Origin of the sequence: Marinicella gelatinilytica, assembly GCF_026410405.1 — a bacterium.
In the GTDB taxonomy this organism is placed as follows: domain Bacteria; phylum Pseudomonadota; class Gammaproteobacteria; order Xanthomonadales; family Marinicellaceae; genus Marinicella; species Marinicella gelatinilytica.
Map to the genome: position 1 here is coordinate 1 of NZ_JAPMLN010000014.1, position 57,671 is coordinate 57,671.

Below are 57,671 nucleotides of genomic sequence, written 5' to 3' on the forward strand. Positions count from 1 at the left end.
CACACCTACGTCCTGTAGGCGACTAAGCGAAGCGCATGGACGCCGCCAAGGATGGCGGTGTTAGAATCGAGACCGGATCGGAGATCGAGGAATCTTCTCAATTTAGTCAGAATTTTAAACTTTGGGAGATATCTCCACTCGCTTCGCTCGGTCGATATGACAACATTTGTTTTGGTTTCTTCCAAATGCACCACGGGTATTAATTAGAGTAATTGTTATTAATTCCTAGAAGTAAGCTTTAATATTTGAAACCGGAAGTAGGTCGAATGCTAAAACAAAAAATCCGCGATCTACATGTGAATAGGGTAAATCATGACAAATTATGCGGATATATACTAAATTAGCTATAATGCCAATTAAGTTACGGGTTAATAGCAGGTTTGATTATTGCGTTGCCCCTGATTATTCTTCTCAGCAAGTAAGTTTTTTATGAATGGTATAAGCATTCTAACGGTTGATATTGTCACCATGGCGTTTACCCGTGGCATTATGCAAATGATGCTGGGCGGCTTGTTACTTTATTTGGGGAGTGGCCGGCTAAATGATCGGGCAGCGATATGGTGGGCGCTGGGTTTTTTACTGAACGGTGTCTCATTATTTGCTTTTTCAATTGATGTCCCGGAAGCCTGGGAGTTATTTCGAAACACCTTAAACCACTTATCTATTGGTGCAGCATCAATCTTTTTCTTGATGGGCTTTTGGCAATTTAGTAATCAGCCGATAAAACCCTGGTTGTTGATACTTTTGATGGTTTTTCCGCTCACCAGCATTATTGCCTGGGAGATTTTATGGCCCAACGCCCGCTACCGCGTACTTTGTACGGTCTTAGGCCAGGTGGTGTATCTGATAGCCTTACAGCAAGCCCTTGCTGCGCCATTACGGACCGAACTTGCACGAATATTCCGGCGCTTACGTTATGCGGTTATTATTTACCTCGTTATCTTTATTTGGTCGTATGCCAGCCTTATTGAGATTTTACCTACCACCGCACGCCAGTCCTTAGATTATCACCGGTCGATATTTACCATCGCTTCGTTATTGTTTATGCTGACCCTGGCTGTTGGCTGCCTGGTACTGAAATTCGCATCCTTGGCAGCACGCAATTCTGATTTGGCGATGCGCGACTGGCTGACGGGTTTACTTAATCGGCGTGGCTTTTTTAATCAAATTGAATCCGGCAATCAGGCGAATAAAGACAGCAGCGCCATCAGTCTGTTGGCCATCGACATTGATCATTTTAAGAAAATTAATGACCTTGAAGGTCATGCGGCAGGCGATTTAGTCCTCAAACGATTTGCAGCATTATTAAAGTCTTTTGACAACGACAATCGGCTGATAGCACGCATGGGTGGCGAAGAATTTTTGGTCACCTTATATGATTCATCCGAAGCCGAGGCCTTGGCATTGGCTGAAGATATTCGCCGGCAAGTCGAGCAAAGTAAGGTGTTACTATCAAACCAAAAAACGATTCAGTTCACCATCAGTATCGGTGTCTATCAGCTAGGTCAGCACGAAAAAATTGAACAGGGACTGACCCAAGCCGATGAAGCTTTATACAAAGCAAAAAGACAAGGTCGAAATCAGGTTGTTATCGGGAAAAATCTGAGCTAAAGGCCTAAAACAACTAAAATAGACTGATAAGAATGATGGTTGAAATAAGCCGAAAAAATAGAGCGGTTGCTTGAGTAGGATGGGCTCGGCCCATCAATCACTTATTATGGAGCTGTAACTATCACCAATCGAAATCAATAACTTACGGATTACATTTTTTTGATTGGCAAGGCCTATCCTACGGTAATTACAATCTGGCAGTAATTAAGGGCGATAGAATAACGCTTTATCAGGATTTTCCATATTCAGAATACGGACAATTGTAATCTTGCCAGTTTCTGAGAGGTAGTAGATTGAATGTTTGCCATAGACACTTCGTCGGTATCCAGATCGAATGTAATCAACGGATTGATAATGTTTTGGATTTTCAGCAATATTTTCAAAGTGTTTTTGCATTCCTTTGACATAATTAAGCGCTTGATTGATACCAAACGTTTCAATCCCGTACTCAAACAAACGTTCGAAGTCCGCATCGGCGGCTTCGCTTAATCTGTAGACTGACATATCATTTTTTTTTGGCAATAACGGCTTTAATGATGTCATCGGGTGTGCGTGAGCTAATGCCACTTTGCTCACCTTTAATCAATTCTGCTCGCAAGGCTTCAAGTTCACTGTTACGCTGTTGGTCACGTCGAATTAAATCACGAACGTACTCACTTTCATTGGTAAATTGTCCATCCTCAACGCGAGACTTAATCCAGTCACCCTGTTGGTTGGTTAATGTAATGGTTTTTCGAATTGTGGCCATGATGTGTCTCAATAATCATACTTTTGATGTAGTATAGCACAAAAATGATAGATTCAATGAGGATGAAATATGTCCCGTAGATGGGTTCACCCAATCAATTATAATGTCCCTGTTACAATCACCAAACGAAACCATAAACTTACATTTGTTATTGATGGGCGGAGCCCATCCTACGGTGCTTGGTTGTAGTTATAGGTCATACGCTGCGATTGAAGTTACAGTTTATTATGATGTAAAGAGACAATTTGTGTCCGTTTAATAACTGCGCTAAACTGAATCAATGAATGAATGGATAGTGATACTTTTACTGACTTTATTAGCCGGTGTCGCGATTCCTATTGGCGGGACGTTGGCGGCGTTTGAAAACATTCGTCGTGATTGGCTGAAAAATGAACTTCGACATGGCGTGATGGCCTTTGGTGGCGGGGCTTTATTGGCGGCGGTGGCGTTGGTGTTGGTGCCGGAGGGTAGTAAGGACTTGCCGATTTGGGCCACGGCTTTGAGCTTCATCTTGGGTGGTTTGGTGTTTATGGCTTTGGATATTGTCCTGGCCAAAAACCAAACCTCCGCCAGTCAACTGGTGGCGATGTTGGCAGATTTTATTCCCGAAGCCCTGGCTTTAGGGGCCACCTTTGTGATTGATAAAAAAGTTGCACCCTTATTGGCCGGGATTATGGCTTTGCAAAACCTACCCGAAGGCTTTAACGCTTTTCGAGAGATTAAAGCCTCAACACAATACAGCGCCAGAAAAATTATTGTTGTCTTTATCTTGATTGCCTTTTTGGGTCCAATCGCCGGTTTATCCGGTTATTGGCTGTTGAGCGATTTCCAGGAAATCGTCGCCGCCATTATGCTGTTTGCCGCCGGGGGCATTACCTACATCATCTTTCAAGACATCGCACCGCAAGCCAAGCTCGAATCCCATTGGTCACCACCAATCTTCGCTTTACTGGGCTTTTTACTGGGTCTGATCGGGCAGCAATTAACCGGTTAGGAGTCTAAATTCATGGCTTTAAATTTGACAGAAGTTGATAGTGTACAGATTCTCATTAAACATAAAGCCAGTTGTCATTGTGGTGCGGTCGAACTTGAATTGAGTTTGCCTGATGGATTAGTCGATATCAGATGTTGTGATTGTTCCTTGTGCAGAAGAAAGGGCGCCATTGTCGCCTCTGTACCACTCTCTGAACTAAAAATACTCAAAGGTGAAAAAAATCTCAGGTTGTACCAATTCAATACAAAAACCGCTAAGCATTATTTTTGTTCTATCTGTGGCATCTATACCCACCATCAGCGCCGGTCAAATCCGGATCAGTACGGCTTTAATGTGGCGTGTTTAGAAGGTATTAACCCGCTTAAGATAGACAATGTACCCACCTATGACGGTGTTTATCATCCGGCGGATCATGATGCTTAAAATCAAAATTAAGCCGTTTCATTTTGATACACCGAATAATCCCGGGGTTGGAATGTACTGGTCCGGCTCATTAATAAGACCACCAGGGTGAAATAAACAGATTGCACCACATCTTTCAGTCCATGCAGATTTGCCCAGAACATCCACATATTTGTGGTCATAAATAAATTAGCAGCAATCCAACCAATTACCAATACCTGGCATATCAAACGAATTTGGGCTGAGTGGTCAAGGCTTGACTGATGCGGGTCTGTTTTTTTGCCCTTGATTTGAAAGAATATCATCACGAAGAAAAACAGATTCAGTCCACCTATATAGAATAGATTCCATAAGCCGGCGAAGCCTTGAAAAGGGTGATAATGCATATAGATGATCGTCAACACCAGTATCAGAGCAAAGAGATCAAGTCATTCAATTAATATCAAACAAATCTCCCTGATGGGTCGTTAAGGGGTTTTGGTATTGAAAGCCAAGGCCCAATAAGCGCACCGGCTTTCCTTGTCGGTGCCAGGCGGTTTTGATCAGTTCCTGGAAGGTTGTGAGGTCGGGTTGGTGGCCGATGGCCTGGGCGGTGGTGGTTTGGAAATCGCTGAAGCGGACTTTGACGTAGAGGGCTTTGATGAGGAGCGGGACATGACTTTTTTTCAGGGCGCGTTGGTGGCGTTCTAATAATAATTCGTATAAGCGAGGGATAACAGCCTGACAAGCAGTGAGATTGGGCAGGTCGTTCATAAAGGTGTCTTCGATGCTGGTGGATTTACGAATCCGTTTTGTTTGCACCGGTCGGTTGTCGATGCCGCGGCAGTAGTTAAATAAGGATAAGCCAAAGCGGCCGAAGTATTGTTGCAGTTCGCTTTCAGTGAGTTGTTGCAAATCGGCACAGGTGTGCAGGCCGAGCTTCTGCATTTTCTGGTTGGTGACGGTACCGACGCCGGGGATTTTTTTGACCGCTAAGTCTGTCATAAAGTCATCAATGGCATCGGGTGTGATGAGTTTCTGGCCGTTGGGTTTGTTCCAATCACTGGCAATTTTGGCTAGGAATTTATTGGGCGCGATGCCGGCAGAGGCGGTGAGATTGTGTTGTTGTTCAATGTCCCAGCGTATAGCCTGCGCCATTAAGGTGGCACTGCCGCGGCAATGGTCTGAATCGGTGACATCTAAAAAGGCTTCATCCAGTGATAAGGGCTGAATAATCTCGGTGTAGTTTTTAAAGATATCAAAGATTTCAGCGGAGACCTGGCGATAGACGTCTGAGCGCACCGGCTGAATAATCAGATCCGGGCAGAGTTTCAGGGCTTTGGCCATCGGCATGGCCGAATGGATACCATATTCCCGTGCTTCATAGGAGCAGGTGGCGACCACGCCGCGTTTATGCGGTTGACCACCGACAGCAATGGCTTTACCGGTCAGTTCAGGAAAATCGCGGACCTCAATGGCGGCATAGAAGCAATCCATGTCGATGTGGATAATTTTACGGACAGTTTCCATGGCCTTACAGGCGGGCGTCAACCTCGGATTTGGGTAGCAGACCTTTTAAATCAAAAACCAGGCCGTCTTCGGCGCAAAAATGTCGGGGTGAAAAGTTTTTTTCTTTAAAACAATCATGGGCCACCGCCAGCAACACCAGATCATAGCGATCGGCTTGTGGCTTTTGGGTGAGTGCAATGCCGTACTCCTGTTCTAAATTAGCCGCATCAGCCCAGGGATCGCAGACATCAACCTGGGCATGGTAGCGTTCCAGCTGGTCTTTAATTTCAACCACCCGGGTGTTGCGCAGATCCGGGCAGTTTTCTTTAAAGGTCACGCCCATGATTAAAATGCGTGCTTTAACGATGTGTTTGGAGTGCAATGCCATCAGTTTTAAAATACGTTCAGACACGTAGCCGCTCATGTTTTCATTTAAGCGTCGTGCGGTGGTAATCAGTTGTGGGAAGTAACCGCTTTGCTGGGACTGATGAATCAGGTAATAAGGATCAACGCCGATACAATGCCCGCCCACTAAGCCGGGTTTAAAGGGCAGGAAATTCCATTTGGTGCTGGCGGCGGCAATCACATCGAGGACATCGATATCCATTTCATGGAACATCATCGATAATTCGTTCATAAAGGCAATGTTGATATCACGCTGGGTGTTTTCGATGGCTTTGGCGGCTTCGGCGACTTGGATGGTCGGTGCCATATGGGTGCCGGCGGGGATGATTTTTTGGTAGATTTGATTAATTCGTTCAGCGGTTTCCGGGGTGGAGCCGGCCACCACTTTAACGATGGTTTGCAAGGTGTTGACCTTGTCGCCGGGGTTAATGCGTTCCGGGGAATAGCCCAGGAAAAAATCTTTATTTAAGCGTAATCCACTGGCGTTTTGTAAGGTGTCGGCACAAATACCTTCGGTGGCGCCGGGATAAACGGTGGATTCATAAATCACCACATCACCTTTTTTTAACAGGCCGCCAATGGTTTCGCTGGCCGCCAGCAGCGGTGATAAATCAGGGGTGTGGTTACTGTCCACGGGTGTTGGGACTGTAATAATAAATACATTGGCATCGGCCAAATCATGGCTGTTGTCAGTCAGCTGAACATCACTGGTCGCCAGCTGCTGCGTACAGACTTCCCGAGTGTGGTCGTGGTGTTGTTTCAGTGCTTTAATGCGACTTGCATTCAAGTCATAACCCATGGTGGGGAAATGTTCAGACAAGGCCAAAGCCAAAGGTAAGCCAACATAACCTAAACCAACAACCGCAATGTGTGTTGATGCCGGCATCAGATATCAAAAGCCGGTAATTTTTGGGGCGTCAACTTCTTACTGAGTCGCACATAATGCGGCAGGCCGTCTTCATTAAATGGAGGAAAGGCTTCGCCTGCAATCAGCGGCTGTAAATAGCGGCGACAGGCCTCGGTTATACCAAAACCATCCTCGGTGATGAATTCTCGCGGCAGCATTTTTTCAACATTGGCCAAATCTTTTAATTCTGCGGTGGTGATATCCCAGGTATAGGGATTTTCCGTTAAGCGTCTGATGACCGGCATCACCGCGTTGCGACCCTCGACGGCCAATTCCATGGCGCGTTTACCAACCGCATAGGCTTGTTCCAAATCGGTTTTTGAGGCCAGATGCCGGGCTGAGCGTTGTAAGTAATCGCTGATGGCGTAATGGTACTTAAAGCCCAGTTCATCGCGCACCATTTGCGCAATAACGGTGGCAACACCGCCCAGTTGGGCATGACCAAAGGCATCCGTGGTACCGGCATCAGCCAGAAATTGACCGTCTTTGTCTTGCACACCTTCGGACACCACAATGGAACAATAACCATGGTTATCGACTGACCATTTGACGCGCTCTAAAAATGCGGCTTTGTCGAATGGGATTTCAGGAAACAAGATAATTTGCGGCGGTTCATCGTGGTTTTTTCCGGCCAGGCCTCCGGCGGCGGCAATCCAGCCGGCATGGCGGCCCATGACTTCTAAAATAAACACTTTGGTTGAGCTTTCAGACATCGATTCCACATCGAGACTGGCTTCCATGATTGAAGTGGCAATATATTTAGCGGTGGTACCGAATCCGGGGCAGGTGTCGGTGACCGGCAAATCATTGTCGATGGTTTTGGGTACGCCAATACACATCACATCCAGACCTCTGGCGTGAGCCATTTGAGAAACTTTGTGAGCGGTGTCGGAGGAATCGCCGCCGCCGTTATACAGAAAATAACCAATATTATGGGCTTTGAAGACATCCACTAAACGGTCATATTCGCGTTTTTGCGCGTCTGGGTCTTTCAGTTTAAAACGACACGAACCAAAGGCGCCGCCGGGGGTATGCATTAAAGTGGCAATCTCGTCATCCGTGTGTTGCGCGGTGTCGATGAGTTCTTCGCGTAAGGCACCGATAATGCCGTTTTTGGCGCCGAATACGGTACCCACCTCGGGTAAAGAACGGGCGGTTTGAATCACGCCACAAGCGGTGGCATTAATGACGGCTGTGACCCCGCCTGACTGACAATAAAGGGCATTTTTCTTAGACATGATATATTCCTGAATATTATTTTTTTTGGCTCACATATTGACTATATTAGCTTTGCGGTGTACTGTTAGCGCCTTTCTAAACAACACCTCAGCCCATTACAAGACGTGATTTCTTCAGGCAAAGATTTTAACTGAAAATGAAGTCACTTGCACCGCTGACTGCAAGATACCTTTATAATGGCAACCATAACGACAAAACAAGAGAGCTTTTTATGAGAATAGTTTTACTCGGCGCGCCCGGCAGTGGCAAAGGAACCCAAGCTAAACTGATTGTGAAAGAACGTCAAATTCCACATATATCAACCGGTGATTTATTGCGAGGAGCGATAGCCGATCAGACCGAATTGGGCTTGGCAGCCAAAAAAGTCATGGACGCCGGTGAGTTGGTATCTGATGAGATTGTCCTGGGCATGCTTAAAGACCGACTTAATCAGCCTGATGCCGCTAAAGGATTTGTGCTGGATGGTTTTCCACGCAATGTGCGGCAGGCCGAAATGCTGGAAGAGTTGTTGTCAGAACTGGACATTCAGTTGGATCATGCCTTATTAATTCAAGTTAACCCCGATGAAGTGGTGGCAAGAATTGCGAAACGTGCGCAAGAGGAAGGCCGGACCGATGACACCGAAGAAGTGGTCAGAAATCGCTTAGAAGTGTACCGCGAGCAAACCGAACCGGTGGCTGATTTTTATCGAAAGCAAGATATTGTGTCAGAAATCCACGGTACCGGTAGCATCGAAGAAGTGCATGACCGTATCCAGGCAGTATTTAGGTTTTAAAAAACAGTTAATTTTTAACGCCTTTTGTAATCACAAAAAGTTGTTGGTTCAATTGTTGAATTGGGCCAATTAATTTGTGTCCGAAACGTTCACACCACACCTGAAAATCTAATTCAGCATGCTCATCAGTCACGGCAATGCAGACTTGCTCACCGACTGATTTTTCATTGACCACAGTTTTTAATCGCAGTAAGGGCTGTGGACATAAAAGTCCTGTGGCATCAATGTCTATGTGGGGTATTTTGGTCATGCTGATAATTTATCATGAGACAAAAAAAAAGACCACAGGGGGGGGCGTGGTCTTTTAGTATTCAAGAGATTGAGAAAGGGGAAAAGGGTGTGTGTAAACTCAATCTCTCGACTTAGGTGTTAGTTTACCCATGCGTGCAAATAAAAACGTGATGACTATCACATAATTAAAATCAGCTCTGAAAAGATTGATTTAAATAATAAAAAACCCCGAACTTTGCAGTTCGGGGTTTTAACAACATCGTGGTTGTATGGTGACTGATTTACATCATGCCGCCCATACCGCCCATGCCGCCCATACCACCCATGCCACCCATATCAGGGCCGGCATCATCTTGCGGAAGGTCCGCAATCATGCACTCGGTGGTAATCATTAGGGCCGCCACAGATGCAGCGTGTTGTAAGGCGCTGCGGGTTACTTTGGCAGGATCTAAGACGCCGTCTTCAATCATGTCAACGTATTTGCCGGTTGCGGCGTTGTAGCCGTAATTGCCTTTGCCTTTTTTCACTTCGTTAAGAACCACTGAATCTTCTTCAGCACAGTTTTTAACGATTTGACGTAAGGGCTCTTCCATGCTGGTTAAGGTAATGGCGATACCGATGTTTTGATCTTCGTTGTCACCTTTCAAGTCTTTAATCGACTGTTGGGCGCGAATCAGTGCCACACCACCGCCGGGAACCACACCTTCTTCAACCGCTGCTCGGGTTGAATGTAAGGCATCTTCGACGCGGGCTTTTTTCTCTTTCATCTCAACTTCAGTGGCAGCACCAACTTTGATTACCGCAACACCGCCGGCCAATTTAGCGACACGCTCTTGTAGTTTCTCTTTGTCGTAATCGCTGGTGGCGTCTTCGATTTGTTTACGCACTTGGTTAACGCGGGCATCAATTTCTTTGGCATCACCGGCACCATCGATGATGGTGGTGTTGTCTTTATTGACTTGGATTTTCTTAGCAGAACCCAAATCCTCAAGCTCAACTTTATCCAATTGTAAGCCAACTTCTTCAGAAATTACGGTACCACCGGTTAACACAGCGATGTCTTCTAACATGGCTTTACGACGATCACCGAAACCTGGCGCTTTAACCGCACAGACTTTAACGGTGCCGCGCATGTTGTTAACCACTAGAGTGGCCAGCGCTTCGCCTTCAATGTCTTCAGCGATGATAAACAGTTTTTTACCGGTTTTGGCAACGGCTTCTAATACCGGTAACAATTCACGGATGTTGGAGATTTTTTTGTCGTGTAATAACACAAACGCATCATCTAATTCCGCTGTCATGGTTTCTTGGTTCGTCACAAAATAAGGTGACAAGTAACCACGGTCAAACTGCATACCTTCAACCACATCCAACTCGTTCTTCAAGCCAGAACCTTCTTCAACAGTGATTACCCCTTCTTTACCAACTTTGTCCATGGCATCAGCAATGATTTTACCGACTGATGCATCGGAGTTGGCAGAAATGGTGCCCACTTGAGCAATGGCTTTTGAGTCAGAGCAAGGGGTGGCTTGTTTCTTAATGGCTGCAACGGCTTTTTCAACGGCTTTATCGATACCACGTTTTAAATCCATCGGATTGCGACCGGCGGCCACGGCTTTTAAGCCTTCGCGAACAAACGCCTGGGCTAAAATGGTTGCTGTGGTGGTGCCGTCACCGGCGACATCGTTGGTTTGCGAGGCCACTTCTTTGACCATTTGCGCACCCATGTTTTCGAATTTATCTTCTAATTCGATTTCTTTGGCCACTGAAACACCGTCTTTAGTCACCAGTGGTGCGCCGAAGCTTTTTTCTAAAACCACGTTACGACCTTTAGGTCCTAAAGTCACTTTAACGGCGTTGGCTAAAAGGTTTACACCGCGAGCCATCTTGGCACGGGCATCTTCCGAAAATTTGATTTCTTTTGCACTCATAATTTAGTTCTCCTGTTAACCAATGATTCCAATAATGTCTTGTTCTTTCATAACGACAAATTTTTCGCCATCAATCTTCACTTCATTGACATTAAACTTGTCTTCAAATAAAACTTTGTCGCCAACTTTGACTTCTAAGGCTTTGACTTCGCCATTATCTAAAAGTCTGCCGTTACCAACTGCCAACACTTCGCCAATGACAGGTTTTTCAGTGGCAGAACTTGGCAGTACAATACCGCCTGGCGAGGTGGTTTCCTCTTCTAAGCGTTTTACAATCACGCGATCATGTAAAGGACGTATATTCATTGATTGAACTCCTCAAAATTAAAAATAGATTTATTTTTTGTTTGCACACCGCAGCGGAGGCCTTGGTGCTTAGTTGGTTGACATATTGGGTTGCCGGCTTTTTAATTCAAGTGGCAAACGAAAAAAATTAACTTCGTAAGCCCCAACCTTTATGCAAAATCAGCAGTGAAAAACCACCCAGTATCGCCACAAAAGTCAAAATTAGACCATAGGCCGCATAGATATTGATATCTGAAACACCTAAAAAACCGTACCGAAAGGTGTTGACCATATACAAAACCGGATTAATTTTTGAAACACCTTGCCAGAATTCAGGCAGCAAGGAGATGGAATAAAACACCCCGCCTAAATAGGTGAGTGGCGTTAAAATAAAGGTCGGAATAATGGCAATGTCATCAAACTTTTTAGCAAAGGCGGCATTAATAAAGCCCGCCAAAGAAAATACAATGGAAGTGAGCACCACAGTTGATATCACAATCCAAATATTATGAATCTGAATTTCCGTAAAAAACCAAGATATCGCGATGACAATGATGCCGACCGAGATACCCCTAAATAAACAACCACCCACATAACCGACCAGAATGGCCCAATTTGGCATCGGTGAAATCAGTAATTCTTCAATGTGTTTAGCGAATTTAGCACCGAAAAAAGAAGACACCATATTACCGTATGAACTGGTAATAACCGCCATCATCACCAAGCCTGGCACAATAAAAGACATGTAATCAAAGCCATCCATCTCACCAATCCGCGAACCGATTAAATTACCAAATATAATGAAATACAAGGTCATGGTAATGGCCGGAGGCAGTAAAGTCTGTGTCCAGATTCTGATAATTCGATTGATTTCTCTGCGCATCAGGGTTTTGATGCCGACATAGGTTGAATGACTCATGATAATGCTCCTTTGTCGCCGGTCATGGCGACGAATAGTTCCTCTAAACGGTTGGCCTTATTGCGCATTGATGTGACTCGGTAGCCGGATTCATCTAAGATTTTTATCACTGAATTTAAACATTCACTTCTGGCAATTGATAGTTCAATCGAAGCATCGTCTTTTAAAGTGGCGCCAAGTTCTTTTAATAAAGAATCAGCCGGTGTTTTATCCAAATCAAATATAAAGGTCTCAATATCGAGGGTTTTGATGAGCTCTTTAATGGTGGTGTTTCGGACAATTTCGCCATGGTCAATAATGGCGATATTCTTACACAATTGTTCCGCCTCTTCCAGATAATGGGTGGTTAGAATAATGGTGGTGCCGGTGTTGGCGATGTCTTCCAAAAACAACCACATGGAACGACGAATTTCAATATCGACACCGGCAGTGGGTTCATCCAGTATTAATAGCTTAGGCTCATTAACCATCGCCCGTGCAATCATCAAACGGCGTTTCATGCCACCTGATAAACCCCGTGAAACCGTGTCTTTCTTATCCCATAATTGTAATTGCTTGAGATATTTTTCGGTTCTTTGTTCGGCTATTTTTTTGGGTATGCCATAAAAACCGGCCTGATTACAGACAATGTTAAAGGGTGTCTCAAAGGTATTAAAGTTAAACTCTTGCGGCACCAGACCAATCATTGATTTCACCGCTTGTCGATCTTTGTCCAAATCTTTACCAAAGACAGTGACTGTGCCCGAAGTTTTATTGACTAAAGAGGACACAATGCCAATTAAAGTGGATTTACCGGCACCATTGGGTCCCAAAAGTGCAAAAATTTGACCGGCGTCTACCTTGAGATCAATGCCTTTGAGGGCTTGGGTGCCGTCATCGTAGGTTTTGACTAAATTGTTAACTTCGATTGCGTAACTCATAAAACTGTTTATCTCGGTTGAAAAAGTACCCATTCATCCACATACTGATGTCAGCTGAATTTAACTGATGATTATGGAACCCGAGTACAAAAAATACATTTGTGTCGTTTGTGGCTTTATCTATGATGAAGCCGAAGGTTGGCCGGAAGACGGTTTAGAGCCCGGCACCCGCATGGAAGACATTCCCGACACTTGGATGTGTCCCGATTGCGGTGTCACCAAAGAAGATTTCGAACTTCTTTAAGCTTAATGCTCACAACTGGCTGTGTGTTCGTGTTTAACGCAGCCACAACGCCGGTAATTCCGCCAGTGAGCTGCCACCATTAAACAACCACCTACTACATACAAGGCAGATTCCAGCCAGACACTGGTCCATGGTTCTGTGACAATGGCTAAAATCAAAAAACCCAGGCCGGCCGATGAGTAAATCAACACCCGGCCATCATGATGCTGTTTCCAGCCGTGGGCAATCGACCAAACCGCCAAAGCGGCAATCACGGTAAACCAAAACCAACCATGACCAATGTGTGCCCAATCAGGCAAAACCACCGAAATGCTCAGTAAAATCGGAAATAAAGCACAATGCACGGCACACAATCCGGAGATTAAAATCCCGAGTTTGTCAGCGGTTGGTTTGATGTTGGTTTCTGTCATTGTTAAAGAATGTAATCTCAGCGCGTCATGATACCAGATATGGGCGTCATCTGTCGTTAATCAAGTCACCAAGAAAACCTGTATTTGCGCTGAAACTCCACCTTGAGATTCCCAATTCTTCACACAAGTGTGTAAAATAAGGTGTTTCTCCAGATTGAAATAGCGTGATGACCATGGAAGCCAACCATTTCCCCCATGAAATAGAACAATTTGACCAACAAGCCGCCTTTTGGTGGGATGCCGATGGCCCTTTTAAAACCTTACACCACATTAACCCGGTTCGGGTTGGTTATATGCAAGGCATGGTGGAATTTAAGGATAAAAAAGTTCTGGATGTGGGTTGTGGCGGTGGTGTATTGAGCGAAGCGTTGGCGGCATTGGGTGCGCAGGTAACCGGCTTGGATTTGGCGGAAAGTTCATTGCAAACCGCAAAACTGCATTTATTGGAATCAGGTTTAGACGTGGATTATCAAAACCAGGACGTGGCAACTTTTAGTGAAGCCAATCAAGGCCAATTTGATGTGGTGTGCTGTTTAGAGATGCTGGAGCATGTACCTGATCCAAAAGGTATTATTACATCCTGCTTAAAAGCCTTAAAACCCGGTGGTTGGTTATTTTTATCAACCTTAAATCGCACCCCGAAAGCCATGATGCTGGGGATTTTTGCCGCAGAGCATGTGCTGAAACTGATTCCCAAAGGCACCCATCATTTTGAGCAATTTATAAAGCCTTCAGAGTTGGTACAGATGCTGAAAGACACGGACACTGAAATCAGAGACATCAGCGGTATGCGCTATAACCCCATGACAAAATCGGCAGTCATTGATGGCAGTGACTTAAACATTAATTATCTGATGGCAATCCAAAAAATCGACACCACATCGGATAGCCAATAAAAAATATGCCTTACCGCGCAGTCCTGTTTGATTTAGACGGCACCTTAATTGATACCGCCACCGATATGTTGCTGACTTTGAGTCAGTTGGCTGATGAGCACCAGCAGCCACATAACATTAATATTGCCGATTATCGGGGTTTTATAACCCATGGTTCTGCGGCCCTGATTGAATCTATCTTTGGCCGGCCGCCACAAGCAGAACGCGATCGCTTACAAAAACGATACCTGGATTTGTACCAGCAGAATTTGAATAAAAACACCCAATTGTTTGCAGGTGTCGCCGAGTTATTGAATCACCTTAATCAGGTCAATATACCGTGGGGCATTGTCACCAATAAACCGGCCTGGCTGGCGCGACCCATTGTCGAACACCTGCCTGAATTAACCGCCGGACAGGTGTTGATATGTGCCGATGAAATCGGGCATTCAAAACCACACCCAAAACCCATTACCCGGGCTCTGGAAAGTATGCAAATTAAAGCCGATGAAACGCTTTATTTGGGTGATGCTGAAAGTGATATTTTAGCTGCCCATGCCGCCGGCACCGCATCAGCCATTGCCTTGTGGGGCTATCTTCACGACCATGACCAGCCCGAACAGTGGCAAGCTCATCACATATTTAACAGTCCGCTTGAACTTTTGGCGCTGCTTCAAGCCAAATAAAAACCACAGCAAACTTCGAAAACATATGAAAAACCTGATCACCTTAGTTATCTTAGCGTGCAGTATTTTGTTCGCAACCACAGCCCACACCGTTGAAGCCCTGTCCGAAACGGATGCCTTAAAAAAACAGCTGGATAAGGTGCAAGATTTACAATCACGCCATGCCCTCATAAAAAATAAAGCAGATTTAATCTACTATGAAAGCATCACCTATCCTGAATTTCCACTCAATGCCTTTAGCAATGAACATATTCGTCAGGATTTTATCCAGGGTTTACGGTTTTCTGATAAGGGTTTGATTCGGTTTAATACCCATATCATAGAAACACTCGACTATGAAGATGCCTATAAAGTCTTGGCATTGTTTGGGCAATCTTTTTTAGCCGAGCATATTGTTTCAGCGGACAATGATGATAAAAGCCCGCCGAAAAAACCCTATCTGAGTAATGCCGAATACCCGTTATTGGCCCAATTACGTGCCATCGATAACCGAGATGATTCAGATGTGTCAGATTTAGACAGAATGGCTGATTTTAGGGGTTTTTATGACAACATACTGACGCCTTCGCTTGCAGAAAAAAACTGCTTGCAACGTGGACATCATGAAACCCTTGCGGTACTTCAGATGCTCTACACCATTAATTTTTACCGCAATGATTCGGACATTGCTGATTATCATTTAGCCTGCTTTAATGATTATGTGAGTCAATTCCCCAAGTCCAAATACATTCCTGCTGTGGCCACGGATGTCTATAAATCGCTGCTCAGTAGTCGTCAACTGACAGCCGCTCAACAGTTACACCGGCAGTATCCTGAAATGATTGTCGGTGACTTGCCGAGTATTCAAAGCCAAGAAATTAAAGGACCTTCCGTTTATCGCATTGCTGCGGATGAATCCGGCTTAATACAACAAGATTTCACTCTTAAAACTGAAACAGAAGTTATTGTCATCGCCCATCCATACTGCCAGTTTTGTCAGTTATTAATAAAAGACATCGTGGCTGATGAAAAGCTGTCAAAGTTTTTCAAAAAACATTCCAGATGGATTGCCAGTGAAAATTACTTAGACCACATCGATGCCATTGCCGAATGGAACAACAAATACCCAATGGCGAGATTAGACATTGCCTATTTAAAACAGGATTTTAACCAATTAGATGAATGGGGCACCCCAGCCATATATTTTTTAAAAGACGGTCAAGTGCTCGATAAATTAATCGGCTGGCCGGAACAAGGTCACCAACAAGACTTAATGACCTATATCGACAAATATTTTCCAAACGATCAATAAGCAGCACCCTAATTGTTGCCAAATATGACCTCAATGGTATTACAATAGACACCATTGATACATGGGCTAACAGCCACAACTTATAAGGGGTTAGCTAGCGGTTGCTTTATTTGTAGCCATTAATAGAGACCTTTGTATAAATCTGGGTCAGTGGAAAAAGAGCTAAAATTGCACCAATCAAGGCATGAAACGCAGTCTAATACGCCGTTATTAGTCAGTTTCATAACGCAGAGTGGTGCAATTTAAGACTTTTTAACTCGATTCACCATTTATGAAAAGGTCTCTAACCAATAAACGAGGATTATCGTGAGTAATTTACCAAACATTATAATTTCCAAGACCGATGCCAAACGCTTGGAAGATTTATTAGACGCCGTGAGCGGCGACAACACGCCGATTGCCGATGCTTTGGATGCCGAAATCAGCCGTGCCGATATTGTCGAGTCCAAGGATATGCCGGCGGACGTGGTGACCATGAATTCAAAAGTTAAGTTTAAGGTGTTATCCAATAATGAAACTTTTTGTTTAACTTTGGTTTATCCAAAAGACATGAAAGACAGTGGCGAAACCATTTCTATTTTAGCGCCTGTGGGCAGTGCCTTACTGGGTCTAAAAGAAGGCGACACCATTGAATGGTCAAAACCTGGCGGCGGATTGCTTAAAGTGAAAATTGAAGAAGTGCTCTATCAACCTGAGCGAGAAGGTGAAATGCACCGATAGAATTTATCGGTGTCTATATCGATTTTCATATGAATTTAAACCAGGTCACCATTCCGGTCAGTGATTTAAAAAAAGCCATTCATTTCTATCAGCAGCTTGGTTTCATTCTAATTGTCGACTCATCGCAATATGCCCGCTTTGAATGCCCTGAGGGTCATGCCACATTTTCACTGTCACTTGAAACAGCGCCCTTTCACAATGGCGCTGTTATCTATTTTGAACATGAAAAATTAGATCAATGGGTTGCTGAACTTAAGAAAAAGGGCATTGTCTTTGATCAAGAGCCAACCGATCAAACTTATTTATGGCGAGAAGCTGTTACTCTTGATCCCTCCGGCAATAAGGTTAAACTCTACTGGGCCGGTGACAATCGACGATTTCCGCCCTGGCGCGTTAAAAAAGAAGACAAAAAGAGCGGCTAAAAAACGCACAAGTCGTTTAATAGCCGTACTTTCCATGCAATAATAATCGGTAGTATCTTTAGTCCTGTCCCATCTATTCAATGGGTTCAAAACCATCAATAAAAATTATATCCGGATTGCCGGTGTAAAAGCGCACATCCACCCGTTTAATATTACCTTGATGATCCGCCACTTCGGCGCGTATATGTCGCTCTGTTGTATCGACAGGCAAGGCGGTTGTTATAGGAATATGATAAATGCCATCACCGCTGTTCACTGCCAAACCACTTAATTCACTTTCAGCAGGCTGGCCGTTGACCATAAAATTGGCTTTAATAGACAGTGTTGACAAGTCGATACCGGAGTTGGCGTCAGCCAGACCTAAACGAATCATATTAACCGGCGTTGGGTTGTAATTGGGTCGCGGTAAACTGATTGACAGGGTGGGTTTTAAGTCATCTAAAAACCAACCGAAACCGGGATTACCGCGAATCTCAGCGGTATCTATCGGTGCACCCAAATCAATCCAGCGGGCGATGGTCATTTTTTGCTCTCGGCTTAAATCACTCATGCCGCCGGCCGGGTGGGCACTACTTGGGATAAAATCTAAATCAGCCAAATTTGGATTGGCACCAGTTGGTAACGAAGTGGCATCGCCGGGAATGGCGGCTGTGGGATGATCGCTATTGAGCCAACCATCTAAGCGCTCGCCAAAAACTTTCCAGGTCAGCAAACTACGCCGACTTTGGAATTTACGGATATAGCGGCTGGCATTGGTTTGCCGCCAGACACCGTTATGTATGACCGGTGGATAACCGTAATCAGCAGATTCATCTTTCGCTAATCGACGGTAATCACCGGGTAAATAATCCTCCAGGCTGTGATCAGTTAAATTTAGATTGCCGGCGTTTTGATTGCCGTTATGGCAACTGACACAGTGGTTTTCTAAAATGGGTCTGATGTCCTGATAGAATTCCACATTGACTACTTTTTCGGGTTTATTTTCAAGTTCATTTTCGCCTTGATTGTTAACCTTGATAAAGGGTGTGGTTTTCGATAAGTCCCAGACCGGATAATCAGGCAAACTGGCGGCGGTACCGGCAAAATCCAAGGGTTGTTGGCTGTGCGCATGGCAGCCACCGCAATCGGTGCGCACCTCGCCGGGCCTCACCTGATGCCAGGTTTGCGACATATTCAGCACCATACCGTTGCGATCAATGGTTTGGAAAGTGAATGGCGTGTCAGCGGGAATTTTCACCAGAAAGCTGGTATCCGGATTGCCTTCTGCATCCAGAATCGGAGTGCCGTCAGGGTTTTCTTTACGCACCGGGATTTCACCCATAATGCGCAGCCGTTCATTGGCATGGTTATAAAAATCAGTGGAACCGCTGGGGGCGTGATTGGGTCCATATCGACGGTGGGTATTGGGTTCCATGGCCAGTAACCGAATCGCCCAGATATCGCTGTTGTCGTATTTACCGGCTTCGGCACCTTGCCACAACCAATTACTGCTGATGCGGTTTTGTGAGGTATTAAATGGGTCTAAACCATCAAAATGATCAGAACCGCGACCGGGAGAGGTGTCGCGCTTGTAGAGGCTGCTTGAACCGACTAAACCATAGGGTGTGCCGGCCGGTAGTTGCGTATTAAGCTGGCCATCATTGGGCAACCATTCGCGGCTGGCCGGTTCCGGAGTGCCATGGATGGCTTGCCAGGGCACCACCGCTCTGGGCCAGACTTCGTTATAATTGGGGTCATTTTTAATCAGCACCAAGTCTTCGGGCTGCCATACTTGCGCTGAGTTTTCTATCACATATAAACCGCCGTCATAATAGGGAACAGTTGTGGGGCGATTGAGGTCGTTGGCCGGGCCGGGTGTCCAAACCACCAGTAAATCATTATTCGGTGCCGCGGATGGCTGGGTAAATTTACCGACGCGATCGACGCCATTATTGCCGATGGGTGCGGCGCTGTCGCCGGGATGGGTCATGGGTGTTACGGCTGAATAACCATAAGGTGTAAAGGAAAAGCGAAAAGGATAGGGCCCGGTTTGCTGGCTAACGGTTTGTTCAATGGCTGGATTTAACTCCGGAAAAGGACTACCAAATTGGGGCTGATTTGTGGGTCGGTCCACCGGAAATTTATACAAAGCCCCAAAGCCATTGTTATTCAAATTGTAGTACTGTTCCACCACAATCTCCCCGGATGAGATTTGCGTCATAAAGTGAAAGGCATTGGGTGACGTCATGGCACTGACCAAAGGCTGCCAATGTCGACCATCGGGTAAAATGGTCCAGATAGCCCATAAGCGCAGATCACGAATGCCTTGGGTTTCCAGGGTTGAGAACATCAAGCGTCCATCATTTAATATGGTTGGGTGTAAAGCACTGCCAATGGTCATCGGTGCGATGGCTTCGACATTGGAACCATCCACATCCATCCCATACAGCTGCATATTGGGATTGGTGTAACCTCGGGGTGGCACAAAACCATTACGGTTACTGGTAAAAGCCAGCTTATTGCCCGGTAACGGCATCGGACCTAAATTTAAAATACCGTAACCTAAACGGTTATAGCTGCTATCCGGGTTTAAGGGATTGCTTTCATCCCAGTTGCCGGCACCGGTATTGGGGGTAAATTCACCATGGGTTAACTGCTGAATTTGTCGGGTCTGTAAATGCATGCGGAAAATATCGGCACCCTGATAGGGTAAACGACCCCGCTGAGTATTGAGGTTATCCGGGCTAACATCATGAAATAAACTGTAATAAACCCATTGCGCATCGAAGGAAATAACCGGGTCGGTGACACTGCAGACCTCACAGTCAATCAAAGTCTCCTCACTGCCATCGGGGTGTAGCAGCATTAAATCAGCGCCATAATCAATCCTGCCGGGATGCGCGATTTCCGGCCAAATGGTATTAACCGTATCACCGAAACGTGGTTGTTTTACATACACAATATCATAATCAACAACGGCTGAATGACTGTTAAAACCAACAACCAGGATCAGGCAAAGAGCTAAAATTTTATATGTCATTATTTGTCCTAAAACTTATTATGGCTTAAGAATAAAATGATAAAGCGAATCTAAATGAGGCAGGAGTCACATTTTGCATCATTGCACTGTCGCGCTAATATACATAGTATCTTAAAACGTGATGATTAGGTATTATCGCCGTTATCAGAATGATCCAGCAATTTAGCTTGTTGGTTATGGGAATCGACGTGATTTAACAGGTGAATGGCTTTCAGCCACTGTTGAATCATGTAAAGTTGTTCACGCATAATATCTAAAACCGCCGTCATGGTGTTAAATGATATTTGTCCGCGAGAGCCGAGATTAAGGAGTTTGCTTTTAGCCTCGTCATGCTCAGCTTTGACCTGAATTTGGAGTTGATCGAGGTCAAAATCCGATAATAAGTCCGTGTTCAATAAAACACTGTCTTTGTATAAGTTTATAGCCAGCTTAAAATTGCCTAATTCAGTGTCATCTAAGCGTTGATATTGGTGATAAATGGTATTAATGGCTTGTGCGCAAGTCAGTAAATACTCATCAATGCGCAATAACAGCACCAGCTGTTTTGAGGTGTTTTCTGATAAGGCGTGTTGCTCAACAACCACGATAAATTCAGAAATCTGTTTAGATAAGTCCGTGATAATCCGGAGTTCTTCGGCCATAACCGTAAGTGATTGAGAAGTTTCAGTAAATTCAACCTGTGGTAATGTCCGAATACGATCAACATTGTCTTTGAGTTCCAGAATTAACGCATCAATGGCCAGTGTGGGCGACAGCGCAATGGCGCTATCAAGGTATTTGGATTGTGTGGGATGGGCTTCAAGCGATTTAAAACGATTTTCCAGAAAACCTGCCAGCTTATTGTTAAAAGGTAAAAAGCACAGCACCCCAATAATATTAAAAGTGGTGTGAAATAAGGCCAGTTGAATGCCCACGGATAAATCTAAATTAAAATGGAGGCTTAGTTTTTTTAAGAGAAAGACCAGCAGTGGTAAAATAATAAAAGCCACGCAGGCGGTGGTGGTGTTTAAAATCACCTGAGCCCAGGCCACCCGTTTGGCATTGGCGGTGGCACCGATGGTTGTCAGCAATGAGGTCGAAGAAGTACCAACGATAGCGCCGATAACCATGGCGGTGGCCGCATACAGTGTCAGCATTCCGGAAGCAGCGGCGGTAATGGTTAAAGCAATGGCGGCACTGGATGACTGGGTTAATAAAGTCATGACAACGCCCACTAAAAAGAACACGGCCATGGCGGTCAGACCTTCCACTTCAATTGAGCTGACATCAAAACCACTGACGATGCCCTCAAAGGCACTTTTCAAGGTATCGATACCGACAAAGAATAACCCAAAGCCCACCAGAGCCAGTGCCAAAGATGACAATCTGCCTTCTGATTTTCTAAACAAACGAATCAGCATACCAATGCCAATCATCGGTAACGCCACCGCCTGGATATTAAATTTAAAACCAACCACGGCCACCAGCCAGCCGGTCATCGAGGTACCGATATTGGCACCATATATGATTCCCAGGGTTTGGCGCATAGACAATAAACCGGCATTCACAAAACCGATGGTGGCAACAATCACGGCACTGGATGATTGCACAATGGCGGTCATTAAAATACCTGCAGACAGACCGCGCCAGGTGGAATTGGTCCAGGTGGCTAATATATGGCGCAACGAGGCACCCGCGGCCAGTCGCAAGCCATCGGTCATCATGCCGACAGCCAGTAGGAATAAGCCCAGGCCACCCAATATTAAACCCGATATATGTAACAATTGTGCAGTCATGATAGTACGTTTGCCTTACTCATCGGATTGTGATTAATCCATTCTTCTGGTGGCTATAAATCATACGATAATTGCCGCGCAAAAGCGATCAGCTGATAAAGCTGAATTGCGATCTTTACCCGAAGATCAGCCCACCATTTTATTTAAGGCGTGTAATAAGTGGCCGCTCCCGGTCCCACCGGAAAGCCAATAACAAATACCCACAAATAAAACAGCAAGGTCCAACCGACAAAGAACACGATGTTATATGGCAACATGGTGGCAATCAGTGTGCCAATACCCAAATCCTTTTTATAGCGACAGGCCATGGCCAGAATCAAACCGAAATAACTCATCATTGGGGTAATGACATTGGTCACAGAGTCACCGATGCGGTAGGCGGCCTGAATGGTTTCCGGGGCATAACCGACCAGCATCAACATCGGCACAAAAATCGGTGCAGTCACCGCCCATTGCGCCGAAGCGCTGCCCAGGGACAGGTTCACCATGCCGCAGAGGATAATAAAAAACAGAAAAATAATCGGTCCGTCTAAGCCCAGACTTTGAATTAAAATCGACCCTTTGATGGCCATGACCGTGCCTAAATTTGACCATTTAAAAAACGCCACAAATTGTGCCGCGAAAAATACCAGGACAATATACAAACCCATGGTGCCCATACTTTTACTCATGGCATCGATGACATCACGGTCATTTTTCATGGTGCCGACTACTTTGCCGTAAACAAAACCGGGAATGGCAAAGGTGATAAAAATAAACACCACGATGCCTTTTAAGAACGGTGAGCCGGCCACTTCGCCGGTTTCTTGGTGGCGCAAGATTCCCCACTCAGGAACGATGGTTAAGGCCAATAAACCACACAAGATTAAAAAGCTCAAACCGGCCATTTTTAAGCCCTTTTTTTCTTGTTTAGTGACGCCTTCAATTTTTTGTTCACCCAAATCAATACTGGCTTCACTTTCGTCATACTTGCCCAAGCGTGGCTCAACAATTTTCTCCGTAACAAAGGTCCCCAAAATGGCAATTAAAAAGGTGCTGACCACCATAAAGTAATAATTAACTTCTGCGCCAACAGAATAAGTCGGGTCAATCAAGCGGGCGGCTTCTTCAGTAATTCCGGACAATAATGGATCCACCGTGCCTAAAAACAAATTGGCACTGTAACCGGCAGACACACCGGCAAAAGCCGCCGCCAAACCGGCCAAAGGATGTCGGCCTAAAGAATGAAAAATCATGGCGGCTAAAGGTATCAGCACCACATAACCCAGCTCTGAAGCGGTATTGGAAACCACCCCGGCAAACACAATAGTCAGCGTGACCATGCGTTTTGAAGCACCCATCACCATGGAGCGCATACCGGCGGATAACAGCCCCGAATGTTCTGCCACTGAAACCCCGAGCAAGGCCACTAAAACCGTACCCAAGGGTGCAAAGCCGGTGAAGTTTGTCACTAAGCCGGCAACAATCCGCCGCAAACCTTCGGCAGAAAACAAAGACACCACTTCGATGACACCACCTTCAACCCTGCTACCTTCAGGACGTGGATCGACGGCGCTGATACCAAGCCATTCAGCGACACCGCTAAACAGAATAATAAACACACAAAATAGGGCAAACAAAGTCACCGGATGCGGTAATAAGTTACCCAACCACTCAACAAAAGCCAGAAACTTAGCAAATAAACCGCCGGATTTTTCCGGTGGCTTGGGTGGCTTGTTCGGTAATTTTTTATGGCTGGTTTTGACGCTTGTGTTTGACTCAGTTTTTGAATTCATCGCTGGTGGCTTTTAAACAAAAGGGTCTATTCTTCACCAACAGTCGTGAATTTGCAATAAAAGTTGCTTAACTCATACCTAATCACATAACTTAAAGTGCTATGATGCGCTATCAAAAAATATATAACACCACCCTTATTATTCGATATTTCATAGGATTTACCCCTAAACCATGAGTACATTTTATTTATATGTGGCCCTGATATTAGTGACCGTATTCGGGATATACCGCTATCATAAATCTCGAAAAGCCAAGAAACGGCAGTTACTTTTTACTCTGGATACGCCCAAAGAATGGCTGAATTACATCGAAAAAAATGTCGCCATTTATCACTTTTTACCAAAGGATCTGCAGCGAGAATTATTAGGTCACGTTCATGTCTTTGTCGCCGAAAAATACTTTACCGGCCATGCCGGTTTAGAAATTACCGACGAAATCCGCGTCACCATAGCGGCGCAGGCTTGTTTATTGCTGTTAAATCGTAACACCAATTATTTCCCGCATTTAAAAACCATACGCGTCTATCCCGGCGGTTTTAAAAACCCAAAACACGAAGACAAATTAGGCCATCATCTCGGTGAATCCTGGCTTCGAGGGCCGGTGGTTTTATCCTGGAACGACGCTATTGAAGGTGGTCAGGATGCCGAAGATGGCAGGAATGTGGTGATTCATGAATTTGCCCACCAATTAGACCAACTCGATGGCGCCGCTGACGGCAGGCCTTTAATCAATCATGCCCATCTAAAAACCTGGAGCAAAGTCATGAGCAAAGAATTCAAAAGCCTCCGCGTCAAAGCCAAACTCAGAAACCATGCCTTTTTTGACTATTATGGCGCCACCAACCCCGCCGAATTCTTCGCCGTTATTTCCGAGCACTTCTACGAACAACCGAAAACCTTCCGGGAAAAACACCCCGACCTTTATGAATTGTTGGTGGATTACTACAAGGTTGATCCGGCGACTTGGTTAAGAAATTAGAAAAAATGCTTTGTAAATTGAACTCTCTCTTAACCGAGATAAGTTAGAATCAGCATTATAAAAGTTTTTTATAGGGTTGATTATGATCAAAGCAATTCCCCTAATGCTTCTTATTTTGTTTCTATTGGGCTGCAGTGAACAATACGTCACGGCTGAAGGCATGATATCCACGCAAAAAGCCATGTTAAAAGCACTTTGTGAGGATGAGAAAAGTTGTCATCAGGACATTGACCATTTAGGAAAATCGTGCCAAAAAAATATCATTGATGGCGTTGTATTTGAAGAACTGAACGACATGCAGCAAATGCAGACAATCGGTGAATTCGGTGCCTGCATTGTTAGGCAAATGGATCAAGGTTTTCAAAAACGATTTGACGAGGCCATCCCGGTGACTGAAACCGGTGTTGAAACTACCCGCCCATCAAGCAGTACAAATAACAATGGGCTTTTGGTTCGGCTTATGAAGGATGGTATTCGGTTTACCGATAAATCAACACAGCGCAATACCGATGTTCCTATCAAAGATCTCAGAGATTATATTCAAAACGAGAAACTGGCTGAGAAGCATTGGTTGGTTTTATTAATTGTCGACAAAGATGCTGATACCGGTGATATGGTAGTAACCATGGATATTTTTAAAAGTGCCGGTATTGAAAAGATTCATGTTGCCGGTGGGAATCGTTAGGTTCTAAGTCACATTCAACAAACTTTCAATTATGGCTGAACGCAACTGCAAACTTACCTGCGAAGGCCGGTATCTCGTGTCTTTTGAAAAACAAAAGCTGGAAACAAAACCTGGGACAGGCATCAAATTCATAAATTGTATTCGTAGATAAGTTAATTGCCACGACCAAGCTCATTCCTAAAAGACGCTGGATACCGGCCTTCGCAGGTATGTTGGTTTAAGATAATTATTTCAGTAGAACAGCCTGGTTGAAGACCTCTTTTCATTGCGATAGTTGGTTTTGTGGATAGATTTAGATCTAAACTGAATTTGCATCCCATAAATAAAAACCACTTAAATTAGATAATATGTACAGGGTGTTTTCAATTACAATCAATGATTTGTCTCAGAATTATGGTTAAAAAAATTAATTCCCTGGCAATTCATAAATTAGCTGAACGAACTTTTATTGAAAACCTGAAGCCGTTTTTATATTTTGCTGGGCTTTTTATGGCGCTGTCTTTGTTGATAGAGCTAATATTTGGGCCGGGAGCCGATGGTTTATTGGCTAATACGATTGGTTATTTAATCTATGCGAAATTAGCCGTTTTGGTGCACCGAACGGTTTTATTAAATGAAAAGGGCATTATGTACGCCTTTAAATGGGGCTGGCCGGAAATTATTTATATGCTGGGCATTGTAGCGATATTAATCGTTGTTATGATTGGCGTTGGCTTAGTCACTTATCTGTTTTTGTTAATATCACCGACTAGTTTAGACAGTGGTGGACTGACTGCTCTATCGATTGTCTTTTATATAGGAATATTTATATTGGCGGCTTATTATGGTGCTCGGGTTGCTCTGGTCTTCCCAAGCATCGCCATCGGCCAATCTTTTACACTTCCTGAAATTTGGCACAAAACCAAACCCCATACCCTGACCGTATTTTGGCTGGTCATTCTCTTTCCCATCCTGGCCCAACTGGTACCGGCCGCGGTGTTCTTACTGCCGTTCCCTGAATGGTTGTTGGGCGTTTTAGTCCTGGCCATGTACGCCGTGATTGTTATTTATTGCGTCACCTTGTTGTCTCACTGTTACCAGGAAATTATGGGTGAGCCGGATGAAGAACAAGACTTGTCACAACAAACTGTATAGTCATAATGGTTAATGTGGAGGCATTTAAATGTCTGAAAGTAATAGATAATCGCGTATAATTATTGTGCTTTTATTATGAAAAAGACCCATGTTAACGCAATTAAGAAAGATTAGGCGGCAACTTTTGGGAGAACGGCGCTTCAGTAATTATCTTTTGTATGCCCTTGGCGAAATTGTGCTGGTGGTGGTCGGCATCTTAATTGCTGTCGCCATCAACAACCATTATCAAGCCAAAGCCACGCAAGCCAAAGCGCAGGTTTATTTAGCCGGATTAAAATCCGAGTTTCTTGATAATAAACAAAAGCTGGCCGTCCTGATTGACGTGAATAACAGCAATCTGGCCAGTGCCCGTGCCCTTACAGAATTAATCAATCAGCCTTTGGATCAAGTCGATGAGGTGCACTTTTCCCGGTTACTGATGCAAGCGCTTAATAACGATGTGGCCTATAACCCGAATAATTCATTACTCACGGAAATGATGAACTCAGGTAGTCTAAAGGATATTGAACCGGCCCGATTGCGGCATTTGTTAACCAATTGGCTGGCCAATTTAGAAGACATTGCCAAACAAGAACAAGACCTCAAGCTGCAAAGAGAATATTTAATCGACTTCTTCCGTGATTCTGACACCCGTTTTAAAACAGTTTTACAACAGGCCGGCGCACTGCCTACCGGTGCCGATGAAAGCATTCATTCGCCAGTAAAAAGTAACCTGCACCTGTTACAGTCACCGGCATTTGAAAACAATCTACTGATGTTTATTCTTACCAGCGAAGCCACTGAAGAAAATCATTACCAGCCGCTGATGGAAAACATTAATACCATTTTGGCCTTGATTGATGAATTTTTGGAAAGTTAGCACAGCTGTTGAGTCAACTCATCACAAACCTGCCAAAGTACTAAACCATCCTCCAATCTCAACAGCCACACAATCGGAATGCCTTTGTTTTCATCGATGCCGTAATAGGCGCCGAGTAGGGTGCCGATGACGATGGCGCGGCCGGCGTTGTCGCCACCTGCGAGGATGTTGGTTTCTACGGCTTGTTGGTAGGATTCGGTGTTATTGAGGATATGGAAACACAGGGGCATGGCCTGGGATAAGGGGCAGGCGCGGCCGGTGGTTTCGCCGTATTGGACGGCATCGGTTTGGGTGCTGTTTAGGGCATCTTTAAGTCCTTTTCGAACGCTTTCCGGAGCTTGTTCAGCGACTTGTTGCAGGGCTGTGTTCAATTCTGCGCCGCTTAAAATTAATGTCAATAAATCCGCATAAACCTGTCCATAATCAAGGGCATCTGAGTGGGTGTTGGTGATTTCGGTGGCTTGTTTTAAGATTGCTTGGAAGTCATCATGCGCATGATAAGCCAATATAACCGGCGACAATCTGGCCAGGGCGGGTAATTGATCATCTTCTATTCCCGATGGTTCGGTTTGTCCCGATGCCAGGTTCTTCAATGTGCCTGCGGTGGGTTTGTCGATATATCCCTGAAATGAGCCGCCGGCGCCAAAGCTGTCTTTAAAATGTTGTTGCACTGATGCCAAGTTGAATTCGCCCTGGTAGTCATTCATGCTGTTAATCATTAAACGTAAAGATTCGCCGTAATGCGTTAGCATGCCGCTGTGTTTATGGCCGTGGGCAAAGTAACCGACTTCGTCGCGGTAATTGTATTTATCGACCGGTAGAAAAGCCACCCGGTTGTTGTGCTGTTGAGTGACTTCTTTGATGCGATTAACATCGTATAGCCAATGCAGTCCCAGTGAAGCGGCATCGGCGACTAAGCCGCCGATTAGGGTATTTCGGTTTTGATTATGGTTATTCATGGTTTTTATTATAAACCATGTCAAGCTGACTTCCTTGTCAGCTATAAAAACTTAGGAGTGATCAGTGGCTTCTTTGGTTTTATGTTGGATAGGCTTGGTATCAGAACGATGACCAAACATTCGTTGTTTTAATTTTTCCTTACCTTCATGAACGTCGATACCGATGGCGTACAATGCCGGCACCATAAATAAGGTGACAAAGAAAGCCATAAAAACACCAAAGGCCAGAGACACCACCACCGGTTGCAGAAATGCCGCTTGGATGGAGCGTTCCAACATCATTGGCATCAGACCGACTATGGTGGTGACTGAAGTGAGTAAAATGGGCCGGAATCGCGCCACACCGGCTTCGATAATGGCTTCTTTGGCTTCCATGCCTTTGTCTTTGAGTTGATTGCAGTAATCCATCAACACCAAATTATCATTAATAACCACGCCGGCGGCCGCGGCAATACCGAAGTAACTGAAAATTGCCATGGTCATGCCTAAGGCGGCGTGGCCAATGACTGCTCCAATAAAAGCAAACGGCATGGCAATCATAATCAGTATAGGCTGGGTATAACTCTTGAATGCCACCGCCAACAGGGTATACATCGAGAAAAAGGCAATCAGATAAAGACCTAACAGTTCTTTGAAAAAGCGGGCTTCGCCTTCGGCCTGGCCGATTTCACCGCGAATAATGCCGGGATAGCGTTTTTCCCATGCTGGATAAAAATTGGCTTCCATATCATCAACAATATCCTGCCGAACGTTGTCTTTCATATCGGCACTGACCCGAGCAGCGCGGTTACCGTTCCAGCGTTGAATGCTATTAATACCGGGGGCAAATTCTAAATCAGCCACTGATAATAAGGGCACCGCATGGCCATCGGGTGTGCGCACGTGGAAATTATTTAAACTTTCTATGGAATAGCGCTCAGATTTCGGATAACGCACCTTGACCCGAACATCTTGACCGTTGCGCGGCAGTCGTTGTACTTCTTCGCCAAAGTAGGCTTGTCTCACTTGGCGGTTGACGGATCCTAAGGTCAGCCCCAATTTGGTGGCACCGGGTTTTAGCGTAATGCGAATTTCCTCAGAGGCGCCATCGAGATTGTTGCGTACATCATAGAGAGTCTCGTAGGTTCTTAATTGTTTCTCTAAATCAGCAGTGGCAGCCCGTAAGGTATTGAGATCCGGGTGCCGCACAGAGACCTCAAAGGCGGGATCGTTATCGCCGTCGGTATATTCGACTGACACTTCTTTGGCGTCGGGGATCTCTCCCATCAGTTCGCGTAAGCGGATGGACGCGTCTTTAGCGGTCATATCACGCACTTCAGGTGGTGACAATTTGACAATCGCCATGACGCTGTCGCGTCGAGAACGGGTGTACCAGTTTTCAATGAGCTCACCTTCACCTTCGGTGCGTTCACTGACCTCGTCTACCAGTGCTTGTTCTGCTTGTTGCAATTGCGCCAGAATTTCTAAAGCGCGGCTGTAAGGTGCGCCTTCGGGCAACACCACATTGACCCTAATTTCATCGGATTCGATGTCCGGCATAAAGCCTTTTTTCACCAAACCATTGCCAAACATGCCAAAGCCAATAACAAGTAAGCCGATAAAAATGCTGGCGGTTAGATACTGATGGGTTAAGGCCCAATTAATCATGCGGCGATAATGTTTATCAGCGAAGTTAATAATGCCATGGGCGATTTTTTTCTGTAAACGACCAAAGCGGTTGTGAACCACCCGCGGTTTCATTTTCGATAAATGTGCCGGTAATATAAACAAAGATTCAATGAGTGAGAATGTCAAAGCCAGAATCACCACCCAGGTAATGTGGCGGGTAAATTCACTGGTAGAACCGCCCAAAAATAACCAGGGTAAAAAGGCCATAATGGTGGTTAAGACACCGAAAATAACCGGTTTGGCCACCATTTGGGTGCCGGCAATGGCGGCATTAACGCCGCCGCCCATCTCCATGGATTTGCTGTGAATACCTTCGCCCACCACAATGGCGTCATCGACCACAATACCCAACACCAGTAAAAAGGCAAAAGTGGACAGCATATTTAAAGACACGCCCACAGTCGGTAAAAATACAAAGGCACCGGCATAAGCAGTGGCAATACCAATCGCCACCCACAGTGCCACTTTGGGTCGTAAGGTCATCATCAATACAAATAACACTAAAATCAAACCCATAAAAGCCGACGAGCCGATGGTGCTCATGCGACTTTTAAAGTCTTCGGCGCTGTCGGTCCAAAGTGTCAGTTTGGCATTGTCAGGTAAGGTTTCCTGGCGTTTGGCAATCCACTCATTGGCGGCTTCGGAGGCGGTGACAATATCCATGATCTCGGTGGTCATGACCTGAATCAGTACCGCAGGCTCGCCATTTAAAGTGGCTAAAATGGGCTCATCCTCAAAACCATCAATCACAGTGGCGACATCACCAACCCGCACCACGCCGCCGTCCTGGTCTTCGCGAATAATAATATTCTCAAAGTCAGTTTCGGTGTCGGCTTGATTACGAACTTTCAGTTGATAGCTACCGGTTTGGGTGCGAACCGTTCCGGCAGATTGGTTTAAAGAAGCACTGCGAATGGCATTGGCAACATCTGAAAATGTAAGGCCGTAACGTTTTAAGGCCAATTCACCGACTTCAATGGAGACTTCTTCATTGCGGGTGCCGAATAATTCCACCACGGTAATGGCCGGTAGTTGTGCCACTTCACGGCGCAGTTGTTCAGCCAGCCGTTTTAATTCGCGTTCTTCCATATCACCATGTAAGGCGATACGAATAAATTCATTGCGGTTAACCCATTGCTGCACAATCGGCGGTTCCATGTCTGAAGGGAAGGTGGAGATGGAGTCAATCCGGATTTTGACGTCATTAAGGAATTGGGTGAAATCCACTTGTTGTTCAGCCAGAATATAAACAGCACCGCTGCCTTCCCGGGAGCTGGAACGAACCCACTCAATGGCGTCCATGTCACTCACCGATTCTTCAATGCGTGCCACTAACTGCTCTTCCACTTCCTGTGGTGATGCACCGGGCCAGGCCACCCCAATATATAAACCGGGAAAGCGTACTTGTGGTTCCATTTCTCGCTCTAAAGAATTAAAACCAATGATACCGGCCAAGAAAATGCCAATCATCATCAGGTTTGCGGCGACGTGGTTATTGGCCCACCAGGCAATGAGACGGTTCATAATCGTTCCCCTTTAATTATTTAGAGCAGGTTGCGCTTGTTCGTTATCAACAGCAGCGGTGGCTTTTTCTTTGGATAATGGAATAACTTTCATGCCGTCATAAACATTATTGACAGTCGAGGTCACCACTTGCTCATCGCCATGAATGCCCTTTTTCAGCATCACTTCATCTGCGGTGGTGGCATAAACTTCGACCTGACGAATTCGTAGATTATTATCGCCATCAACCACATAGATGGAGTCATCCTGTCGCAGGGCATCACGCGGCAGTACCCAAGCTTCGGTTTCTTCGCTACCGGTTATGTGTGCTATGACGAACATGCCGACCGCAAAAGGTGCACCATTATCAGCGGCTTCGCCATAAGGATCTTGTACTTCGGCAATGGCGTAAGTTAAGCGGGTGTTTTGATCAACCGCAGCATTGGTCCGGACAATACGGCCTTGCCATTGATGTGTGGTTCGACCTATTTCGGTGGTAAAAGTAACTTTTGGTGCAGATTCTGCATCGGCTTCAAACCCCAGTGGTATTTTAAGGGTGGCCAATTGTAAATCTGTCAGCGGTAAACGCACTTGTGCGGTATCAACCGAAAAAACCCGACCCAGTAAGGTGCCGGCAGCAACGTACTGACCTAAGCCGATATCACGGGAAACCACACGGCCTTTGAATGGCACTTTTATTTCGGTGCGTTGCACATTTAATTGGGCTTCTTGTAAGTCAGCTTTAGCGGCGCGTAATTTGGCCTCTGCTTCAAGGACTTGTGGTTTGTTGAGGGCAAAGGGTGAAGGTTTAGAATCACCTTTTTTCTGGTCCCAGGTGTCTTTTTTCATTTTTTCATTGGCCAATTCACGCTCTAAGGCGACCTGGGCTTCGGCGACCCGGGCTTCAGCACGAATAACCGCGACTTTATAGTCGGTGTCATCAATTTTAACCAATACGGTATCGGCATCAATGGCCGCACCTTCATCGAAATCTTCACTGATGCTAATCACATGACCACTGACCCGAGAAGTTAATGGAATTTCATTTTTTGGCCGCACTTCACCCTGGGTTTCGACATCGATGGTGCGTTTAATTTGTTGTGCCTGTGTGACGTATAAAGAAACTGTACGTTCAGTACTTTCCTTTTTCTCAGGCTCCGGTTTGCCAGCGACCATCAGTTTTAAGCCGACATAGCTAACAACCAGTACCCCGATGGGCAACATAATTTTGGTTAATTTATTCATGGTGTTTCCCTAGTTCTGTGTGCTTGTGGTTTTTTTAAATTTTGTAACAACAATGAGCCGAGATTGTATTTAAACAAATTAAGTGCGTTATTACATGGGCCAGAAGTCAGTATTTATATGCGTAATCAATGATTTATAGGACACAAGTAATGGTTATTCTTAATGAAAATATGGTGTTTTACGCTGTGTCTTTAGATAACCGCAAAATGCGCGCAGATTTGCGGGTCGGGTATTGTGGTTTGATGCAAATCAAATATCAAGGTAAAAGTCATGTCATAACGTTGTCTGCGCTTGCACCTAAGACTTGAATCGGGACAATGAAGGTTTTGTATATGACAGGCGACTCTTATGTCTCACCATGAAGATTGGAATCCGCGTTCAGATGAGAGTTTAAATCAGGCCATTACGACCTTTGATCGTATGCGGGCGGAATGTCCGGTGGCTTACAGCGACTATTTGAAATGGTCTGTTTTTCGGCATGCCGATGTGACCACCATTGTTAATGACCACAAAACCTTCAGCAATCAGGTCTCACGACACATCTCAGTGCCCAATGGCATGGATCCGCCGACGCACACAGTGTATCGTGATTTGATTAATCCATATTTCAGTGATCAAGCGGTGCATGAATTTGAACCAACTTGTCAGGAGATTGCCGGACGCTACGCACATTTAATCAATCAGGCTCAGGAACTTGATTTTATGGCAGAATTTGCCTGGCCGGTGGCGGTGGCCATGCAGTGTGCTTTTTTGGGTTGGTCAGATCAACACATCGAACCCTTAACGGTATGGGTCAAAAGAAACCAAAAAGCCACCCTGGCACAAGACCGGGCTGAACTGGCAGATTGTGCTGCAGAGTTTGAGGTCATTGTTTCGGGTGTTATTGAGCGTCATCAGAATAAAGACGATGTTACCGCACGCCTGTTACAAGAACGTGTTCATGACGAGCCGCTAACCCGCAGCCAGCTCATCAGCATTTTACGCAATTGGGCGGTGGGTGAAATTGGTACCATGGCGGCGGCCATGGGGATTTTGCTACAATTTTTAACCGAAAGCCCAAATATCCAGCAGCAACTGCGAGCGGATGGCGCAAAAATTCCCGAGGCCATCGAAGAAATCTTGCGTTTGCAGGGACCCTTGGTCACCAACCGCCGTAAAACCACGTGCCCGGTTAAATTGGGCGGTCGTGATATTCCGGTAGATTCTATATTAAGTTTAAATTGGGTGTCAGCCAACCGTGATGACAGTGTTTTTGAAGATGCCGAACAGTTTCGTTGGGGTCGAGATCACAGTCAAAATTTATTGTATGGTGCCGGTATTCACTATTGCCCCGGTGCCGGTTTGGCGCGCATGGAGCTCAAAGCAGTTATCACGGCTTTACTTGATGTCAGCAGCGACATTGAAAGCGCCGGTGAAACCACAGCCGCGCATTATCCTGGCAGTGGTTATGCCACGCTGCCGATTCACATGCTAAAATAAAGTAAGCGTTAGAGACCTTTGCATTCAATTTTTCGCTTATCCGCGTCGCTCTCGGGCTTGACCCGTGAGTCCGGTATGCGTAGCATTTAAGGTGAGTGTCACCACATCGTTGACTGAGCTGTCTTGGGTGGTGAATGATTGAGGATATGTTAGGAGTCAAGTCATGAGTTGGGACGATCGTTACAATGATGAGGGTTATTTCTATGGGGTGGCACCCAATGATTTTTTGGCGGCAGAATACCAGGCCATTCCGTTGGGTCGGGTACTGTGCCTGGCTGAAGGTGAAGGCCGCAATGCGGTGTTCTTAGCGGAACAGGGCTATCAAGTCACGGCTGTGGATGCCTCAAAAGTGGGTTTGGAAAAAGCCAAAAAACTGGCCCGGGACCGTGGTGTAGAGATTACCACCGTGCAAGCTGATTTGGCTGAATATCAGATTGAAGCCTCATCTTGGCATGGCATTGTTTCCATCTTTTGCCATTTACCACCAAAATTACGACAACGGGTTCACCGGGCGGTTGCGGACGGATTGGTGTTAGGTGGCGCGCTGGTGTTAGAGGCTTACACACCGGCTCAGTTAAATAACAATACCGGCGGACCACCGAGTGCTGAATTGATGATGGATGCAGCCATGCTCAAAGCTGATTTTAAGGCGTTGGATATTGTCCATCTGGCTGAATTAAAGCGCGATGTTATCGAAGGCCGCGGTCACACCGGTGCTGCCGATGTGGTGCAATTATTAGCGACAAAACCATGAACACAATAACACCTTTTCATTTAGCCATACCATGCCGTGATGTCGCGGAAGCCACCGCTTTTTATCGTGATGTCCTGGGTTGTTCTTTGGGACGTTCCAGTGATGACTGGATTGATTTAAACCTGTTCGGACATCAACTGGTGTGTCATTTAGACCCGAGTTTAGGTCACACTGGCCAAGTCACGCTGGTGCACAGTGATGTCGATGCCCATGCGGTGCCGATTCCACATTTTGGCGTGGTGTTAAGGATGACGGATTGGAATCAATTAGCCGCACGCTTAAAGGATTATGGCATACAGTTTATGATTGAACCTTATGTGCGCTTTAAAGGCCGGGCCGGTGAGCAGGCCACCATGTTTTTTAAAGACCCCTCAGGCAATGCCCTGGAATTTAAAGCTTTTAAAGACCTGAGCCGTTTGTTTGCCACCGATTAATTGGTATTTGACTTTCAGACAAAAAAACGCCGCAGAATTTAGCGGCGTTTTTATTAGGCTTACTTTAATTTTTAAAGGGTTTCTTCTAACCATTTAAAGAATTCCTTTTGCCAGATTAAGCCATTTTGTGGACTGGCAATCCAATGGTTTTCATCTGGGAAAAACACCAAGCGGCTTTTGATGCCTTGTAATTGTGCGGCTTGGAAAGCGGCTAAGCCTTGGCCGATCGGTACGCGGTAATCGGTGTTACCGTGCATCACCAGAATTGGCGTGTCCCAGTTGCTGACGAAGTTGACTGGATTAAACTCTTTCAGGGCTTTTTGGGCATCTTCATTGTCCTTGTCCCAATACGGTCCGCCCATGTCGTAATCAACAAAAAACAGCTCTTCAGTGGTGCCGTACATACTGCGCAGATCAAACACGCCGGCATGGGCAATAAAGGTTTTAAAGCGTTTGGCATGGTGGCCGGCGAGATAAAACACCGAATAACCGCCGAAGCTGGCACCAATGGCACCTAAACGGTCTTTATCCACATAGGATTCCTTGGCCACATCATCAATGGCATCAAGATAGTCCTGCATCGCGCCACCACCCCAATCTTTACTGATGGCTTTATTCCATGCCACACCATGACCGGGCATGCCGCGGCGATTCGGCGCCACAATGATATAGCCTTGTGAGGCCATCACCTGGAAGTTCCAGCGGTAGGAATAGAATTGCGATAAGGCGGATTGTGGTCCGCCTTGGGCGTACAGCAAGGTTGGGTATTTTTTGTTTTCATCAAAATTAGGCGGATAAATAACCCAAGTCAGCATGTCGTGGCCGTCTTGGGTTTTCACCATGCGTTTTTTCACCGTGGGTAAATCCAACGCATCATAGAGATCATCATTGACGTGACTAAGTTGTTTGAATGATTTTTTCTTTAAATCAAAACGATAAATTTCCGGCGCATGGTTCATATCGGTGCGGGTGACAATCAAGGCACCATCGACTTCTCCAACAATACCGGTGACATCGAATTGACCTTCGCTGAGTTGTTGTAAATCCGGCATGCGTTTGGTTTTACCCGGATCATCAACGCTGAATAATTGCACGGTACCTTTGACCGGTGCCGTAAAATAAATTTTTTCACCGTTTTCGGCCCATTTGAAGCTGCGCACTGTACCGTCCCAATGGGCGGTGAGGTTATTGCTAAAGCCTTTATGCTGCACGATAATGTCATTCTTATCGGCCTCATATCCGGGGGTTTTCATTTGTAACCAGGCCAGTGTGCCTTTTGAAGAAAACGCCGGACTGGTGTCATAACCGGGATTGTCCGATGTGATGTTCTCGGTTTTTTTCGATTTTAAATTGTATTTATAAATATCTGTATTGGTGCTGGTGGCATATTCAGTACCTGCCAGTTTTTTACTGACATAGTAAATGTTCTCACCCTTCGGTCCCCAAACATAATCCTCATCACCTCCGAACGGCATTTGCGGTGTGTAATAAGGCTCATCCGGCATAATATCGGTTTCTTCTTCGGTGGCTAAATCACGGTAAAACACATGATTAAATTTACCGTCGTTATAACTTGACCAATGGCGATAATCCAGAGAATCATAGACATTCACTTCAGCTTTATCCATGCCTTCATAACGGTCTTTGCCCGCCACTTCATTCACCAAAACTTCTTTGTGAAAGAGTTTCTTGGTGCCATCCGGTGATAAGTTCTTATCGTTTAACAGACCTTCATAGGCCTCGCTTAACAGCGCCGGCCCGCCATCCAAAGATAATGTATAAACTTTTGAATCAAAATCATTGTCCGCAACATTCGGGATCGTGACTTTAAAAAACACCTGCGATTTATCCTGCGATAAACCCAACGCTGAGACACGCTCAACCTGCCATAACTTCTCAGGGGTTAAGACATCCGCCGAAGCCGATAAACCCGAAAAGACCAGTACAAATGCTAAAAAATATTTCATAACAAACAGACCATTAGAAAAGGCTTAAAGGGTACCTAAAAACGGGTTAAAAAGAAAGGTATCAATGATAATTTTCGGCTCACCAAATGTATTGTTTACACTCAATGGATAAGGGTGTGCGAGCACAAAAAACTTGACATTTATATAAATGTAAATACAATGTACATATGATAAAGTTTGAATGGAGTGCCTCAAAAGCTGTAACGAATCAACAAAAGCATGGCATTTCTTTCGAAGAAGCTTGACCCGAATATTTCATGTAAACGGTACAAAATAGCCTTATTAAGATGACATATCAGAGGCTTAAAGAAATTCTAAATAATTCCTGTTTGTACCTGAATGGTTTTATGAAAAAAATGGCTGCAAATCTTGCATAAAATCGCTTACAACATATGAATAACTATGCTTGAAGCAATATTTATACAATCTATTTTACCATTTTATCCCTAAATTCCATTCTTACATGAAGTATTCGGGTTAGACTGTATTTTATGAAGTTAACGCCATTCAATTCTATGATGAAAGTCATTCACAGTTAGATGAAGATAGGTTTCTTTTGTTGGGCTTTAGCAATAAATCCAGAATGCTTATAGTCTGTCACTGTGAAAAAAATGATGGCGGGGTAATTCGAATAATATCCGCACGTAAAGCGACCAAAAAAGAGGCACAATTTTATAAAGGTGATTGTCATGAAAAATGAATATGATTTAAGAAAAATGAAAAGCCGTATAAACCCATACGCATCAAAACTTAAAAAACCCGTTACCATGCGGATTAGTGAAGATGTCATTGCGTACTTTAAAGACATGGCTGAAGAAAAGGGCATACCGTATCAAAGTTTAATTAACCTATATCTCAGAGACTGTATTGCACAGCAACGTCAGATTAATGTTGAATGGTCATCAAAGAACAGTTAAGTACTCACTTAATGGTATAAATGTAAAAAGGCTAAAATTATTTTAATCCTTATTTCAAATTTTCCTATTTTGTGAAATAACGACCAGCCTTATTTCATATTTTGGCTGTTTTTTGAAATAGTGATTGAGATTATTTTATCATTGAGAAGATATTAATGGTTTAACTCAGCGCAGATTAATGTCAAGGTCTTATTCTAATTGTTGAGTTTGACAATTAATGATGTTAGTTTTTATTCTATGGCAAAACCCAATAAAAAAGGCCCGACCAGAACAGTGGATGTGTTTTGCAGTCACTGCAAAACCCAACTGTATAAATACCGCAAAGGCGGTAAAGGTTCGCTGGTGAAATGTTTTCAGGAACGCATCAGTGAGAACTTCACAAAAATTCCATGTATCTGCCCCGAATGTGGTCAGGAATTTGCCCGGGAAATGATGATACGCGGTACCCCGGCGTTTAAAATGATTGGCGGTAAGGTGTTTGCGAAATAACCGGTCGGTTTATTGACCGCATTGGACATTCAATAAAGGCGTCAACGTTGGTTGTCAATGGTCTGGCTGCTTATTAAAGGCAACATAATCCATTTATCATTATCGCTTGCTTCGCTTTCAATGGATTTTGACTTGGGCTAAGATAAAAAGAAAACACATGTTTCATGTCGAATCCGATTACCAATAAAATCACGCTCAACATGGGAATCACTATTCCCAGCACCATTTTTATCATCATTACCTGTTTTTTTGCGGCTCTGTTTCCGGAACAGTCCGGTGCTTTTTTAAATGTCATAAAAAACTTTATTTTTGTTAATCTCAACTGGGTCTATGTGTGGGCAGTGACCCTGTTTGTGTTCTTCCTGTTTTATTTAATGCTCAGCAAATACGGCAATATAAAACTTGGTAACAATGACAGTAAGCCACAGCATTCGTTTTTTTCCTGGATTGCGATGTTGTTTGCCGCCGGCATGGGCATTGGTTTGATGTATTTTAGTGTGGCTGAACCCATGCAACATTTCAGTTCACCCGTTTTTGCGGATGAGGATGTCATAACACGCACCAAGAATGCGCAACTTTATACTTTTTTTCATTGGGGTATCCATGCCTGGGCCATTTATGGCATTGTCGGTTTATCTTTATCTTATTTTACCTATCGTTATAAGTTGCCGCTGTCTTTACGCAGTTGTTTTTATCCTCTGTTAAAAGATCGTATTCAGGGTAGATGGGGCAATTTGATTGACATTTTTGCACTCTGCAGTACGGTATTTGGTATTACCACAACCTTAGGCTTCGGCGTGGTACAAATCAATTCCGGTCTGGTCAACATGAATGTGTTTCCGGATACCGGTTTTACTTATCAGATGATTATTGTTTGTGTGTTGATTGCCATAGCGGTATTGTCTGCCGTAACCGGTGTCAGCAAAGGCATTAAAACATTGAGTCGAATTAATATTGTTGCGGTCATTTTTTTATTGTTATTTGTCATTGTGGTGGGCCCAACTTCACATATCTTAGGCAGTTTTACGCAAGGGCTGGGGTATTACATCAGCCAGTTTGTGGAACTGACTTTTAATACGCATTCCTATAAAACAGATGAATTACCCTGGTTTTATGACTGGACCATTTTGTACTGGGCGTGGTGGATATCCTGGGCGCCTTATGTGGGTATATTCATTGCAAAAATATCAAAGGGTCGAACCATCAGAGACTTCGTTGCCGCCGTTCTAATTATTCCAACCTTGTTCAATTTTATTTGGATGACGGTGTTTGGAAACAGTGCCATGTGGATAGACAAATTTAAAGCCGGTGGTGCATTAAGCGAGATTGCGGCGAACCCGGATGTGTTGATGTTCAGTTTTTTAGCGTATCTGCCACTTTCAAGCGTAACCAGTTTATTGGTCATTCTGATTATTGTTATTTTCTTTGTCACTTCAGCTGATTCCGGTATTGTGGTGATGGACAGTATCGCCACAAGAAACTCGTCAAAAACTTCAAAACTTCAAATTGTTCTTTGGGGCGCAATCCTGGCTCTGATTTCATTGGTGTTATTAAATGCGGGTGGGTTAAAAGCGTTGCAAACCATGACGCTGATTACAGCGCTGCCATTTTCGATCATCATGATTTTATTTATCGTGAGTTTAATGAAGGCTTTACGTGTGGATTATAAATATTATCAGAGAGATTTTTCGGTACCGACCAATTTATGGACCGCCGACTCATGGAAAGATAAGTTAAGACAAATCGTCACATTTAAAAATAAAAGCGCCATTGATTTATTTCTCAACACAACAGTAAAAGAGGCGTTTGAAGAACTCCAAACAGTGTTATCAAATTATGAAATCAAATCAAAAATCAATACCCATAAAAACCCCAATCGCATCGAAATAGAAATCAAGCACGACATGGTTAATAACTTTATTTACGGGGTCAGAAATGAATCCATTAATTTACCTGAGTATTTTTTAAATGAAGATAATCTTCCCGATGTTGACAGTGATGAATCATTTTTTCCGTTGTCTTATTTTGGTGACACCCGGGAAGGTTATAACATCAATTATTTCACCAAAAATGAACTTATTATTGATGTCCTGAAGCATTATGAACGGTTTTTAAAATTAACATCGGAAGAGAAAAATGTGATGTTTATCAGCAGCAATATCAACCACAAAAAATTTAAAAAAATAAAACGTCAGTTTAAGAAGAGTGATTAAATGTCAATAATCTGTTTTCAAGGCTATTTCATACCTGCACTGTGAATGGACATCAGTGCTGGTAAGTGCTTTCAAAAACATACTATGAAAAAGCTATGAAAATAAGGCAAAGGGAATCATTAGCAGTAATAAAAAGGGCAATAGCAACAGCTTTATTAATCCGAAAAAGACCATACCGATAACGGTCAGCATCAACACCGCGATTGATAACAAAACCGCGCCCACGAATAGAATCGGACTCAGTAGCACCACCACAAAAACCCAAAACAAGACCTTCAGCATCACCAGCGCCGCCAGTATTATCATCAGTCCAACCATTACTTCAATCATACTATTCACCATTGACAAAAGGGCTTAATGATTTATTAAGCCACTTATTTAAAATAGCAAAAGAGGGCGGTATAGTGAAGTGCCGGAAGTCAGGGTTGGTAATTTTTGGGTACCGGCGGAAAACGAGCACAACCGTGTTCTAATTCATTTTTAGGAAAATTCCCTTTTCACTATATACAAAGTAACGACAATAAAAGCTGAGAACATTAATATTAGTCCCCAGATGGAATGAGTTGGAACTGCTGTTATGTTACCTACGCCAAAAATGATGGGTTCACCAAACTGCTCAAAAAATATATTAGGATCATTAGGGTCAACTGGTAACGTTCCTCCAGGTGTTCTATAAAATGTAATTGTGTATTCCCCCTCTGCTAGAGTACCAAGATTATAGTAATAGTAGTCTGCTACTGGAATTACAGTGCAGGGACTATAATATGCTCCAATAAATGTTAATTGAATGTGGTTACCATTAATTTCAACATGATGATCAACACCATCATTATTAGGACCAAGTAATAAACAGGTTTGATTTGCATCAACCCCTGCTAATATTTCAGTATTAGTGTTAATAACAGCTGGTCCAATCGTTATAACCGGAGGAAACTCATTGTTTCCGCTAAAACATTTTAGCGATAGTAATAGCGAAATTAATGTAATATATATTTTCATGGTGTTTTTACTAATTATACATAATTAATGGTTGAACTCGGAATGGCTCTCAAAAAATATTGAAAAGCTGCGCTTTTGTTCGTTGCACTCACTGGATCCCCGGATCAAGTCCGAGGATGACGCGGTGAATTTGGATTGTGGATTACTTCATGAGATCCCTCGGCTGCGCTCGGGACGACTTTCGTCGCTTTATACCGCGTTGCGGCTGGCGTTGATGTTGCCGTATAGGGAGCGGGTGACCATGTTTTCATAGGTTTGGATGAGCTTGGGATCGGCGTTTTGTTTTTTGAGTTCTTCAATGGTTTGTAGGGCGTATTGCTGGATGGTGAGGAGTGGCAGTACGATGCGTTCACGGATTTGGATGGAGGCGTTGCGGCGTTTTTGGTCGGCCAGCAGTTCTGTTTGTTGGGACACGGCCAGTAAGCATTCGCGACTGCGTTCGAATTCGTCTTTGATGAGACGCCAGAAATCACCGAAGCGCGGGTCTTGTTCGAGATAGGCGGTCAGTGGCATGTAGGATTTAGCCAGTGACATCATGCAGTTGTCCATCAGGGTTTTGAAAAAGCCGGAATTAGTATAAAGCTGTTGTAAATCGGCTAATCGATGCCCGTCAATCAGCTGCTGCAAAGCGGTACCAACGCCGTAATAACCCAGCACGTTTTGCTTCAGTTGGCTCCAGGCGCCGACAAAGGGGATGGCGCGTAAATCTTCAAATACCAGGCCGGCCTTATCATCGCCACGTTTGGTGGGGCGACTGGAGATGTTGGTTTGACCATAGTATTTGAGGGTGCTGATTTGTTCCAGATAAGGCACAAAATCCGGATGGTTTTTAAAGGCTTGGTAATGATCAAAGCTGATGTCAGCGAGTTGCTGTAACAGCGAATAGGCGTCATCGTGCCAGGCTTCTGTGGGCGGATTGATGGCATTAAAGACACCGGCGCTCAACAGTTGTTCGAGGTTGTATTGGGCGGTGTCGGGGTTACCAAAATTCGAGGAAATGGTTTGGCCCTGAATGGTTAATTGGGTGGCATGGTTCTGGATATGCGGACTTAAAGAGGCATAAAATTGATGGGTTTCACCACCGCCACGGGCCGGAGGGCCACCGCGGCCATCGAAAAATATGACTGTGATGCCATGTTCTTTAGCGACTTTCGACAGGGCTTCTTTGGCTTTTAAAATGGCCCAATTGGCAGCGATATAACCACCGTCTTTGGTGCCGTCGGAAAAGCCCAGCATAATGGTTTGCTGCTTATTTCTTTTATTAAGGTGTGCGCCATATTCACGGTCTGTGTATAAAGTCGCCATCACTTCGGGGGCAACACGCAAGTCTTCAATGGTCTCAAATAGGGGCACAATGTCCACCGGCAAGGGCTTGGGCATATCGGCTTTGTGCATTAAGTCCATGACCGTTTTCACATGCGCCACTGACTGGCAGTTACTGATGATGTAACGCTGACAAGCGGGTTTGCCGTTGCTTTGTTGGATCTGGTGCATGGCTTGCATACTGGCAAGGGTGTCTTCAACCGGTAAGTCATCGCTGTTTTCGCGGCTGTTATTGAGCACCTCGTGGACTGCAGTTAGCACCCTGGAATCCTGGCGGATATCGAGCGCAGCAAAATGGAAACCGAAACTCTGCACCTGACGAATCAGGGCTTCAACCTGATCGACAAACAGACCTTGGTGGTCGGTAATTAAGTCGCTTTTAATGCGCTTAAGGTCAGTCAATAATTGCTCGGCACTGTAGTCATCATGTTCGGGGTTGGTGAAGCCGCCGATGTACAGTCTTTGTTCAATGCGGCTGACTTGATCTTCAATATTTTTAAAGGTCAGGCGGCGTTTTAAATCACGGACATGTCGGTAATAACATTTTAAAATACTGCTGCGCAAACGTCGTGCCACTTTACGGGTGGTGTCGGCGGTCACATAGGGGTTGCCGTCGCGATCACCGCCTGGCCAGAAACCCACTTCGATAAAGGCGTTTGTCGGTAACTCGCCATCGTTATAGAGGTTGTTTTCCAGGCGTTTGTTGATGTCTTGTATGGCTTTGTATAAAACATTTTCTAAGTACCAGGTGAGACTCACGGCTTCCTCGAAAGGTGTCGGTTTTTGTTTGCTGTAAAGCGGTGTTTTGCCCAGTTGCTGCAACAGCATTTCAATCTCGCCCAAGTTGTTGTCTTTAATCGCTTGTGACAATTCTGTGATGATACCAAGTACCGGCCCGGGATAAAACTGGGTGGGGTGGGCAGTGAGCACAATGCGGGCATGGTAATGTTTGAGTTTTTCTTTGAGCTCGGTGGTTTTGTGTAAAAATGCACTGCGCTGGGACAACATCGGCACACTGCCGGGCCCGTCAAGGGCATTGTTATCGGTAAAGGCGGCTTCTTCGATGGCATCAAACAGTACAATCTGACGCTCGATGTATTGAATCATCTTAAACAGCACCACAATACGTTCATCTTCGCTCTGTCCCGGGACATGGTGATTAAAGAATGTTTCAATGATTTGCTTGGGGCTTTGTTGGTTTTGGTAGCCTGTTTGGCAATGCTGGTTTAGAAGCGGCAAAAGCACACCCACCTGATGCACCTGGTCAAAGGGCAGGTTTAAAAACAAGCTGTTATAAATTTGGAATTTATTAATCACCGTACGGTGAAACGTGTCCATTTCAGAGAGTGTGGTCATTGTGTTATTTTTATTTTCAAGAAGCTTCGCTTGTTTGCTTCGCAAACTCGTGTAGTGTATTGAACTAATATGCTCTATGAGAGACCGTCACAAGTCTCATAACAAGGCATCGTTTGCAGATAATGGCCATAGTCCTTATCAAGAACGATAACGCCGTAATGAGGCTTGTGGCGGTCTCCCGAAGGGTGAACCCTAAAACAGCCATCTACGGCGTTATGTTTTCTGGCAATAAGACTAACTATTACTGCGAAAACAAGCCTTGTAGCTGACTATTTTATGATTCACTCATAGGGCATATTAGTTCAATACACTACACTAAGTCCCCGGGTCGTTGCCCGAGGACGTCGCAGTAAAAGACTGATAATGATTTATTTTAGAAGAGTGGTGGGTTGTTTGCAATGATTAGTGGGGGGCCAAAATTTTAAGATTGGTTGAAGTTCACTGGAGACACCTAATTTATTTGAGGTAATTATTGGGGAGCATGCTTTGATGTAGTACCGTCAGGAGAAAAATTTGTTTGTCATCGAAGCTGTAGTAAAGCACATGATTTTCGACGGTAAAGGCGTAAGTTGGTTCTTTGAAGTCAACTTTATGATGACCGATACGCGGATTGGCTTGAATAAGTTGACAGGTTTTTCGGATTGAGGCGAGGTACTTTCTAGCTTGTTGATGGCCGTAGTTGTGAATCGTGTAGGATTGGATGGCGGCTAACTCGGCTTTAGCTTGCCGAGTTATGTATAGTGCTCTCATGGATTCGGTTCGTTAACCGAAAGTGATTCAAAAACGTCATCAGCAGGTTCATAAAGGCCGGCTTTAACTTCCCGGTGGGCTGCTTTGAGTCTTTTTTGGAGTAATTCCTGTTTAATCTGCTCGGTTATTTGATAGTCTTCAATGGACATAACAACAGCCACAGGCCGGCCGTTTTTGTCAATTTGCACAGGTGATTTTTGGGCTTTGAGCAGTAATTCTCCAAAGCGTGTTTTAGCCGTGTTGGCGGTTAGTTTTTCCATGGTTCGTTCAAATCGTTCGATTCGTTTATTTTAAGGGTTAAGGTGTGTGTTTGCAATGGCTAGGAGGGATGCCCATAGATTTCGTTAGCGTTGGGAGGTCCCTCGACTCGCTTTGCTCACTCGGGATGACATTTCAATCAAAGCTGACCGGGTCGATGTCGATAAACCAGCGGACCGGGCCCTGGGTGGGATTGTGTTTTTTCAGCAATTGCTTCAGCAGTTGATGTAAGCCGCGACGGTTATTGGCATTTAAAATCAGCTGCATGCGGTGCAGTTTTTGTTTTTTTTGCATGGGTGCAGGTAAGGGACCCATAACACTGACGGCCGGATCCTGACCAATGGCGTCGATCAGTTCCAGTAAAAAAGCTTCGAGTTTATCTTCAAAGCGGTGTTGAGCACGGATGATGGCCATGTGGCTGAAGGGCGGAAATTGCATGTCCCTGCGTTGTTTTAATCCGTTGCGCGCCAGTTGTTCATAGCCTTGTTGTAACAGTGTATGGAAAAAATCGTGTTTCGGTTGGTGGGTTTGGATAATGACCTGACCAGTGGTTTCGGCGCGTCCGGCGCGACCGGCGACCTGTATCAGTAATTGTGCCAGGTATTCTTCGGCGCGAAAATCGGTGGAATAGAAACTGTTATCAACATTGACCACCACCACCAATGATAATGTTGGAAAATCGTGACCTTTGGCCAGCATTTGGGTGCCGACAATGACACAGGGATTTCCGGTCCTTACGCGGTCTAATTGTTGTTGCCATTGACGAGGTGTCGCCACCGAATCGCGGTCAAAGCGAATCACAGGGAAGTCGGGTATAAGTTGTTGTATGGCTGTTTCCACTTGTTCAGTGCCGACACCCAGGGTGTCCATTTCCTGGGAGCCGCAATCAGGACAAAATTCCGGCAAGCGGTAATTTCTGCGACAATGGTGGCAGAGCAGGCGGTCGTTATGTTTGTGATAGGTTAAATAAGCATCACAATCATCGCATTCAGCAATCCAGCCACAATCATGGCACAACAGTTTAGGCGACCAGCCGCGGCGGTTTAAGAACACCAGAACTTGATGGCCATTGTCGAGTTGCTGCTCAATGGCATCAAGTGTTTGCCGAGTCAAGCCACCATGGGTTTTACGACTGTCGAGGTTTTGTAGTTGGATTTTGGGCAAGGCTTTTTGATTGGTGCGACTGCGTAAAGTGAGCCAGTAATAGTGGTTATTCAAAGCATGACGCAGGCTTTCAAAAGCCGGTGTGGCGGAGCCTAACACCACCGGAATGCCTTCGATTTGGCCCCGTAATACCGCTAAATCACGGGCTGAGTAGCGTACGCCGTCTTGTTGTTTGTAGCTCAAATCATGTTCTTCGTCCACCAGAATGATGCCAAGCTTTTTAAACGGTGTAAAGATACCTGAACGGGTGGCAACCACCACGTCCACATGGCCGTTACCGGCTTGCTGCCAGACACGGGCACGCGCGCCGTCAGACAAACCTGAATGAAACACCGCCAGCCGGCCTTGGATGCGTTTTGAAAAAGTCTGGAATAATTGTGGTGTGAGACCGATTTCAGGCACCAGAACCAGGGCTTGTTGACCGCGTTCGAGTAGCGGTAAGAGGCTGCGAATATAGACTTCGGTTTTACCGGAGCCAGTGATGCCATCAAGCAGGCTGACATTAAAATGATGGTTGTGGTTTTTGATGTGGTTTAAAACCTGCTGTTGATCCGCTGTCAGGATAAAATCCGGCTGTTCGATGTGTTTGTTGTCGATAAAGGAGCGATCAGACTGCTGCAATAGGCCTTTTTCGGTGAGTTGTTTGCACAGTGCTGAAGCGCTGGCGCTCAAATGACTGAGTGCCGCCGGCATTTGTGGGCCGTTTTGTTGGATGTAATCAAACACCTGCCATTGTTTTGGGGCTTTTTTAAGTTGTTGTCGGGCTTGTTCGCTATCAACGTTGGTTTTGAACCAAACTTCTTGGGGAATAGCCGGGTTATCAACTTTTTTAAACCAAGCAGGCAAAGCGGTCATCAGCATTTCACCCAAACTGACCTTGTAATATTTGGCGGATTTGTTAATCAACAAGAGATTGTTTTTGTTTAACAGCGGTTGCTCATCGAGAATGGTATCGACTGTTTTGAGTTGCTTATAGTCGCTATTATTTTTGGTGTCGATAATGACACCGACCAATAATTTGTTTTTGCCCAACGGCACGCGTACCCGACGACCGATTAAGTCAGTCGGAATTTCACCGGATAGTTGATAGTCCAAAGTGTTGGCGAAAGGAATTTTTAAGGCCACTTGGACAATACAATGGGAGAAATCGCTCATGGCAGATATCTTATCATTGACATTTATAAATACTAAAAATTATGTTGTCTTGTGGAATGAATAACTGTTTTTATTAACATCAAAATATTTAATGAGCGCTTCACAGTAAGCCAAAACTTGTGTGTGCGTAAAAAATTATAAGTTATCCACATTTTCTGTGGATAACTTTGTGTATAAGTCTGAAAATCATGACTTAAAGAAAGTCGTGTCATGGTTTGAGACAAAATGGTTAAAAAGTTCCCAAAGCAATATAAAATAGTAAAATCAATAACTTACAATTGTAACCTGAACATAAAAGAGAAGCAGGGTGGCTAACTGATTGAATCAATCTTTAAAAAACCAGCTTGTGTATAAGTCGACACTAATCGTAAGCCTGTAAAGCCGGTGTCAAGCAAAAATAGCAATAATTTAATGATTTTACGAAGGTGTTATTCGCTATAGGCTTCGGCTGTGGCGTCGTGTGGATGTAGCGACTCATGATGTGTCACCCGTAAGTGAAATTGTTTTACATAATCGGATTTTTCTAAGGCTTGCTTAATGCGCCTTGCGGCATCTTCACAGAACATCAGATTTTGGCCATTTCTCAGCGCAAATGCCTGTTCGTCGGCTCGTTTTACCGCAGTTTGAACCGCTGTTTGTAAGGTGTTTTCTACAGTCTCTATAAAGTGTTCGATGGGCACTTGGCTTTGATCATTGTTGAGTTTGATTTTAATCACAGCAGTGCTGCGTTGGCTGTGGGGTGTGGCATTAATACCATCTGTGCTACCGAGCCATTTGAGAATCTCGGCTTTGTCGACTTTATCGGTGTCAAAGTGTTGGTCAAAATTATCTTGTATTAGTTGTCTGGCTAAAGCGGCAGAACATGGGCATGTGCTGGAATAAACCACCTGAAAGCTTAAATACCGTGAGATGCCTTGTTTTGCGCATTGCACCACAGATAATTTTATCGGATAGGCGCGCCACCCGGCATTATCAGTGACCAAAGCTTTACGTCGTAACAAAATATCCGATTCCACTTCTACCAATGCGTTTTCACTGAGGTCTTGGTGGCTGTCTAAAAATTCATCGGTTAAATCAGAAAGACGATTAAAATCAATTTTTTGGTTGCTGAACAAACGGTCACAAGCTAAATATAAGCGTGACATGTGAATGCCTTTGGAGGCAGCGTCATCCAGAGAAACTTCAGCGCGAACACGACCAATTCCGGCTATGGTATCGACGTCAGCATTGAGCTGCAAGGGCATTTCTATGTCACTCATACCAACCCATTGCAATTGACCACCGATGTGGGCTTTTTCTTCTTGGGCAATATCAGGCAGTGTGGCCGTTTGGTGGGTAGAATCTAACACGGTGTTTATCGTTCAATAAAACCCTTATCATGCGGTTAGTTGGTTAAAAAAACAAGTCTTAGCGCCATGAAATTGGTGTTATCAGAAGGCATTAAAGGTTGTATAGGCGATTGGTGGCAAAACCGCTTAAATCCATGTCAAGATTTTTTAAGGCAGCGATGCACTTAAATCGTTCTCCCATCTCGTTAGGCATCATTAATTTTTTAAGTTCTGTGGCAAGCGCATAATAATCGCTGTATGCGATTTCGGTTGCCAGCAAATTCTCGACACCCAGACCCATTAATAAATCCATTTGGTTATTAAAACCCACCACTTCACAATTAGCCGCCTTTAAACTTTCTGCGACCGCGGTGAAGTCAACAAAAGCGGTGATATCCTGGGCGCCAACATCATGATAGGGATTAAAATTAGCTTGATGTCGCTGGTGACAAACCAAGGTGCCGGTGTGTCGTTCGGGGTGATAATAGACATCACGGCCATAACCGTAGTCAATAAATAGCACCAAACCTTGATTTAAATGAGTGGTTAAAGCTTTTAGCCAATCAGTGAGGTGCGGAATAAATTCAGATCGATAACCATCGCTTAAAGATAAGTTTTTGGCTTTTATTTGAGACAATAAATCGCTTGGAAAATCGTGCCAGTGCTCCACCAGTTGATCGTTATCTAAATTGAGTATTAAGCGATAATAGTTGTTGTCTTGATACTGAAAAACCTCAACCGGTAATGCATCAAGTACTTCATTGGCAAAAATTATACCGTTAAAATCTTTGCTTGGTGGTTCATTAATCCAGTTGACCCGATCCTTAAGATGTGTGGGCAATTGATTAACGCGTTGTTGCTGCTGGTGTTTTAAATCGGCACTGACTTCCAGAATATAGTATTGCTCAGGCAGAAGATTGCCGGCCTGGTCCATCGCATCTAAAGCGGTTAAAACATCACAGCAAAACCGACCACTACCCGCACCTAATTCCAATATAACCGTTTGCTCAAGTTGCTTAATAACTTCGGCAAACTGTCGAGCCAATGATTGTGCAAACAGTGAGCCCAATTCTACAGCTGTGATAAAATCACCCGCTTCGCCGAATTTTTTTAATCCGGCACTGTAGTATCCTAAGCCCGGTTGGTATAAGGCCATACGCATAAAATCAGAGAAAGGCAGGCCGTCATGATGTTGAATGGCATTTGTGATGTGTTGCCAGAGGGATTGTTGAACCTGTTGTAATGAATCGGACATAACGTGAAAACAAACAAAGAGTTAAAGTTGTGGTTAAATCATAACCCGCAGTCGGAAAACAAAAAAGCCAAGATATACAGTGATGCCATTTTACATGAGTTGTTAAAAGATGCTTGCCCGGAATCAACATGTTTTGATATTAAACGGACAAAAAATGGAAAGCCTTACAGTGATGCGCCAATCCATTTTTCTTATAGCCACAGTCGACGGGTTTATCTATACGGAATATCAGATGTGGGGGTGATTGGGGTTGATATTGAACATTCCGGAAAGAAGAGACATTTTATGGCCTTGGCAGAACGCTACTTTCATCCTGACGAGACAGCGTTAATGAGAGAAATGGATAAACCACAACAAAATGAATTTTTTTATCGGTTATGGTCCCGTAAAGAGGCGTGGTGTAAATTATCAGGCGGGGTTTTGTGGTATTATTTAGAGCGTTCAGTATTGGCCGATCAAGTGCACATACATAATCATAAGTCAGTCCATTTCATCGACCTCACTGAAATCAAAGGTTTTGCTGCTGCTGTCGCCACTTTTTTCCCGATTGATAAGTACCACGTTAATGTCCTCAAGTAATCTAATGCGATGTTTGTTCTTCATGCCTTTTTTGCTGGTGATTGGATGCCAGATCGATCGCCAAACATTGCGCCAGGCGGAAACTGTCACAGAATTGAAAAAAGACACGGCACTGACTTGTCCCATTAAACAAGTCGATACCTGTGCTGCAGATACCGCTTTTAATAAGTTATACGCCAAGAGTCAAATGACCGATAAAAATCAAATGTTGATTTTGGATCATGGTGAAAAATCATTGTTGGCACGAATAAATTTAATTCGTGCGGCGCAAAAAAGTATTGATATACAGACTTTTATTTGGAACAACGACGAAGCCGGAAATTGGGTGCTCAGTGAATTGGTCAAAGCCGCCAGACGCGGTGTTCAGGTCAGTATTATCGGCGATCAGTTGTATACCATGGGCAATTCATGGTTAATGGCGGAATTAGCTACATTACATGAGAATTTTGATTTTCGACTTTATAACCCGGTTTTTAGTGATGCCCACACCTCGACTTTTGAATTTGCCACCGCCATCGCCTGTTGTTTAGCGAATCTAAACCGACGCATGCACAATAAAGCCTTTGTGGTGGACGATCGTTATGCCATTGTTGGCGGTCGCAATTACAGCAGCCGTTATTTTGATTGGGACGGTACGTTTAATTATAAAGACCGTGAAGTCATGGCAATTGGTTCAGTGGTGAATGAGATTGTGGTTTCTTTTGACAGTTTTTGGACGTCACCACATGTTTTACCTTTAACCCATTTAAATGATGTTGCCAGGCGCATTATTAATAATGAAGAGGCACAAACTGACTGGAATCGGCCGTTGCCAAAATTAGCAAAAACGTTGAGTGCTCAAGCCAACGATAACGGCTACATCGAGAAAACATTTTTTGCTGATTTTGTGGCGGTTGACGAGGTTGAATACTTTAGTGACACCCATGATAAACCATTCAATAAGGAAGCCCGGATCGTTAATAAGCAGTTGACTGATAAATTTCATGATTTATTTTCCAAAACAGAACACCATTTAGTGATTCAAACGCCTTATTTGGTATTTTCTCGCAAGGCACGCAAAATGTTTAAAACATTGCGCAAGGAACATCCCGATTTGATTTTGCAGGTTTCGACTAATTCACTGTCCTCAACCGATGCTTTTTATGTCTATGCCATCAGCTTAAAATATAAACGTTTTTACTTAAAAAAATTGGGCATGGAAATTTATGAATTTAAACAGCGACCCGGGATGCTTGAGCAGTTTTTTGCCACCGAGCAGAGTAATGAGCATACCCGTTATGGTATGCACAGTAAGTCGTTTGTGATTGATGATAAAATTTCCATGATTGGCAGTCATAACTTTGATCCGCGTTCAGATGTGCTCAACACTGAATCGGGTTTTATCATTTATGACCGAGAATTTGCCGCCAAATTAACAGCCAGTATTGAGCAAGATATGTTACCTGAAAATAGTTGGCTGGTGGCGGCCAAAGAGCAGATTCCCTTTTTTAGTCATGTCAGTGGGTTTTTTGCCACCATTTCGAGAAAATTGCCGATTTTTGATATCTGGCCATTTCGTTATTCCACAAGCTATGAGTTATTACCGGGAAAAGAGCCAGTGCCTCGCGATCATCCTGATTTTTTTGAACATTACGAGGAGGTGGGTAATTTTCCGGATATTGATTTGCCCGTGAAGCAAATTCAAACGATAATAATATCCGCCTTTGGTGGTTTTGCTGAACCAATTATGTAGTGTATTATGTGCTTATGAATAAAAAAAATATCATTATCATCGTTATTGTCATCGCTTTAGTGGCCTTACCTTGGTGGCGAATTAACCAGAACAGTGAGTTTTTTGTTGAAGGCTTAATGTCTCATTTGAGTCATTTGGGTGATTGGACCTACCAAGATCACAGCACTTCCATTAGTGGTGATATTTCTATTGAGGGTGTGCAATTTAAGCCACGCGGCTATCAGGATATTATTCGCGTGGAGTCCATCACTGTGACCACCGATGCCCGTGATTTGTTGTTCACAAAATCAACCGATTTATTGGTTAAATTGCCGCCGGAATTGACCGTAAACTTTAATCAGGTGAAGGTGGTCAATCCACAAAGTGAGTTACAAAATAACATACTAAAAAGTAACTATTTCCCGATGGTTCTTGGGTATTTAGGGGCTTTTGGTTGTGGCGATGGAACTGAGCCAAGTTTCACCAGTGAGCAATGGCAAGCAATGAACGGTTCAGAGCCGGTTTTTGATGTTAAGCTCACCTATGCTTTGTTAGAGGATGACTATAGTATTGACTTTAACATTAACATAAACAGTCCCGATAATTGGTACACCACCTGGTCAGGCGGACTTATTCGACCCAATGATGATGAGCGTCTGGCCTTCCATGACACCATTATAGATACCTTATATTATTATTATGCTGATCAAGGTTTTAATGAGAAACGTAACCAGTTTTGCGGAAAAGATCAGCAGTCAACTTTTGCCGCTTATCGCTTAAACAGCAGCGAAGCGCTGCAGCAGATTTTACGTGTTTACGCCGGTGGTGAAATGTCTCCAAAATTGGCCAATCAATACCAACGTTCTTTGCAGCCTCAAGTTGAATACAATGCCATTTTGAAATTAAAGCAGCCCAAGTATATTTTTGAAGTTGCTGATTGGTCACAGAGTGAATTATTCAAAAACAGTGACATTGAAGCCGCCTTGGGAGAACAAGAATATCAAGACATCAAGCTGTCTAAAATAGATCATTTGGATTTAGATATTGAGACCTTGCGTGTTGATATGGAGCAACGTCAAAAAATACGTGAAGAGCGCGAAGCGCAAGCCAACAAACCCAAAGAACTAATCAGGCAAATAAAAACCCATGTGGGTGGCCAGCAAAAACGAGAATATACCCTTACCAACTGGTCAGATGCGATTGGTCAATCGGTTAAAATCAAAACCAAACGCGGACGCCCGATATTCGGCACATTAAAAGCCATTAACGACAATCAGGTGACGGTCTCAACCCGCTTTAAAAGCGGTGATGCCACCATTAACATTTCGCGTAAAGATGTGCTATCCATCAGTATAGCGCGTTAAAAACAGGCACTCATGCACACAAAGCAATGGTTGATGAAACCCTGGGTTTGGATACTTTTGTTGTTTTTGATGTTGCTGATTTCAATGGCTGTGGGATCAGTTTCAGTGCCTTTGTCACAGCTGTTTAACGCTGACAGTATCACTTACAGTATTGTCTGGCAATTACGTTTGCCGCGCGCTTTTAATGCCATGTTGGTTGGTGGTTGTTTAGCTTTAGCGGGTCTTCTCATTCAAAACCTGGTTAAAAACCCGTTAGCCGATCCCTATTTATTGGGGGTTTCAGGCGGTGCCGCCAGTTGTCAATTATTGGTGATTATGCTGGGGCTGAGTTTAACCGCTGAGGCCTTGTTTTTAGTGGGCTTTGCCGGTTCCCTGGTGGCCACTTTGTTGGTGTTAAAACTGAGTTATCATGGTCACATTAGACCCAACAAAGTGACCTTAAACGGCGTGGTGATGGCTTTTGGTTTCGCTGCGATTATCTCTTTTATGTTGTCGTTGGCAGATGGTCAGCAAATCCGATCCATGATGTTCTGGTTAATGGGTGATTTGTCATTTGCTCAACCCAGTTGGTTAATGCTGGTGGTTTTGGCTTTGTGTTATGGTTTGTTGCGACGACAACACTCAGCTTTAGATTTACTGGCGCGCGGTGAGTTGTTTGCGCGTAAGTCCGGCGTTCATGCAGAGCGGTTAAACTTAATGATTTTTATCATGGTTGCTTTGTTAACATCCATGGCGGTGGCGCAAGCCGGCACCATCGGTTTTGTAGGCTTGATTATTCCCCATATCGTGCGTCTTATGGTGGGTTATCAGCACCGTCATTTATTATCGGTGACGGTATTGGCCGGAGCTTTGTTTCTACTGATTGCCGATACTTTAGCGCGCACCGTTTTAAGTCCGATTCAATTGCCGGTGGGTATTTTTACCGCATTGGTTGGGGTGCCGGTGTTTTTGTTTCTGTCTCGGAAAATATAATGTTGTTAGTCGATAACATAACTGTGTCTTTGCAGGATAGACGAGTCATTAACGGCTTAAGCTGCCAATTTGCTGCGGGTGAGTTTTGGGGTATTATTGGTCAAAATGGTGCCGGCAAATCCACTTTTTTACAATGTTTGGCCGGGCTTCTGCGTCCTGAACAGGGTCAGGTTATGGTCGATGGTGTAGACATACATCAGTTAGATCCGTTGTCTCGGGCGCAAAAAATGGCATATCTAATGCAGGAACAAGAACCGTCCTTGGCTTTTAGCGTGGCACAAGCGGTGGAAATGGGTCGTTATCCGTGGCCAGATGACCCTGAAAATCGATACCGATTAACGCAGCAAGCGTTAATCGATTGTCGCATTAAGGATTTACAAGATCGTTCCATTTTAAAGCTTTCCGGTGGTGAACGAAGAAAGGTTGAATTGGCCACCTGTTTGGCTCAACACAGTGATTATTTATTGTTGGATGAACCTTTTAATCATTTAGATGTGGTCTATCAGCGGTTTTTGGTCAAAAAATTAAAAACATTAAGCCGAGAAAAGACAGTCATTATGGTGTGTCATGATTTGGATGTTGTGGCGCAATATTGTAGTCATGTTTTGATGTTGTTAAGCGATGATTGTTATCTCAGTGGTGATTCAGCTACAATGTTAAAACCAACCAATTTGGATAAATTATTTGATGAACCCCACTGATGTACAATTTATGGCGACAATTGCGCGCCAATGGTTAAAAGCCGGCATTATCGAAGCGGCGGCTTTTGAACGTTTGTTGGAAAAATCACAGGTTAAATCAAGAACTGTTCATCCATATGTGGCTATTGTTGACAATAAAATCACCAACCAAAAAAATGGTAAACCCATCACTTTAGAATTTGTAACGCAATGGGTGGCGAAGGCCAATAAAATACCGTATTTAAAAATAGACCCAACCAAAATCAATGTCAATCAGGTGACCCAGGTCATTTCTCAGGCATATGCCAGACAGCACCAAATATTGCCCATTGCGATCGACAGTAAAACCATTCGCATTGCCGTGGCCAATCCAACGCAGTCTGATTGGCTGAGTGATATCCAAAAAATCCACCATCAAAAAATCGAACGGGTGCATGTTAATCCGATTGATTTGCAACGTTTATTGTTTGAATTTTATGGTGTGAACCGGCAGGTACAATCAGCGAAACGAAGACATCTGGGTAAAACCAACGATCCCATTCTAAACTTAGAGCAACTGGTCAAGCTTGGTGGTAATAAAGATATAAATGCCGATGACCAGCATGTCATTGGACTGGTTGATTGGTTGTTACAGTATGCGTTTGAACAACGCGCCAGTGACATTCATTTAGAGCCAAAACGGGATGATGCTTTGGTGCGCTTTCGGGTGGATGGTAAATTAATGAAGGTGTATGATTTGCCACCTTCGGTGATGTCGGCGGTAATCAGTCGCATTAAAATTTTATCGCGCATTGATGTGGCTGAAAAGCGCCGACCGCAAGATGGTCGCATTAAAACCCTGTCGGAAAATGGCCGTGAAATTGAATTGCGGGTGTCTACCATGCCCACCACCTTCGGTGAAAAATGTGTAATGCGGATTTTTGACCCTGAAGCGGTGGTGGTTAATTACCGAGATCTGGGTTTTAGTGAATCCGAGACCCAAATATGGGAGCGGATGATTAATCGACCACATGGTATTGTCCTGGTTACCGGACCCACCGGATCTGGTAAAACCACCACCTTATACTCAACCCTTAAGCAATTGGCAACACCTGAGGTTAATGTGTCCACGGTGGAGGACCCAATAGAAATGGTCGATGCGGTACTGAATCAAATGCAAGTGAATCCAAAAATTGGTTTGCATTTTGCCGATGGTGTTCGGACATTACTCCGACAAGACCCGGACATCATTATGGTTGGTGAGATTCGAGACTTAGAAACCGCAAAAATGGCAGTTCAAGCCTCCTTAACCGGACATTTGGTGCTATCAACGCTACACACCAATGATGCGCCGTCGGCCCTCAATCGTTTGCTGGATTTGGGTGTGCCGGATTATTTACTACGCAGTACCTTGGCAGGTATTATTGCGCAACGGTTGATT

At 44.4% G+C, this 57,671-nt stretch carries 53 protein-coding genes and 1 pseudogene (1 of these 54 running past the window's edge); 27 read left to right on the forward strand and 27 right to left on the reverse strand.

Annotated elements, in window-relative coordinates; translation table 11 throughout:
* Positions 1-429: 429 nt before the first annotated feature.
* Complete coding sequence (locus tag OS173_RS09525) at positions 430-1,611, forward strand: GGDEF domain-containing protein (RefSeq protein ID WP_267184052.1); 1,182 nt, start codon at positions 430-432, stop codon at positions 1,609-1,611.
* Between the two features lie 204 nt (positions 1,612-1,815).
* Here the strand turns inward: OS173_RS09525 and OS173_RS09530 are convergent, their stop codons facing one another.
* Together OS173_RS09530 and OS173_RS09535 are read right to left on the reverse strand one after the other, a co-directional pair.
* Positions 1,816-2,115: a type II toxin-antitoxin system RelE/ParE family toxin gene (locus tag OS173_RS09530; RefSeq protein ID WP_267184053.1), complete on the reverse strand. Its 300-nt coding sequence runs from the start codon at positions 2,113-2,115 to the stop codon at positions 1,816-1,818.
* A gap of 1 nt (position 2,116) precedes the next feature.
* Positions 2,117-2,359, reverse strand: coding sequence for a type II toxin-antitoxin system ParD family antitoxin (locus OS173_RS09535; RefSeq protein WP_267184054.1), 243 nt, complete (start codon positions 2,357-2,359; stop codon positions 2,117-2,119).
* A 280-nt stretch (positions 2,360-2,639) separates the two neighbouring features.
* On the opposite strand from OS173_RS09535, the gene OS173_RS09540 reads away from it, so the two are divergent.
* Together OS173_RS09540 and OS173_RS09545 are read left to right on the forward strand one after the other, a co-directional pair.
* The gene (locus OS173_RS09540) at positions 2,640-3,353 is read left to right on the forward strand and encodes a ZIP family metal transporter (RefSeq protein ID WP_267184055.1); all 714 of its coding nucleotides are present in this window, start codon (positions 2,640-2,642) and stop codon (positions 3,351-3,353) included.
* A gap of 12 nt (positions 3,354-3,365) precedes the next feature.
* Positions 3,366-3,776 (forward strand): GFA family protein, encoded by a 411-nt coding sequence (locus tag OS173_RS09545; protein WP_267184056.1) that lies wholly within the window; start codon positions 3,366-3,368, stop codon positions 3,774-3,776.
* 8 nt (positions 3,777-3,784) lie between these two features.
* On the opposite strand, the gene OS173_RS09550 is transcribed toward OS173_RS09545, so the two are convergent.
* Genes OS173_RS09550 through OS173_RS09565 form a run of 4 tightly spaced genes read right to left on the reverse strand, consistent with a single transcriptional unit; the run spans position 3,785 to position 7,793 of the window.
* Positions 3,785-4,141 (reverse strand): hypothetical protein, encoded by a 357-nt coding sequence (locus tag OS173_RS09550; protein ID WP_267184057.1) that lies wholly within the window; start codon positions 4,139-4,141, stop codon positions 3,785-3,787.
* A gap of 46 nt (positions 4,142-4,187) precedes the next feature.
* Positions 4,188-5,264, reverse strand: coding sequence for a DNA polymerase IV (gene dinB, locus OS173_RS09555; RefSeq protein ID WP_267184058.1), 1,077 nt, complete (start codon positions 5,262-5,264; stop codon positions 4,188-4,190).
* 4 nt (positions 5,265-5,268) lie between these two features.
* On the reverse strand, positions 5,269-6,534 hold the full coding sequence (locus tag OS173_RS09560; protein ID WP_267184059.1) for a nucleotide sugar dehydrogenase: 1,266 nt from the start codon (positions 6,532-6,534) through the stop codon (positions 5,269-5,271).
* Positions 6,534-7,793, reverse strand: coding sequence for a 6-phosphofructokinase (locus tag OS173_RS09565; protein WP_267184060.1), 1,260 nt, complete (start codon positions 7,791-7,793; stop codon positions 6,534-6,536). Before OS173_RS09565 ends, OS173_RS09560 begins: the two co-directional genes overlap by 1 nt.
* A 212-nt stretch (positions 7,794-8,005) precedes the next feature.
* Here OS173_RS09565 and OS173_RS09570 point away from each other — a divergent pair, with 212 nt between their 5' ends.
* Positions 8,006-8,569 carry an adenylate kinase gene (locus tag OS173_RS09570; protein WP_267184061.1) on the forward strand — a complete coding sequence of 188 codons (564 nt, stop codon included), beginning with the start codon at positions 8,006-8,008 and terminating at the stop codon, positions 8,567-8,569.
* Between the two features lie 7 nt (positions 8,570-8,576).
* Here the strand turns inward: OS173_RS09570 and OS173_RS09575 are convergent, their stop codons facing one another.
* The 5 genes from OS173_RS09575 to OS173_RS09595 all read right to left on the reverse strand — a co-directional run bounded on the left by OS173_RS09575 (position 8,577) and on the right by OS173_RS09595 (position 12,855).
* Positions 8,577-8,819, reverse strand: coding sequence for a sulfurtransferase TusA family protein (locus tag OS173_RS09575; protein WP_267184062.1), 243 nt, complete (start codon positions 8,817-8,819; stop codon positions 8,577-8,579).
* A gap of 262 nt (positions 8,820-9,081) precedes the next feature.
* The gene (groL, locus tag OS173_RS09580) at positions 9,082-10,731 is read right to left on the reverse strand and encodes a chaperonin GroEL (RefSeq protein ID WP_267184063.1); all 1,650 of its coding nucleotides are present in this window, start codon (positions 10,729-10,731) and stop codon (positions 9,082-9,084) included.
* A 15-nt stretch (positions 10,732-10,746) separates the two neighbouring features.
* A complete protein-coding gene (locus tag OS173_RS09585) occupies positions 10,747-11,037 on the reverse strand; it encodes a co-chaperone GroES (protein WP_267184064.1) in 291 nt (96 codons plus the stop codon).
* A 127-nt stretch (positions 11,038-11,164) separates the two neighbouring features.
* Positions 11,165-11,935: an ABC transporter permease gene (locus tag OS173_RS09590; protein WP_267184065.1), complete on the reverse strand. Its 771-nt coding sequence runs from the start codon at positions 11,933-11,935 to the stop codon at positions 11,165-11,167.
* Entirely contained in the window at positions 11,932-12,855 is a 924-nt protein-coding gene (locus tag OS173_RS09595) for an ABC transporter ATP-binding protein (RefSeq protein WP_267184066.1), read from the reverse strand. The genes OS173_RS09590 and OS173_RS09595 overlap by 4 nt, the downstream gene beginning before the upstream one ends.
* Before the next feature lie 67 nt (positions 12,856-12,922).
* On the opposite strand from OS173_RS09595, the gene OS173_RS09600 reads away from it, so the two are divergent.
* Positions 12,923-13,099: a rubredoxin gene (locus OS173_RS09600; protein ID WP_456085713.1), complete on the forward strand. Its 177-nt coding sequence runs from the start codon at positions 12,923-12,925 to the stop codon at positions 13,097-13,099.
* A 2-nt stretch (positions 13,100-13,101) separates the two neighbouring features.
* On the opposite strand, the gene OS173_RS09605 is transcribed toward OS173_RS09600, so the two are convergent.
* Positions 13,102-13,509, reverse strand: coding sequence for a MerC domain-containing protein (locus OS173_RS09605; protein ID WP_267184067.1), 408 nt, complete (start codon positions 13,507-13,509; stop codon positions 13,102-13,104).
* A 167-nt stretch (positions 13,510-13,676) separates the two neighbouring features.
* On the opposite strand from OS173_RS09605, the gene ubiG reads away from it, so the two are divergent.
* The 5 genes from ubiG (at position 13,677) to OS173_RS09630 (ending at position 17,503) form a co-directional block, all read left to right on the forward strand.
* Positions 13,677-14,405, forward strand: coding sequence for a bifunctional 2-polyprenyl-6-hydroxyphenol methylase/3-demethylubiquinol 3-O-methyltransferase UbiG (gene ubiG, locus OS173_RS09610; protein WP_267184068.1), 729 nt, complete (start codon positions 13,677-13,679; stop codon positions 14,403-14,405).
* A 5-nt stretch (positions 14,406-14,410) separates the two neighbouring features.
* Positions 14,411-15,070, forward strand: a complete 660-nt coding sequence (locus OS173_RS09615; protein ID WP_267184069.1) for an HAD family hydrolase — start codon at positions 14,411-14,413, stop codon at positions 15,068-15,070.
* A 25-nt stretch (positions 15,071-15,095) separates the two neighbouring features.
* On the forward strand, positions 15,096-16,361 hold the full coding sequence (locus OS173_RS09620; protein ID WP_267184070.1) for a hypothetical protein: 1,266 nt from the start codon (positions 15,096-15,098) through the stop codon (positions 16,359-16,361).
* A gap of 306 nt (positions 16,362-16,667) precedes the next feature.
* Complete coding sequence (rnk, locus tag OS173_RS09625; RefSeq protein WP_267184071.1) at positions 16,668-17,081, forward strand: nucleoside diphosphate kinase regulator; 414 nt, start codon at positions 16,668-16,670, stop codon at positions 17,079-17,081.
* Positions 17,082-17,110: 29 nt separating this feature from the next.
* Positions 17,111-17,503 carry a VOC family protein gene (locus OS173_RS09630; protein WP_267184072.1) on the forward strand — a complete coding sequence of 131 codons (393 nt, stop codon included), beginning with the start codon at positions 17,111-17,113 and terminating at the stop codon, positions 17,501-17,503.
* Positions 17,504-17,576: 73 nt separating this feature from the next.
* On the opposite strand, the gene OS173_RS09635 is transcribed toward OS173_RS09630, so the two are convergent.
* The 3 genes from OS173_RS09635 to OS173_RS09645 form a co-directional block, all read right to left on the reverse strand.
* Positions 17,577-20,522, reverse strand: coding sequence for an HzsA-related protein (locus tag OS173_RS09635; protein WP_267184073.1), 2,946 nt, complete (start codon positions 20,520-20,522; stop codon positions 17,577-17,579).
* 125 nt (positions 20,523-20,647) lie between these two features.
* Positions 20,648-22,297 (reverse strand): Na/Pi cotransporter family protein, encoded by a 1,650-nt coding sequence (locus OS173_RS09640; RefSeq protein WP_267184074.1) that lies wholly within the window; start codon positions 22,295-22,297, stop codon positions 20,648-20,650.
* Positions 22,298-22,440: 143 nt separating this feature from the next.
* Positions 22,441-24,072, reverse strand: coding sequence for an AbgT family transporter (locus OS173_RS09645; protein ID WP_267184075.1), 1,632 nt, complete (start codon positions 24,070-24,072; stop codon positions 22,441-22,443).
* Positions 24,073-24,244: 172 nt separating this feature from the next.
* Here OS173_RS09645 and OS173_RS09650 point away from each other — a divergent pair, with 172 nt between their 5' ends.
* The 4 genes from OS173_RS09650 (at position 24,245) to OS173_RS09665 (ending at position 27,729) form a co-directional block, all read left to right on the forward strand.
* Complete coding sequence (locus tag OS173_RS09650) at positions 24,245-25,051, forward strand: M90 family metallopeptidase (RefSeq protein ID WP_267184076.1); 807 nt, start codon at positions 24,245-24,247, stop codon at positions 25,049-25,051.
* 82 nt (positions 25,052-25,133) lie between these two features.
* Positions 25,134-25,736, forward strand: a complete 603-nt coding sequence (locus OS173_RS09655; RefSeq protein ID WP_267184077.1) for an ExbD/TolR family protein — start codon at positions 25,134-25,136, stop codon at positions 25,734-25,736.
* Between the two features lie 393 nt (positions 25,737-26,129).
* Entirely contained in the window at positions 26,130-26,870 is a 741-nt protein-coding gene (locus OS173_RS09660) for a hypothetical protein (protein ID WP_267184078.1), read from the forward strand.
* An 88-nt stretch (positions 26,871-26,958) separates the two neighbouring features.
* Positions 26,959-27,729 carry a DUF6090 family protein gene (locus OS173_RS09665; RefSeq protein ID WP_267184079.1) on the forward strand — a complete coding sequence of 257 codons (771 nt, stop codon included), beginning with the start codon at positions 26,959-26,961 and terminating at the stop codon, positions 27,727-27,729.
* Here the strand turns inward: OS173_RS09665 and OS173_RS09670 are convergent.
* From OS173_RS09670 to OS173_RS09680, 3 genes are read right to left on the reverse strand one after another with little or no spacing between them, the layout of a single operon-like run.
* Positions 27,726-28,688, reverse strand: a complete 963-nt coding sequence (locus tag OS173_RS09670) for an ADP-ribosylglycohydrolase family protein (RefSeq protein WP_267184080.1) — start codon at positions 28,686-28,688, stop codon at positions 27,726-27,728. The genes OS173_RS09665 and OS173_RS09670 overlap by 4 nt on opposite strands.
* A 51-nt stretch (positions 28,689-28,739) precedes the next feature.
* On the reverse strand, positions 28,740-31,880 hold the full coding sequence (locus tag OS173_RS09675; RefSeq protein ID WP_267184081.1) for an efflux RND transporter permease subunit: 3,141 nt from the start codon (positions 31,878-31,880) through the stop codon (positions 28,740-28,742).
* Between the two features lie 12 nt (positions 31,881-31,892).
* Positions 31,893-33,104, reverse strand: coding sequence for an efflux RND transporter periplasmic adaptor subunit (locus tag OS173_RS09680; RefSeq protein ID WP_267184082.1), 1,212 nt, complete (start codon positions 33,102-33,104; stop codon positions 31,893-31,895).
* A 348-nt stretch (positions 33,105-33,452) separates the two neighbouring features.
* Between OS173_RS09680 and OS173_RS09685 the strand changes: the two genes are divergently transcribed.
* From OS173_RS09685 to OS173_RS09695, 3 genes are all read left to right on the forward strand, one after another.
* Complete coding sequence (locus OS173_RS09685) at positions 33,453-34,583, forward strand: cytochrome P450 (RefSeq protein WP_267184083.1); 1,131 nt, start codon at positions 33,453-33,455, stop codon at positions 34,581-34,583.
* A gap of 163 nt (positions 34,584-34,746) precedes the next feature.
* Entirely contained in the window at positions 34,747-35,337 is a 591-nt protein-coding gene (locus tag OS173_RS09690; protein ID WP_267184084.1) for an SAM-dependent methyltransferase, read from the forward strand.
* Positions 35,334-35,771, forward strand: coding sequence for a VOC family protein (locus tag OS173_RS09695; protein WP_267184085.1), 438 nt, complete (start codon positions 35,334-35,336; stop codon positions 35,769-35,771). Before OS173_RS09690 ends, OS173_RS09695 begins: the two co-directional genes overlap by 4 nt.
* Positions 35,772-35,842: 71 nt before the next feature.
* Here OS173_RS09695 and OS173_RS09700 read toward each other — a convergent pair whose 3' ends face one another.
* Positions 35,843-37,738 carry a S9 family peptidase gene (locus OS173_RS09700; protein WP_267184086.1) on the reverse strand — a complete coding sequence of 632 codons (1,896 nt, stop codon included), beginning with the start codon at positions 37,736-37,738 and terminating at the stop codon, positions 35,843-35,845.
* 493 nt (positions 37,739-38,231) lie between these two features.
* Here OS173_RS09700 and OS173_RS13425 point away from each other — a divergent pair.
* The 4 genes and pseudogenes from OS173_RS13425 to OS173_RS09715 form a co-directional block, all read left to right on the forward strand.
* A pseudogene (locus OS173_RS13425) lies at positions 38,232-38,438 on the forward strand (BrnT family toxin); the annotation flags it as partial.
* The gene (locus OS173_RS09705) at positions 38,428-38,655 is read left to right on the forward strand and encodes a BrnA antitoxin family protein (protein ID WP_267184087.1); all 228 of its coding nucleotides are present in this window, start codon (positions 38,428-38,430) and stop codon (positions 38,653-38,655) included. The pseudogene OS173_RS13425 and the gene OS173_RS09705, both read left to right, overlap by 11 nt.
* A gap of 237 nt (positions 38,656-38,892) precedes the next feature.
* Entirely contained in the window at positions 38,893-39,144 is a 252-nt protein-coding gene (locus OS173_RS09710; protein WP_267184088.1) for a hypothetical protein, read from the forward strand.
* 164 nt (positions 39,145-39,308) lie between these two features.
* A complete protein-coding gene (locus OS173_RS09715) occupies positions 39,309-41,357 on the forward strand; it encodes a BCCT family transporter (RefSeq protein ID WP_267184089.1) in 2,049 nt (682 codons plus the stop codon).
* 93 nt (positions 41,358-41,450) lie between these two features.
* Here the strand turns inward: OS173_RS09715 and OS173_RS09720 are convergent, their stop codons facing one another.
* The 8 genes from OS173_RS09720 to OS173_RS09755 all read right to left on the reverse strand — a co-directional run bounded on the left by OS173_RS09720 (position 41,451) and on the right by OS173_RS09755 (position 50,945).
* Complete coding sequence (locus OS173_RS09720; RefSeq protein WP_267184090.1) at positions 41,451-41,687, reverse strand: hypothetical protein; 237 nt, start codon at positions 41,685-41,687, stop codon at positions 41,451-41,453.
* 150 nt (positions 41,688-41,837) lie between these two features.
* A complete protein-coding gene (locus OS173_RS09725) occupies positions 41,838-42,356 on the reverse strand; it encodes a hypothetical protein (RefSeq protein ID WP_267184091.1) in 519 nt (172 codons plus the stop codon).
* A gap of 189 nt (positions 42,357-42,545) precedes the next feature.
* Entirely contained in the window at positions 42,546-45,035 is a 2,490-nt protein-coding gene (locus tag OS173_RS09730) for a phosphoenolpyruvate carboxylase (protein ID WP_267184092.1), read from the reverse strand.
* A gap of 456 nt (positions 45,036-45,491) precedes the next feature.
* Positions 45,492-45,785 (reverse strand): type II toxin-antitoxin system RelE/ParE family toxin, encoded by a 294-nt coding sequence (locus OS173_RS09735; protein ID WP_267184093.1) that lies wholly within the window; start codon positions 45,783-45,785, stop codon positions 45,492-45,494.
* Complete coding sequence (locus tag OS173_RS09740; RefSeq protein ID WP_267184094.1) at positions 45,782-46,045, reverse strand: type II toxin-antitoxin system Phd/YefM family antitoxin; 264 nt, start codon at positions 46,043-46,045, stop codon at positions 45,782-45,784. The genes OS173_RS09735 and OS173_RS09740 overlap by 4 nt, the downstream gene beginning before the upstream one ends.
* 133 nt (positions 46,046-46,178) lie before the next feature.
* Complete coding sequence (locus OS173_RS09745; protein WP_267184095.1) at positions 46,179-48,362, reverse strand: primosomal protein N'; 2,184 nt, start codon at positions 48,360-48,362, stop codon at positions 46,179-46,181.
* A gap of 428 nt (positions 48,363-48,790) precedes the next feature.
* The gene (gene folE2 / locus OS173_RS09750; RefSeq protein WP_267184096.1) at positions 48,791-49,711 is read right to left on the reverse strand and encodes a GTP cyclohydrolase FolE2; all 921 of its coding nucleotides are present in this window, start codon (positions 49,709-49,711) and stop codon (positions 48,791-48,793) included.
* A gap of 91 nt (positions 49,712-49,802) precedes the next feature.
* Complete coding sequence (locus tag OS173_RS09755; protein WP_267184097.1) at positions 49,803-50,945, reverse strand: class I SAM-dependent methyltransferase; 1,143 nt, start codon at positions 50,943-50,945, stop codon at positions 49,803-49,805.
* A gap of 3 nt (positions 50,946-50,948) precedes the next feature.
* Here OS173_RS09755 and OS173_RS09760 point away from each other — a divergent pair, with 3 nt between their 5' ends.
* The 6 genes in view from OS173_RS09760 to OS173_RS09785 are tightly spaced (at most 33 nt apart) and all read left to right on the forward strand, a layout consistent with a single transcriptional unit that may run on beyond the window.
* The gene (locus OS173_RS09760; RefSeq protein ID WP_267184098.1) at positions 50,949-51,524 is read left to right on the forward strand and encodes a 4'-phosphopantetheinyl transferase family protein; all 576 of its coding nucleotides are present in this window, start codon (positions 50,949-50,951) and stop codon (positions 51,522-51,524) included.
* 22 nt (positions 51,525-51,546) lie between these two features.
* Positions 51,547-53,256 carry a phospholipase D-like domain-containing protein gene (locus OS173_RS09765; protein WP_267184099.1) on the forward strand — a complete coding sequence of 570 codons (1,710 nt, stop codon included), beginning with the start codon at positions 51,547-51,549 and terminating at the stop codon, positions 53,254-53,256.
* 14 nt (positions 53,257-53,270) lie between these two features.
* Complete coding sequence (locus OS173_RS09770) at positions 53,271-54,599, forward strand: LSm family protein (protein ID WP_267184100.1); 1,329 nt, start codon at positions 53,271-53,273, stop codon at positions 54,597-54,599.
* A gap of 33 nt (positions 54,600-54,632) precedes the next feature.
* Positions 54,633-55,571 (forward strand): FecCD family ABC transporter permease, encoded by a 939-nt coding sequence (locus OS173_RS09775; RefSeq protein ID WP_267184101.1) that lies wholly within the window; start codon positions 54,633-54,635, stop codon positions 55,569-55,571.
* Complete coding sequence (locus OS173_RS09780; RefSeq protein WP_267184102.1) at positions 55,571-56,272, forward strand: ABC transporter ATP-binding protein; 702 nt, start codon at positions 55,571-55,573, stop codon at positions 56,270-56,272. The genes OS173_RS09775 and OS173_RS09780 overlap by 1 nt, the downstream gene beginning before the upstream one ends.
* Positions 56,259-57,671, forward strand: partial view of a GspE/PulE family protein gene (locus OS173_RS09785; protein ID WP_267184103.1) — the 5' portion only. Its footprint extends 348 nt past the window's final position; the window shows 1,413 of its 1,761 coding nt (coding positions 1-1,413); the start codon lies at positions 56,259-56,261; its stop codon lies off the right edge, out of view. The genes OS173_RS09780 and OS173_RS09785 overlap by 14 nt, the downstream gene beginning before the upstream one ends.

Excerpts from the sequence above, each read along its gene's own strand:
- OS173_RS09525 (WP_267184052.1), top strand. The coding sequence starts at position 430 with ATGAATGGTATAAGCATTCTAACGGTTGATATTGTCACCATGGCGTTT.
- OS173_RS09530 (WP_267184053.1), bottom strand. The coding sequence starts at position 2,115 with ATGTCAGTCTACAGATTAAGCGAAGCCGCCGATGCGGACTTCGAACGT.
- OS173_RS09535 (WP_267184054.1), bottom strand. The coding sequence starts at position 2,359 with ATGGCCACAATTCGAAAAACCATTACATTAACCAACCAACAGGGTGAC.
- OS173_RS09540 (WP_267184055.1), top strand. The coding sequence starts at position 2,640 with ATGAATGAATGGATAGTGATACTTTTACTGACTTTATTAGCCGGTGTC.
- OS173_RS09545 (WP_267184056.1), top strand. The coding sequence starts at position 3,366 with ATGGCTTTAAATTTGACAGAAGTTGATAGTGTACAGATTCTCATTAAA.
- OS173_RS09550 (WP_267184057.1), bottom strand. The coding sequence starts at position 4,141 with ATGCATTATCACCCTTTTCAAGGCTTCGCCGGCTTATGGAATCTATTC.
- dinB (WP_267184058.1), bottom strand. The coding sequence starts at position 5,264 with ATGGAAACTGTCCGTAAAATTATCCACATCGACATGGATTGCTTCTAT.
- OS173_RS09560 (WP_267184059.1), bottom strand. The coding sequence starts at position 6,534 with ATGCCGGCATCAACACACATTGCGGTTGTTGGTTTAGGTTATGTTGGC.
- OS173_RS09565 (WP_267184060.1), bottom strand. The coding sequence starts at position 7,793 with ATGTCTAAGAAAAATGCCCTTTATTGTCAGTCAGGCGGGGTCACAGCC.
- OS173_RS09570 (WP_267184061.1), top strand. The coding sequence starts at position 8,006 with ATGAGAATAGTTTTACTCGGCGCGCCCGGCAGTGGCAAAGGAACCCAA.
- OS173_RS09575 (WP_267184062.1), bottom strand. The coding sequence starts at position 8,819 with ATGACCAAAATACCCCACATAGACATTGATGCCACAGGACTTTTATGT.
- groL (WP_267184063.1), bottom strand. The coding sequence starts at position 10,731 with ATGAGTGCAAAAGAAATCAAATTTTCGGAAGATGCCCGTGCCAAGATG.
- OS173_RS09585 (WP_267184064.1), bottom strand. The coding sequence starts at position 11,037 with ATGAATATACGTCCTTTACATGATCGCGTGATTGTAAAACGCTTAGAA.
- OS173_RS09590 (WP_267184065.1), bottom strand. The coding sequence starts at position 11,935 with ATGAGTCATTCAACCTATGTCGGCATCAAAACCCTGATGCGCAGAGAA.
- OS173_RS09595 (WP_267184066.1), bottom strand. The coding sequence starts at position 12,855 with ATGAGTTACGCAATCGAAGTTAACAATTTAGTCAAAACCTACGATGAC.
- OS173_RS09600 (WP_456085713.1), top strand. The coding sequence starts at position 12,923 with ATGATTATGGAACCCGAGTACAAAAAATACATTTGTGTCGTTTGTGGC.
- OS173_RS09605 (WP_267184067.1), bottom strand. The coding sequence starts at position 13,509 with ATGACAGAAACCAACATCAAACCAACCGCTGACAAACTCGGGATTTTA.
- ubiG (WP_267184068.1), top strand. The coding sequence starts at position 13,677 with ATGACCATGGAAGCCAACCATTTCCCCCATGAAATAGAACAATTTGAC.
- OS173_RS09615 (WP_267184069.1), top strand. The coding sequence starts at position 14,411 with ATGCCTTACCGCGCAGTCCTGTTTGATTTAGACGGCACCTTAATTGAT.
- OS173_RS09620 (WP_267184070.1), top strand. The coding sequence starts at position 15,096 with ATGAAAAACCTGATCACCTTAGTTATCTTAGCGTGCAGTATTTTGTTC.
- OS173_RS09630 (WP_267184072.1), top strand. The coding sequence starts at position 17,111 with ATGAATTTAAACCAGGTCACCATTCCGGTCAGTGATTTAAAAAAAGCC.
- OS173_RS09635 (WP_267184073.1), bottom strand. The coding sequence starts at position 20,522 with ATGACATATAAAATTTTAGCTCTTTGCCTGATCCTGGTTGTTGGTTTT.
- OS173_RS09640 (WP_267184074.1), bottom strand. The coding sequence starts at position 22,297 with ATGACTGCACAATTGTTACATATATCGGGTTTAATATTGGGTGGCCTG.
- OS173_RS09645 (WP_267184075.1), bottom strand. The coding sequence starts at position 24,072 with ATGAATTCAAAAACTGAGTCAAACACAAGCGTCAAAACCAGCCATAAA.
- OS173_RS09650 (WP_267184076.1), top strand. The coding sequence starts at position 24,245 with ATGAGTACATTTTATTTATATGTGGCCCTGATATTAGTGACCGTATTC.
- OS173_RS09655 (WP_267184077.1), top strand. The coding sequence starts at position 25,134 with ATGATCAAAGCAATTCCCCTAATGCTTCTTATTTTGTTTCTATTGGGC.
- OS173_RS09660 (WP_267184078.1), top strand. The coding sequence starts at position 26,130 with ATGGTTAAAAAAATTAATTCCCTGGCAATTCATAAATTAGCTGAACGA.
- OS173_RS09665 (WP_267184079.1), top strand. The coding sequence starts at position 26,959 with ATGTTAACGCAATTAAGAAAGATTAGGCGGCAACTTTTGGGAGAACGG.
- OS173_RS09670 (WP_267184080.1), bottom strand. The coding sequence starts at position 28,688 with ATGAATAACCATAATCAAAACCGAAATACCCTAATCGGCGGCTTAGTC.
- OS173_RS09675 (WP_267184081.1), bottom strand. The coding sequence starts at position 31,880 with ATGAACCGTCTCATTGCCTGGTGGGCCAATAACCACGTCGCCGCAAAC.
- OS173_RS09680 (WP_267184082.1), bottom strand. The coding sequence starts at position 33,104 with ATGAATAAATTAACCAAAATTATGTTGCCCATCGGGGTACTGGTTGTT.
- OS173_RS09685 (WP_267184083.1), top strand. The coding sequence starts at position 33,453 with ATGTCTCACCATGAAGATTGGAATCCGCGTTCAGATGAGAGTTTAAAT.
- OS173_RS09690 (WP_267184084.1), top strand. The coding sequence starts at position 34,747 with ATGAGTTGGGACGATCGTTACAATGATGAGGGTTATTTCTATGGGGTG.
- OS173_RS09695 (WP_267184085.1), top strand. The coding sequence starts at position 35,334 with ATGAACACAATAACACCTTTTCATTTAGCCATACCATGCCGTGATGTC.
- OS173_RS09700 (WP_267184086.1), bottom strand. The coding sequence starts at position 37,738 with ATGAAATATTTTTTAGCATTTGTACTGGTCTTTTCGGGTTTATCGGCT.
- OS173_RS09705 (WP_267184087.1), top strand. The coding sequence starts at position 38,428 with ATGAAAAATGAATATGATTTAAGAAAAATGAAAAGCCGTATAAACCCA.
- OS173_RS09710 (WP_267184088.1), top strand. The coding sequence starts at position 38,893 with ATGGCAAAACCCAATAAAAAAGGCCCGACCAGAACAGTGGATGTGTTT.
- OS173_RS09715 (WP_267184089.1), top strand. The coding sequence starts at position 39,309 with ATGTCGAATCCGATTACCAATAAAATCACGCTCAACATGGGAATCACT.
- OS173_RS09720 (WP_267184090.1), bottom strand. The coding sequence starts at position 41,687 with ATGATTGAAGTAATGGTTGGACTGATGATAATACTGGCGGCGCTGGTG.
- OS173_RS09725 (WP_267184091.1), bottom strand. The coding sequence starts at position 42,356 with ATGAAAATATATATTACATTAATTTCGCTATTACTATCGCTAAAATGT.
- OS173_RS09730 (WP_267184092.1), bottom strand. The coding sequence starts at position 45,035 with ATGACCACACTCTCTGAAATGGACACGTTTCACCGTACGGTGATTAAT.
- OS173_RS09735 (WP_267184093.1), bottom strand. The coding sequence starts at position 45,785 with ATGAGAGCACTATACATAACTCGGCAAGCTAAAGCCGAGTTAGCCGCC.
- OS173_RS09740 (WP_267184094.1), bottom strand. The coding sequence starts at position 46,045 with ATGGAAAAACTAACCGCCAACACGGCTAAAACACGCTTTGGAGAATTA.
- OS173_RS09745 (WP_267184095.1), bottom strand. The coding sequence starts at position 48,362 with ATGAGCGATTTCTCCCATTGTATTGTCCAAGTGGCCTTAAAAATTCCT.
- OS173_RS09755 (WP_267184097.1), bottom strand. The coding sequence starts at position 50,945 with ATGTCCGATTCATTACAACAGGTTCAACAATCCCTCTGGCAACACATC.
- OS173_RS09765 (WP_267184099.1), top strand. The coding sequence starts at position 51,547 with ATGCCTTTTTTGCTGGTGATTGGATGCCAGATCGATCGCCAAACATTG.
- OS173_RS09770 (WP_267184100.1), top strand. The coding sequence starts at position 53,271 with ATGAATAAAAAAAATATCATTATCATCGTTATTGTCATCGCTTTAGTG.
- OS173_RS09775 (WP_267184101.1), top strand. The coding sequence starts at position 54,633 with ATGAAACCCTGGGTTTGGATACTTTTGTTGTTTTTGATGTTGCTGATT.
- OS173_RS09780 (WP_267184102.1), top strand. The coding sequence starts at position 55,571 with ATGTTGTTAGTCGATAACATAACTGTGTCTTTGCAGGATAGACGAGTC.